This window comes from Pedobacter sp. Hv1, assembly GCF_001412215.1.
In the GTDB taxonomy this organism is placed as follows: domain Bacteria; phylum Bacteroidota; class Bacteroidia; order Sphingobacteriales; family Sphingobacteriaceae; genus Pedobacter.
The window spans coordinates 57,672-113,800 of record NZ_LLWP01000001.1 but is presented as its reverse complement, the minus strand read 5'-3'; the positions used below and the strand labels follow the sequence as shown (position 1 = coordinate 113,800).

Sequence of the window (56,129 nt, the reverse complement as noted above, 5' to 3'; positions counted from 1 at the left end):
TGGACTTGGTCACTTCCTTTTCCATTGACTGTTCATTTTCAATTGATGAACTATCAACTTTTAAGGTTGTGTTCTCTTTGATCACAACATTGGCCAGGTACTTATCTATATTGGCTTTGCGAGTACCGCAACTGGCAAATAACACACCAATCAGTAAAAGGCTACTCAGTTTCATTAATCTTATCTGCTTCTGCATCTTTCTTTGTTTTAAATAAATCGTTCAGGTCGCCATTACGTTCAAAATTATATAGTCGCTGCATTATAAACTCAGGTGGATATTTCCCATTGCTCAGTATATAGCAGTTCTTGAATACCTTGGATGTCGGGTACATCAACGTGGTAACCTGTATGAGAACCTTGAATATCTCCCCCACTATGTTTGCCCCTGCAGTATATCTAAGCATTTCGAGCATGATATAGACCATGCAGACAACGAAAATCATCATGCAGTTTCTGGCGAAGAAAAGCTTAAAATCAAAAGTCTTATACTTAAGATGTTTCACGGCTCCTACAATCATGTTGACAAGAATTGCTATGCAGATGAATGTTCCAAATTGCTTGTTCTCCTTGAACCACCAATCAGCCATATCAAGCAGATATGCCAATGGAGCAATCTTCAATACCACACCGCTCATAAACTGTAACCTTCCCCAGACAGATGAGCTGTGGTCAGCCGCCAATATCAGGCTGTATAAAAGCCTCTTCATTAGCTGGCAATCTCAAAATGCATCCAGTCGTAGTTCTTTTCCCTGCCCAATGAAAGGAACCCATGCTTATAAAAGATATCGATCATAGGTTTATATTCTGGGCGGGCAAACCTGGCTGTTTTTGATGTCTCCTTCAATTGGTTTCTATCAGGGTCTAGGTCAATTGCCGTACCCCAACTATGACGGCTAAGCGTTGTTTCGCTGCCCCTCATCAACCTGTAGTTGAAACAGCCCCCATATCTATCAATCCCCAATTCATGGATTTTATCTACGCCATAATAGGTCAATAGCTCATTGAATACCGCTAACAGATTATTTGCAATCAACTTATGACATTGTATCCTCGTAACCTTTTCATTGCTCCATGATGTATATAATGGGAAAGGCAAAGTTATGGTTGTAAGATAACCAGCTCCTGTTTTGTTCGGCTCTCCATATTTCCTATTAAGTTCTACTGTAGTTATCATATTTTATTGTTTAACTTTGAGGTCCAATTGAATTTTCCAGTACCAACTACTATAAATCCATCAATTTCGAAACTTTTAATGCAAATAATATTTTAAGGATTAGTATTTTTAATATGTATTATCCTTCCTGTTTTAGTTATTGTCATAATCGTTTTGTTAATAGATGCTCCTATGAAATTTATTTAAGCTCGAATTACTATACTATATAAGCACTTCTTTTACTACCTCACTCAAACTATTCCCTATTATCAATTGTAGTGCAGTGGTTGGATGAGTACCATCACTATACCACTCGGTATCTTCAGGGTCTTGGGTTTCTTCTATTGCGTAAGCATCATGTATTGCATTGGCGATTTCTAAGCCATTCGTTCTAATTCTAGTATTCAAGTCTAAAAGGTCTGCAAGCATTTCTGCGTCCGATAATTCTCCAATAGACATTAAAACAGTTTGCAAAACGATTTTAAATCCGGCGTTTCTCATCAAAGAACAGATTTCAACAATGTTGCTCCAAATATCTTCTATATTATCGCCACTAGTAAGGTCATTACGACCTATCATAAGAGTATATATATTATTAACCCTGACATCGAACAAATCGGGTGTAGGGGTTCCGTAAATAGGGTCGCGCGTAATCCTGCTCAATACATCTCCTGTTCTTGATCCATTAACTGCATAGTTTGTGATTTGTGAAGGATATCCATCTGCTCGCAAAATATTGCCTAATACCGTTGTATAACCACCTGTTGAGCCAGAACCATAAGTGATTGAATCACCCTCTGTTACAACTAAATCAGGAATTCTTAGAAGAAAATTCTGACTAAAATATTCAGTGATTGACCTTCTTTCTAAACCAGTTAGTTTTTTGTCGTAAACAAATATTCTCTGTATATCCTGGTTAAGCCCATCCTTTAGTGAACCGCCAATCCTATGACGAAGTGTCGGCGGTAAAAAGGCAGATTCGTTTTCATTTAATATCCGGCCAAAATTGTCGTAGTATTTTTTTCCATAGATGGAAAATTCACATATTTCTAGCTCCCAAAAAGGAGTGGTTGAACTCATGCCTACCTCTAAAGCTGCCGTTGGCGGCGTATGCATCGCCTTATGATAGTTGTTCCAGTCAGTAAAGAGACCATAGCCATCGTCCGTCAGATATGTTCCATTAAAATTGCCATTATGGAAAGTGCAAAGATCACCACCCGTTTGTTCACCTATCCTACGAATTATAAAGAGAGTTACTTCTTCAGCAGATGGTATTAGGGCTGGACCATCTAGGTATTTCCTGCCCTCAAATTTGGCATATGGAGCATCCAGCAATCCCCCTGTTTCGATTAGTGATGGCCTGTTATCAGGGTTTGGCTGTAAAACTACAATTTCATTGACATTATCTATAGCAGAGGCAATGCCTCCGCCTGTGGCTTCTGCAGAGGCGAAATCCATATCGTATACAAGTCCATCAATATCTGACAAATCATTGATGATGTAAGAGGAAACTAACGCAGTAGCTACATTTGAAATCACGCTTCCCTCCGAATTAGTAATGATAACCTTATATAGCCCGGCATCTTCTATTTGGACATTACTAAGGGTTAATAAATTAGAAGTTTTTCCGGTCATTAGTATATTATTTTTATACCACTGGAAAGACATTGATGTGCTAGAAGAAGCCGTAACGCTTAATAACAAATCCCCACCTATTTCAACAGTTGTGTTAACTGGTTGAGAAGTAATAATTGGAATAGCGATGATCTCAACATAGGCAGTGCTATTTTTCAATGCCTCGCTTGCGTAATTAATCCCAATAGCTTTTATTCTTACTTCCAACTTGTTTACAGCTATGTTTTTGTTTGGTAACTGGATTGGATTTTGCGTTACCTCTAAATAGGATGTAAAACTTTGACCAGTTTCCTGATATCGATATTGATAATTAGATAAAGCAGAATATTCTGGATTTACAGTAAAGCCAAAAGTAAATACTTGAGCATCTACAACACCAGCAGTTGGAGCGTCAGGTGTGACCGGAATTTCTCCATCACTAGATCTAACCAACTCTATTGTTTTGGTGATTATAATACCAAGTTGAGCACCTGTCAGTTTTGGTGTTCTTGGAGTGGTTAAATATTCTGAAACAACATCTTTTAAATCCTGTATTGTTTCAATGTTATTTATGTCTGCCATTATACTTTAATTAAAGGTAAAAGACCAATGTTTTTTGGTCTGGTTTCCAAACCACCAGCATCATCCGTTCTACGATTTATATAGCTGTATTCATTTGGACCAGTTAAATCGGTAGATAATCTTTTCGTGTAATGGTCTGATTGTCTTGGATCACCCGGGTTTTGAAGCGGACTTCCGCTTACATGATTATGTAACTTGAATTCATCTGGTTCAAAACCACCTGGCAGTTCTGTCATTCTTCCAATATCAATACCAGCTCCTAAATCAAGACCTCTAATAAACATGCTTCTTAAATCTGGAAGCCTGAAAGTTGAAGAACCATTGCCGGAACTGAAGAAACCCTTATTGCCAGGTATTCCGTTCCAATCGGCATCCGTAATTAAGCTGCTACCTAATGTTTGAGCGAATTCCCATAAACGAGGGTAGTCAGCTCTATTTATCGCAGCACCATTACAGACAAGTGTGTTTTGTCTTTGCTTATAATCAAAGAATGTGCTTCCAACATCTTTAAGGTTACCCATATATTCACGGACTAACCATTTATCTCCTATCCAGACTAGTTCAATAGTTTCACCAGCAGCCAAATAGATGTTAGATTTATTAACTACATCAAACCTTAGTGTTCCAGAAACAGTAACATTAAAAAGTGAATTATTCTGGATACATGCTTTTATTCCGGTAAGCGACACATCTATACTAGGTAGCGTTAATTGAATGGTAGCTGAACCATTGACAAGAATTAGCTTATTTATAATTTCGGCATATATCAATGTTTTGGTAGCGGTAACTAAAGTAAGGTCGCTATGAAAGCCACGTTGCGAGTTCTTGAGCCATAAAGTACGGTTTGCCAATTCTCTTGCTTGACGGTTTGAAATGCCTTCAATACCCCCGCGAACCAAATCTATTTCTTCGATCAGGTAAATTCCTGCTTCCCAATTATTTTCTTCTGGTAATGTTGACATAATTATGAATTAATAGTTACGGTCCAAGTTCCAACCAATGACACTGCATCGGTCTTTACGATTTCAGATCTTACTTTTCTTGCAAATAGTACGTTGTCGACATTAAGCAGTCCAAACTCCCTAATTGTCATACCGTTTGCTTCGCTATCGAGTATAGTCCATTCAAACCTGGTGGAATTTGAAGTTGGATAGGTAACTCCGGTTAAGGATTTACTGAACACGTCGGTTAGCGAACTATTCCCAAGTGCTGGTGAAGTACCGTTTGTACCAACTGCTATTTTGGTGATAGGCTTACCCGCAGCATTACCACCCAATAGCTTTGCTATATTGGAATGGCCAAGTGTAAGAACAAGATTGTTCTCCTTAAATTTTTCAAGGCATTTACCAGTACGTTTGTCAATAATTTGCAAACTGAAACTACCAGTTGCTTTAATTCCATCTTTTGCCATTATTAAGTTGTTATAATTTCCATTTCTAAAATATCGCTGTCAGAGCTATAGTTTTTTGAACCGTCATACACGTTTGCACCATCGTATCTAAAGCCACTACCGACTGTTAATACATCTTCATCAATCACCGAAGGATTTTCTACACTCTCATCAGTGAGGTTAATATTCTCTGTTCCTAAATCGATGCTGAATGACACCCCAACCAAATGACTTCTTGTGTTTTTGTATTCTTCAACATTTTTAAGTATATCATCTATACTAGATGCACTGATAAAATTATTACCACCGTCTAGTAAGATTTTAAATTCAGCCCATCCATTAGGTCCGCTTCCAACTCCTTCGGTTATAATTGCTGTTGGATAACCGATCGTTCTTAAAGCTTCCTTTACAGCCCAAACAGTCCCTTTGTATCTTTTAAGTTCAATCGCCTTTTTTATTACCTCCCTCTGTTGCTCTTCTGTAGTTGCGAGTTTCATCCCTTTATAGCCCAAAACGTCGAACTGTTCAGCTAAAAATGGCAATACGGTTTTATCAACTGTATCTACGATATAGACCAAAAGCTTCTCCAGCTCCAAAGCATCAATCTTCTTTTTGGCCATCTCGTCAAATGCGACCAGATGAGGTATATTTCTAATTGCTGTTGCCAGTATATTACTCATCACTAAATCCAGTTACATTTACTGTAATCCCACTACAAAAACTCACTTCGGTAATAGCAGCAGTAACATCAGCAACAGGGCTTGTTACCTGTACCTTATAAACATTTTTCGAACTGGCCGCAGCTGAAATCTGGCTGATCACAACATCTAAACCTAGTTTTGACTTTTTATCATCCGCATAGATTTTCAGGCTATCTTCAGCTTTCTTTTTCTCCATTTCAGAATCTGCACCGCTAAGTAGGATAAGGTTTACCGAAATAGAATAAATCTTTTTTGTTGGGGGATAAACCAGTACCGTATCGGACAATGGACGAACCTTATCATCGTTACAGATAGCGTAAACAGCGTTTATAATTTCAGTCGAAGGCGTAACGGCATTCTCTAAAAGCGGGTATATAGCTACAGTTCCAGGCGTTGGAGAATTAATACCAACATCTATAATGCTGTTGTGCGCAGATTTAGCAAAGAATATGTAGGCGCCACGTGGTCCGGCGCAACTAAAACTTGATGGTGCTAATCTGATACGTTCCCTTAATCTATCATCGGATTCAGCATCGGTACCACCATTTGTGATACCAACATTCAAAGCGGTTGACACATAAGCCTGTGGGTCCAGGATAACACCAATTTCAGAAATACTATAATTATTACCTATTTCTCCTTCGTTTGTACATTCAGCTAAAACCGTAACAAATTCATCTGATAGATTAGCTTCAATATCCTCTAGTGTTATAAAAACGACTTTTCCATCAATACTCTGTACTCTGATTCCTTTTGGAATGCTTATAGCAGGATGACCTTCAATAAGGTTGAATCTAATCGTGCATTTTGCACTACTGGCCGGTAATCTCTCTACACCCAACCATTCACCTAAATAATCAAGCATTGGATACTTTGCGAAAGCCAATAGATTTTGCTTTGCGGCTTCATTGGCCTGTATTAATGTCAATTGAAATCTATATGCAAAAGACTGTATCAATAACATTTCACTCTGCGCTGGAGATAAAGGAAAGTTTACACGAGCTTCATAGTCCGACTTAAGTTCGGCCACCAGCTTTTCACTATCTGTATCAAAGAAAATAGGTTCGTCCAATGCCATTATATAAAGTCTAAACTTGCTGTTGAAAAAAGATTTGTTTGAAACATCAAATTTCGTCCTGGTGTAGATTCACCAATGTCAAAATCTGCATTGAAGTCGTTATTAAAATCCCCGCCTATAAACACATTTGTATTATTCACATACCAACTTCCATACGAACTCCAATTAATTGTCAACCATATAAGAAGTTGTTCGATGGTATTAATTGTTTCTATTGGGAAAATAGGTGTAGGCATGTTGTCATCTATCAGAAATGAGAGGTTATAAAATGAACCAGTGTCTAATATTGGAATATCAGTTGACATAGTGAGCATTGAAGTCTGGGTAACCAACATATTTGCTGAATAAACTGAAAACCCACCAAAATACAAGACAATCTTGTTTGAGGTCAGATACCATTTCCCATATGCTCCCCAATTATCCTTCACCCAGACTAACAAATCTGTTGCATTGGCAAATCCAAATTTAGGTGGTAAAGGATATACACTATCCTTGTTTACATTCAAAGTAATATTATACCTACCAATACTAACCTTTGTGGGAATACTAGCTGATAAAATAAGTCCGGTATTACTACCAATATTATTGCCATTAATTGACCATGATAAAGTATCTATCATATCACCATCAACAACCTGGTATGTTATGCTAAATAAAATCTGTTCAATATTGATTTCATGAACGATTGATGTGACCTTAATTCGTGGCTCCCAAAGTTCAATTGCTTCAAAGATTGCCTTTTTCATATTAGGCACTCCTGTTGTAATCGGGTTGTCAACATATTTGTAGATGTCGCATCCGAATAGGGGGCGAAGAGGGTCTGATCCGGGGATAGTCCTTAATATAAAGTCTATGCATTGCCTAATGTCAGCTAGTCCTAAAGCAATAACACCCACTCCAACAGCACTTAGCTGAAAATTTGAGGTTGGTGTTAATTGAGTTATCATATCGGTGGTGTTGTATGAGCGCCAGCGGCACCTGATGTATGTATATGTGTTTTTAGACTTTTACCAGCTGCAGAAACATCAGTAGTTGCAGAAAGTGAAGCTACATTTAGCTCGACATCATTACCGGGGATAGGGGCGCCATCAATTCCGGCCAATCCACCCATACTCACTACACCTTTGATTGTTGCTGCACCACTAACATTCAAAATACCTTCAATATTGACATCAACAGCCGTTAGGTTAATCTTTGTTGCATCAACATCGATTTTGCCTGAGCTTTCGATTTTAGCGTCTTTACATTTGATATTTATATTGCCATTGATATCTAAGGTCAAAGTATGTGAATTTCTGTCATAAAGAATAGACGAACTATCACCGAAATTTATACTTAATATGTTTTCGCCTGCATCTGCATGTGGTAGGTTTTTCTCATCGTATACCGCACAGATTATAACACCATATTCAAGGTTTTCATCCATTAGGCAACACACATGTTCGTTGATGTTAAAAGGAAAGCTGGTTTTATCAGTTCCTGACCTATTCACAGCCATCTTTAATGGTGCACTAACAAAATCATCTTCTGTAAAGTACACTCTGGCCAGACCATTTTTAACATTGACCTCTGATATATGTCCAAATTTTAGCATTATTTTACTTTGTAAGTTGTTACTGGAGCCTTTGATTTTGAAATTTTCTTAGTTGGGGAACTTGATATGTTTATCCGTTTTATCTCTACGCTAGTGGTAAATCCAGAAGCGCTAAGATTATGTGTAGATGTTAGAATGTGCCATATACCGGATAAAGCGCCAAAACCAGTAAGGTCAATATTGTTTCCGGAAACTAATAGTACATTTCCCGTCGTTTCAAAACTTCCAGTCTGTTGCAAGCTTACCGTTTTGTGTATCAATGCACTGGCGATAACATTAGCCTGTTCTTCATTTTCAACCTTCCCTCTCAGCTCTAGTGTATCCAACTGACTAGAATAATCTTCTTCCTGATCAATGAAGCTGGCGGGCCTTACAGACCTTATGACTTCATTAGCATTTGGGTTATGGAACTTTATTTCAGTCCCCTTAAAGATTTGGGAAGTCTTATCTTTGAACCCCCAACTAGTAACCTGAGTCTTATCAATCGATAAGGATGTATTTCTTGCTTCGAGTTCAGTTTGTTTAATGAAAATCAGGTTCTTTCCCTTTATCGTAAAATTGTAACCATAATTGGATGCCAATCTATGAATAAACTGAAGGTCGGTTTCTCTGTTCTGAGTTGACCTTCCGATCCTAATATTTTCAATGTTACCTATGACATTATATTTTATCTTCGCAGCAATGCTACGGATTATTTCAGAAAGTGTTTTATTCTCATGTGCATAACCTTTTCTAGTCCTTAGCTTTCCATAAAAACCTGTAGAAAGTGCTTTGATTGTTATCTGGTCAGGTGGGCCTGTGAACTCGATCTCATCTATCTGGAACACGCCGCAGTCAAGATTTTTCCCAGATATTCCAATATTAACAGTGAGATAAGCGCCTTTTTGTGGGTACCAATCGTTCTGCCATCTACCCATTTTATCTTCCAAAGTGATTTCCAATTCATCTGCTTCACCACTTACCTTATCTTCATAATTTAAGGAAATTAGGCTATGCGAAACATCTTCACTGATATCTTTACCATTGTACAATACCAAATATGTAGGTGATGCTACATTCATATCAACGTTTCCAAGGTGGTAAAAGATCTAAATTAACTTCTGCTTCGAATTCCTGAATTACAGGGATATCTAAAACAGTACCTGGATCAATGACATCTGAAATGCTTACTTCTGGGTTAGCCTTTATAAGAATAGCAGAAAGACCTGCATTACCGTACATTTTGAAAGCAACATTATCCCATCGTTCGCCCTCTGTTGTTATATATTGTATACTTGCCATTATTTTCGGATAATTACTTTTTGAAATAATGAGTTTGCACTTTTCATCAGCCTCCTGGTATTTGTTATAAGTTCATTATTAAGGATCGAGGTTGTTGGATTATTTCCGTAAGGATAAGCAGCTGCAATATTTCCTAAACTTCCCATAACCAATACTGTCGCATCTTTTATAACCGAACTTCCAGAAGTATTCTCAATATTTTTATCTAGTTTTTCAATAAGATCTGCTGCATCAGAAATGCCGTTTTTGGCAGCTTTCAATATCCTATCTGCTGTTATTGTGTTCGGGGCATTTAGCATTTCGTTAATACCCACACTCACACTTCTAGATTGCTGTTTTGTAGCTGTTACTGAAGAAGCGATGTCTTTCTGTGGCGTTGGTTTCTGTAAAACAGAAACTGGCGTTGAAGTTTTTTTGTTCCCAGTAGCTAGGCTATTTTTTACAGCAGACAATCTTTTTTGTTCAAGTTTGTCAATACTTACATATTCTTTAAGGCTTAACTGCATAGAGATCTGTTTATATGTTCCATCAGCAAATGCTTCATCTATGCTATAAGGGATAGACACAATAACAAAATCACCTACATACGAACCATTGCCCATTAAAAGAGGTAAGACCTCGGCTTTGTCTTTTGAAGCTCTTAAAGCCTGTAGTTGTTGTGTTATATTACAGAACTCAACATTCATTGTAATATTCGCAGAAATCTCTGTCAAAGAAAGTCCTGTAAATTGAAGGGCAGCTTTATTGTTTATTAGATCAAATTGAGCAAAATTAGCCTCATCACCAGCAAAGCTGAAGTCGGTAAAATTATAAAGTCCCTTAAAAACAATGCTCCCGAGTTGTGCGTACATATTAATAGGCTATTCTTTGTTTATTTTCTTTATGTTCTTTCATCAACCTGTTAAACTGCGATTTTAAACTTTCGGTAATCATTTTACCATCCTCTTTTGTTGCGGATCCTGATAAGTTAATCACGGGTGAAAAATGGACGGTAGAACCACCGTTAAACGGATTCATCCGTATAGGATTATTATTGCTTCCTGATATACCGCCCACCTTTACCATGACATCATTAACCGCTTTAACAAGTGATTTTGGTTTAATTGTATTGGCAATAGTTTCAATAAGTTTTATCTTATGTATATCCTTTAAAGGGCCTGTCTTAGCTGGGCTAAATGGAAAGAAGTCACGTATTTTACCAACAATAGCTTTTATTGCCTCAATGGGTTTGCTGGCCATAGCTTTTATACCATTCCATATTGCAGACACCATATTCTTACCCGCATTAAAAAACTTTAAATGTAGATTTCCTATCCATGAAACCGCTGAAAAGAAAATGTCTTTAACTTTGGCCCAAACTTTTGAGAAGAATGCTGAAATAGTAGACCAATGTTTTATGATCAATCCGTACGGAGTAAAATTTAGAAAAAGGAATTTTATCCAATTCCAAACTTTTGAGAATATAATTTTTACATTATTCCAAATCCAAGAGAAAAATTTTGTGATACTTGACCAATGTTTGAAAATCAAACCGTAAGGAGTGAAGTTTAGAAATAAAAATTTAATCAATTGTAAACCAGAATTAAATATCTTTTTAATACCACTCCATAAACCTGAGAAAAAATTTGCGATTTTACCCCAGTTCTTTATAACAATACCATATGGCGAAAAATTCCAGAAAACCATCTTTATAAATTCCCATAGAATTGATAGTGGACCAGATATTTTATTCCATAAATTGATAAAAAATGCCTTAATTGGTTCCCAATAAGTGTAAATTAAAAGCGCTGCCGTCGCAATTCCAGCAATAATTAAAAAAATTGGGTTGGTTAAAAACGCCATGTTCATTGCCTTTAGTGCGGCTGTAAAACTTACTGAAGCTGATGAACCTGCTGCAGTAGCAGTTAGATAAGCTAATTGACCGGCTCTAAGAATTTTCAAAGTTGAGGTGGTATAACTAATAATTTTCGAAACACCACCGAATGCAAATGATAAACCACTAACCGCAAAAGATAACCCTGCAGAAAATGCTATTGCCTTAGTAAGCCAACTTACCAATTCAGGATTACGATCAATAAAGGCACTAATCTTTTCGACCAACTTACCAACGGATAGGGCGAGCTTATTAAAGGTAGGAAGGAACGCAGTTCCCGCTTTTACGGTAACCTCTGTCATTCTATTTTTGAACATCTGCCACTGAGCTACACTACTTTGAACCCGTTTCTGATACTCCTTGTTCATTGATCCTTTTTCGGCACCATTTACCAGTCCTAACTGCCTCTTATATTCCTCTATCCCAGTTGCCAACTTAGTTAGTTTTGGGCCGTGTTCTTTGCCAAATAACCTAACTAATACCTCTGACTGCTTATCCTTTCCTAGTTTATTTATTTTTTCAAATACACTTATGATACCATTCTGGGCGGTCAGTGGGTTTGACATGGTTTTCTGCAACTTAGCGCTGTCCATTCCTAGCATCTGAATACCTTTTTGGAAATTCTTTGTCCCCATTGTGGCATTTGACAGGTTTACGAGCATTCCGTTGATTGCGGTTCCGGCTGTATCTGGACTTTCTCCTAATGACAACATTGCTGCCGCTAGTGCGGCTGCTTTTTTGGGTTCAAGGTTTCTGGCCATACCCCCAATTTTTTGAAGAACAGTGATTAGTTCGGGGCCTTTTGCCATTGTGTTATCATCAAGATAATTTATGGCATCAGCAAAATCACCAACTTTTTCAATAGGTATCTTAAATACATTGGATATTTTACCCATGCTATCTGCAATTTCACCAGCTGGTATATCAAACGCAGAACTCATTTTGGTTACCTCCTTGGTATAACTCACAACCTTATCCTCTGCAATACCCATGCGCAGACCAGCTGCTATCATATCTTGGATTTCATCGGTTGCAAGAGGTAGTTCCATGCCTAGTTCCATTACCTGGGCAGTCATTTTTTTAACTGTATCAGGAGTATCGACAGACATCTGTTTTCGGATGTCTATCATTTTGGTTTCAAAGGCTTGAGCAGCTTCTACAGCTCCATAGAGTGGGGCAGCCAATGCTACGCCCAATAACGCTGAATTTTTACCTAAAGAGAAAGCGGCCTTGGCATTTTTATTTGCTTTATTTACCACAGCAGACATCTTATCGATTGCTGTTAGTACGAGTGCAATTTTGATGCTTTTATCAGCCATTTTCTTTGGGATTTAATTTGTTGTGCAGCCTTACAGCGGACTTGTAGAAAAAAGAAACATCCTTAGCATCCATTTCTAAAATGTCAACTAAAGATGTGTGGGACATGTATGCCAGGAACATTATATCGTCCCCGTCAATTAAAAATTTTCGCTAAATTCCCCCATTAATTTTAGGACATCTGGACCAGGCATATCTTCTAGGTCCTCCATTACAACAGGCTTACCATCTATCTTTACACAGGTTGCGATTAAGGCAAACATCATTTTATCCTTATCTTCACCAGATACTTTCTGGGCCAAAAGGATGTGTTTACCTTTAAATTCTCCTAGGGTGGCAATCTTGCCACCACTCAATTCAATATTTTTACTTTGCTCTGCCATTTTTATTGATTTTGATTATTTATTTAAAAAAGCATCGGCAGCCGGATGACAGAGAATCATCCATGCTGCTTCAGCCTATATTTTAGATACCTAGATTAGTCCTGTAAGTGGCCAAAAGATCTTCTCCATCAACAATCCAGATATTTGCCTGAACATCTACCTCAGTAATCGTTTCTCCGGCTATATCCTGTTTATAATATGAAACAGCGAACTCAGTTTCGCCTTCAACATTGTCCTGAGCCTTAAATGTTCCAAGTGGTGTACCTTTAGATCTAACGGTCAGGTAAACTACAACCGGAACTTGATCTACTCGATCGTCACCCTCGTAGATCTCCATACTTCCACGAACCTGTAACTTAATCGCTTTAAATGGATTGGCAGTTTTTTTAAGAACCTCAGGATAAAGTGAATTCCATTTTACCTTACAGGTCAGCTTCTCCATACCAGAGGTAAAACCCATTTCTCCAAACATTCCAAGAGCCTTATGGTCTGACTCCTTGTATTTCACATCCGGCAGGGTAATCTCTTCAGCTCTACCTAAAAGGCTTCCGCCATCCATATAGATATTGGCGTTTGTTAATCGATTGATCGAAATTTTGTTTGACATGATTTATTGTATTATGAAATGCTTGAAAATAGACTGATATCGAGATATGACTTGAACGTTATACGCTCCGATGGAGTAGGACCCATAAATAACAATTCAAACGTTAGATGTCCATTAGCCAGTTCTTCAGGCGGATTATCATTTTCATTGTAAAGAACTTTTGATCCTGGCAACAATGCGCCCCTGCCAATCAAAATACGCATAAACGCATTCCCATTTTCACGGATACTATCGATCAAACCCTGACTAATAGGCTGATCTATATACTGCAATGATGCTTGTTCAAGACTTTCGGTAACCACATCTGCTATACGAACGATATTCGTAAAGTTAGAGATACCTGTTTCAGTTGGGAATGAAGCATTTCTGTTACCCCATGTTCTAGGGCCTGACCCGAATGTATTGAAAACAGTTGTGATACCAGCAGCGTTAAGTATGTTGACATCGCTATTAACATCACCGGGTGTTGAACTCAAGGCTCTTTCTGTCCCAGCTATGCCTTTTATTTCTTTATTTGATGATGATACCCAGAACCCATCTGTAAGGTCTACAGCAGCTCTTACACCAGCAAGAAATGCACTATAAGGAAAACTTACATTTGTATCTGTTGCTGGGTCGTATTTTTTAAGATGTGGGAATAAAAGCTCAACACGCTTATTGCTGGTATTGAAATTAAATGTTCCGGAAGGACCACGACCAGCCATGGCAGCAGCAACAGTAGTTCCCACTGGAGCATCAACATATACAATACCCCTAAATTTCTCCGCTGCCTGTAATAAACCTGCAGAAACGCCAGACAAACTCGAATATCCAGGAGCGATCATGATTTTTGGATTATACCCAAAAGTCTCAAGTGCGGTATCGAAACATTTGATTCCTGTTCTTACATTGGTTGATGAATCATAAGTCCCAACAATTACACTAGAGGTAATAGCCGCTGCGTTTAATTTCGCAAAGGTAAACTTAAGTACAGTTCCGTTTGCAATTGCACCGTTTAGTACCTTAAAATTGCCGTATTCATCAATGCTGTAATCTGTTCCTAAAACAAATGAGGTTGCAGCACCTTCACTATCCAAAACCGTAACTGTTCCGATAGGAGAGGCGCTTAATTTTAGCGTACCATCTACAACAGTTTTGGATTCAGCGGTAACTGCTGAAGTATGAAGAGCGGGGTCAAATACATTGACAACTAGTACAGATCCAGCACCTTGTAAAAAAATAGCCTCCAACGATTGTGCAATTGTAAATCCTGGAACTTGTTTGCCAAACTGAGCAGCATCCCTTTCTCCATTGACCATAATAACCTGGTTCTTTGGGCCTATCGCTGATATCCCGACCAAACCGATTACTCCTGATTTTACAATGTTTACGGATTTACTTCCGTTAGGAACCTCAATAGTTTCCACTCCATGCAAATATGTCATTATCTTAAATTGTTAGTTGTTAATACCTTTTTTTTGTCTGCGGGTACTTCTGTAAGTAGTCCCTGTTTAACCAAACTGATAACTAATTCATTTTCATTTGGGAGATCATGTGGCCCACTTTCGTGGATTACAAAATCAAATCCTTGATGCGTAAATGCAAGCTGTCCGCTTCCGTTGTACTTAAATTTCTTCATGTTTGGTTGGTTTTTAGTTTTGATAATGGACTAATAATAGGTTACCTTTTTAACTAAATTAATAGGTAAATCTTCATTATCTGTTTCTTGTAACGAAAATCCTTTGGTTTTAAAATAAACTGCATATTGGAACACATCATCAACCTTATCTTGCATCTTAAATCCGGCATATCTAAACGTAGAGCCGTTTTCTGGGTGATAACCAATCATATACTTCTTGATCAATTTATGAAGTTCATAAACACCCAGCTTATCTGTTGTACCCCTTAAACTTTTCGTTTGGATTAAAAAAGCAAATGTTACTTCAGTATTTTGGTAAACTGCACTTGTTGATTTAATATTCGCATCAGGCTCTTCATCGCTAAACGCTACTACGATCATTTCTTTTCCAAAAACTTTTTCAAAATCCTTTTCGTTTTCTGGAATTTCAATAACCTCAACTTTTGGATTCCCAATTTTTGATGAAAGAAATGAGGCGATATTAATTTCTAAAGCTCTAAAATCCATTAGACCAATGTTAAATGCGCCAACATAGTTTTTCCATCAAATTTGCTGTTCACATCCAGAACACCATACTGTATTCCGTTTATTGTCACAATCTCTTCATTGCCGGCATCAGCTGACTCTTTCAGACCAGTAAAATCATCTGATTTATATTCGATCATACAATTCTTGGGAGAATATTCCTGATCGAGCAGTTTGGCTGTTTTAGTAGCGTCATTAAATAGGATTTCAGCTGTATGTATTTCACCTACCGATGGTTGCCAGGTTGCAGTATATCCCATCGTGTTTGAGACGATGGAAAAAGCCGTATCCTGTAGCGTATCAAATAGGTTCATTGCAAATTAGGATTGTAATAGAACTTTAACAGTTGTCGCTCCAGTAGCAGCTGCTTCGGCACAACCACCAATTGCAGTGTTTGAAGTTGCCGTCGTTGTTACATTGCCAGCTGTTGCGTCCCAATATACTTTGGCGCCTTGGGTAATAGCGCCTGAAGCCTTAGGGAACTCAAAAACCCCTGTCATTTCTACAGAACCAGTTTCTCCAACAGCAATATCTGTTACGGCTACTCCGAATAAAATGCCAAAAATCACTAATGAGCCAGAAGTAATTGCCGAACCTGTTGTATTGGTATAATCTAAAATTTTACCTACTTGTATTTTATTTTTCATTTGATTTGTTTTAAAAAAAAGCCTGCCGTTTGACAGGCTTTCCAACCATTTACACCTAGTTTACCTTAACCAAAAAGTATTTTTATGCACCCGGGTTTTTGTAGACACCCCTGAACTCTTCAATGGTGGCCGCAAAATCAGTGCGAACTTTAATATTTAAATTATCAGTATTGAAATCGATTTCTTGTTCTGTATATAGACCTTCTTGACCATTTAGGAATGCATATTCTACAACTGGAATTGTCGAAGGATCTGCTAATAGATACCATGCTTTAGGATCTTCCAAAAATGGATCAACCAACACCTCGAAAGCACCTTTGAATGGATTTGCATCCGAAGTTGAACCTGGTGAGATTGCGGCAGATACCAATTGCCATGCTAAAGTTTCAAGTTCTGGTGGTACTACAAGGTACTTAGGACGAACAAGGATTTTCTCACCAGTTAAACCAGTTTGACGTCTCAAGGCCAATCTAGCAGCGGTTAATGAAGTTGCACCTAGCGCAGTTCCAGTCCCAGCTAAGTTTTTATGGGCAGCGTTGAATAATGTTACACCATCAGATAAAATTCTACCACCTCCGCTATTAGCAGTTAGTAGGCCATAAACAATCTCTGACTGTAATTCCATTGCTCCACGGCCAAACAAATCCGTAAAACGCATAAAAGCACCAAGATCGTCGTTAATTATAGCCTTACGTGTGATACTGATCATACGACCATAAGTATCAAGCTTAAAGCTATCACCAGTTTCTACCATTTTGGCTTCTTTATATTCCCCGTTCTCTAGAACTTTTTTCAGTTTGAAATCACCACCAACTCCAACAGAACTAATAGATTTAAAGTCAGATGCATTCCTTTTACTTGCAAATTTTCGCCATTCTGGTGTAGCAGCATCATAAGCCGCACGCAACGACCTATCCACTACATTACCCAACATAATTGGATAATCACTACTGCTCATAGCACGTTTCACTAGTTCATCTTTACTCATAGAACCAAGTGAAACATTGTGACCTCTTGCGTTTAATGCAATAACGGCCATATCTAATAAAGAGGCGTGACGAAATTCTTTCGCTTTATCACTAACTAATGCGATTGAAGGGTTGGCTCTATGAATTAAGACTTCTTCTAAAGCAGATCTAGTTTTTGTCCCTTCATCATCACCTACTTTTCCAACAGTTGTTACTGATGTAGCTGTAACAGATGCCGGAGCTTGACGTTTTACCAATTCATCCAAAATCAATGCACGCGCTTGATCTATCGTTGATCCATCTGTGATTAGCTTCTGATAAAAAGCATCATCGGTAATGCCATGTGTTCGAACTGCTAATTGGATATCAGAAATGCGGGTTCGTTCAGTAGTAGTTGCTGCACCAATAGCGTTAGCATCTGCCGCAGGCACAACGGCAGCAGTGGCCGCAGCTGCTGTAGCCGGGGCCGGAGTAGTTGGAGCTGCTACCGCAGCTGGAGTTTCTTCAGGCATATTTCTAGTATTATATTTTACTTCGTGAAAATTTTGGGCCGGTGTCTGCGAGCGAATGCCTGCATTTGGATCAGCAGGAACAGATAAAACAGATAGTTCGGCAGGCTCCCAATCGGTTACTCTGACAGTGATAGTATTTTTATCATTGTCTTCAGTGATATCTGTTGTATGAATTGCATAACCAACAGAAATGTTTCTTGTTATGCCGCTGATGATATCCTGAACATAACCAGCAACCTCTTCTCTTTGAGACAGACGCACAATTGCTTTACATTGTTTGTTTTCGACCCAAGCTCTTTCTACAACACCGAGAATAGATTTAATAGTCCAAGTTGAATGGCTATCTACTAGATTGGCACCTTGATTAACACGTTCTAATCTTACATTTTCAGGTTTACACCCTAAAATCTCGATGTAATTAGTACCGTCCCAAGTTCTACGTTTGACTTCTGTCTCGGTAGCAAAAACAACCTCAATAGTTTTATCCGTTTCGTTATAACTATTTTGTGTTATAGCTGCACGGGTTGATAAAGGAAGTTGTAGTGTTTTATTCATGGGAGTAAAGATATCCCCATTGTAAAATCATAAATAGACGAAAGATAGACTAAGAATAACCGAAAAAGGAGAAGACATGGAAACTTCTAACTATTAAAATTATAAACATTCGATTTGATTTTGTTATTGCTGATTATTAATAACTTACGGAAAATTATTACTGTATCTGACAAATAAATGATTAAAATAGGGTTAAAGTCTCACAAGTTGTGGATAAAGTACTGAGATAAGATGGTAAGCTATCATTATATTTGTATTATAATAAAAAAAGCACCTGCAAGTGCTTTTCAAATTCTGTATAAAAAGATAATACCTAAAGGATGGTCAGCAATACCATCTGTTCAGTGAATAGAAACAATAAATCGGCAGATTTATTGGTACACCCTCAAGCTCACAACTTGGGGGCTTTTTATTATACAACAAAATTACACTATTAAGTAATTACTTAATAATTATTCCATCTTTAAATACTAACAATTTTAATATCGCAAAAAAGTGCATTAACTATGCTATAATTCACTTATTTGTTAGAAAATGTTAAAAACTCAATCAGATTACACGGTTTTATCAATCGGCTCTTCAATGATTTTACCCATTTTATCTGCATCATATCGAGGATCACTTTCGGGCATTACTCCGGCATTATCAAAACGATTTTTGTCTTCAATCATTTGTGCCATTATATCTTCAGGATTATAACCAAGTTCTCTAACTGCATCTTGCCAACTAATTAATCCAGCCCTAATAGATTTTATTTTTGCCTGTATTTCTTTTAATGGATCGATCATTTCACGGCGAGGAGGTGTCCAAGAAACGGTTACCTGGTTATTACTTAATAGCCCTGAAAGAACAGCTGCCTCAATAAACCATCCCCATACCTGATCAAGAAACATTGGGATGAGCATATTCCATTGGATGATCTCAATCCCCCTTTGGAATTCTAAATGACCCATACGGCCACTACTAAAATTAACATTTGACAGATCACCAGAAAAAACTTCATAACTCATGCCCATTCCCGCTGCCTGGCCCTGTAAACTTTGTCTACTTAAATCTTTAAATCCTTCGGTTGATGGTGGCGATGAAAATGAAATGGTTTCACCAGGAGCAAGACGCTCTATAACACCAGGCGCAAGACGTTCGGCAATATTTGTTCCATCATCTACTGGCATACCGGATGTTGCATCCGGCTTAGTTACGAAGGCCGCAAAACATGCAGCAACTTTTTGTTTCACTATCTGGGCATCCTCAAGTTCGTCAAAATCTAACATTCGTAAAATAATAGACGAATTCCAAGGTGACCCATGATTTTGTCCTGGATCTTCAACCTTAAAAATGTGTGATATCTCAGATTTTAGTATTAGTATACTTTCTGACTTGACTTCCTTAGGATTATATAAGAATATCCAAAACCCCTTTTTCTTACCTAACGCATCGTACTGGATACCATTGACAATGTAATCCCCATCGCCAGGTTTTTTATTTTTATCAAGGTCTATAAAATCTGGGTCTAATACTTGTAACTGTAAAGGTACCAAATTGGTAAGGGGATCTAGTTTCTTTAAGATTTTTCTAACGGCGCATTCACCAGATTTAACAACAGTATCCATTACAAGTGCCTGGATACCATAAAAATTTTGCAACTCATCATAATCGCACATTATGCTATCCGACCATGCTTTCCACAACTCTTTAACCTTCTTGACGGTTGGTTTGCTCTTACTTACCGGAGTTGCCAATATTCCGGTACCAACAACATTGTTTGTAATCTTACGGGTGGCATTTTTAGCATATGGATTATTTCTATTTGCATCACGTGACCGAGTCCTTAGCATTGGAAGCGAGTTGTTCGTGTCTGTATTTTGAGATAATGATTGCAAGTTATTGTCGCTAAACCTGCGGCCTTTTCCAGCACCTTCGTATTTTCTGATACCTTTATCCAATATGTCAAAAGCAGCTTGGTTTTGCAACCTTTTTACCGCAATACCTGGGGCAACAGCCCGAAACAACTTATTTAGCAAATCCATTATTGAATATCTTTTGAATATGAACCGTATGTTCTGGAGGTTTTTATTTTAGTCGGGAATAACTCTTCATACATAAGTTTCTGAACCGCCAACATGTCCTTTAAAGATCTATATTCTACCTCTTTATCGCCATACCTCACACGTAATGCGCCCTGTGCAATAGCCGAACTTAAGATATTATATTGTTCAATAGTATACATTATGAATAATTCTTTTTCTTTTGTTCTGTAAAACTATCTATAATGCTTGTGATTTCACGTATATCGGTTATTGTTCGTCTATCTTTGATAGCTTCAAGGCCACTTATTTGATTATAGCCGTTCCTTGTGGTACAATCTTTTCTGCCAAAGAATTTCCCAATAGCTTCGAAAGAAAGTAGGGTGTTTTCACGTAATAGATAAATAGCAATGAACCTTTGATAGGATGAGTAATGGTCTTTACTTCTATTCTCGGTATACTCTTTTACTTCTAAACCGAAATGTACACTTGCGGCCTTGATTATGATTTCTTCAATTTTTTGAGGGATTTCAATTTCCATATTGATATTAATTTAAATGATGAATAAGTTTATCTTCCACGCCAGAAATCATTGCCTGGTTTTTTCTTTGGATTAGGTTTGTTCTCAACCTTGATAATGCTGTCTAAGCAATTGTTATTTAATGTCTCCCAGTTCTCATCAGTCCACCTGTCCATTCCAGCGACATTTGCGGCAGCTCTGGCATATACTCGACAATCCAATCTCTCATTTCTTTCATACTTCTTTACCCATTTGGGCTTGGTATAGCCTTTTGAATCCTTAACAAACTCCATTTTCTCAGCTGTTATACTTTTAAAATGGTTTTCATCGTACATTGGAAAGTGGCAATATCCAAATGGCGTAGGTTGATCTTCTTTTATTTGGGACTTTAACCATCCATATAGTTCTGCTTTAATTAATGAAACACCCACTGACCACACCTCAACAGCCTTAATGGTTTTCCCGGATTGAGCAGTGTCAACGGGTTTTGGATGAGATACAATTACGGCCATTGTATCTCTTCCTTTAATTGGAATAACCCTGCTTTTATCAAATTTACGGCATATACTATACACGACATTGGTGTTGTTGCCACTATCTACCGCCATCATCCTAAGTGGAAGGACCGCACCATCTTCTCGTGTCCATTGCTCATTGACAATGTTTTTTAGATTATCCCAAACTATATCATTTTCACTATTTGTACTACCATAGAAAACACGGTAATCCAAACTCCAGCTCTCTTTACCTTTTCCCCACCCAACTATTTCGATTTCGATCCTGTCGGGTTGTATATCGACTCCAGCAGTAATTAAAACGACTTTATCATTAGGTGTATTTATCTTGTAAGTTTCGCGTTTATTATAAAGAGCTTCCCAATCGGGTTGCTCACCTTTTATCTTATAGGTTTCTCCAAGTTTTGTATTTGTAAAAACTATAAGTTTTGGAATATCATTCTGGGCTTCATCATGCTCCTTTGCCATTTGGGCCCAACTATACCAACCTAAAGGAGAGTATAAGGCATTCATCACATATCCGAAAACAAATCCATCTTCTTTTTCTGGGAATAGGGGTTTCCATTGACCAGCCTGAAGCATTTTGGTTTTTTGTCTCTCAGGTATTAGGTCATTGCAATGCTCACATTCATACCTAACATCATCATATTTGCCCTCTTCATATCTTAATTGTGAGAATTTAAGATGCTGCATGGTTCCACAGCTTAAGCACGGAACAAAAAAATGTCTCTGGCCAGTTTTTTTAATTTCTTTTGAGATAATACTTAATCCATCTATGGTTGGGGTTGATGGGCCAAATATTTTTCTACGATCTCCAAATGTCGAAGTCCTTGTTTTTGCCAATCCGATTACATCACCTTCGCCATCCACATCTTGGGGATATCTATCCAGCTCATCCATATAAAGAAACCTGACGAACGTAGAAGAAAGTCCAACAGCTGAATTAGCACCAATCATTGTTAGGTAACCACCGTCAAATTCCTTGTCCAAAATTGTATTTCCACCTTCCTTGCTGTTTGACGGTTTGATTTTAGCCCTTAACCTATCACTATCTTTGATCATTGGTTGAATTCTGGTCTTTGACGTCTTTTTCATCAGATGGTCAGTAGGCATAACGTACATAGTTGCAGCAGCTGCAATATCTATAATATAGCCTAACCAGTTATTACCTGCTTCAGTAGCACCAACCTGTGAAGGCTTCTGCCACCAGATTTCACGAGCAGGATCAATAACGGATAGCTTATCCATTATTTCTTTTAAATATGGTGTCCTACTTGTCCTCCAAGGCCCGGGTTCTGCAACGGTAGTTGGTAATACCCTATTTGTATCTGCCCATTCTGATACAGTCATAATTGGATCTGGCTGTATAGCAGATAAAAACCCATCTAAGATGGAGTAATCAAAACCATCCACTGGTAACAAGTCGATATCTAAACTATAATTGTTCATTTACGTTTTCGGGGAGACGTTCACTTTACTAAAATTTGCATATGTATTAAGCACGTTTGTGATTTCATCATTAAGAACATTTATTGCTTCCACTTTATTTTCAGCACTAAGAACATCATCAATGCACCTCGCTGGTATTGAACTTATCGCCTTTTTTAATTGACTACCCAAAGCGTACAAAGCTTTATATACGTCACTTCTCCGAACAAGAACACCTTCTAATTCTTCCAGCTTTTTCTTATCCAATGCAAGCTGCAGGATCTCACGTCTCCTGACAGTCTCTTTATAATCAAGTTTGTCATGAACAGGAATCTTGAGCAATAAAGTTTCATAATCTAAATCTTCGGAATCATCGGTTATTTCATCATCTAAGTTTTCGGACTTATCAATTTTATCGGTATCAAATTTCGGACTTTGTATTTTTTCGGACTTGACTACTTTTTTCGGACTTGCTACAGACACTTTGTCAGTAATTTTATCTACTCTTTTTGCTTTGCTTATTCCTGGTTTAGCAGTTGCATTTTTGTGTAGAAATCCATATTCCTTATCTGCTTCTTTTACGTTAACTTTCTTTTTTACAACATCATAGCCTTTTTTTATCTTGCCTTCTTCAATCGCTTTTCGAATTGCTTTTTCATTAACACCAAGGTATCTTGCGTAAGCACTCTTAGAAAGAAATTGATCACTTTTAACGGTCATTATTATTTAACTAGAAATTCGGACTTACAAAACTGGTCCCACGTGTTAAAGTTTGGGAGCTTACCACCCCGCATCGGTAGGGGATAGGGAGGACCCAAAAAACCTACAGAGGTTGGTACTTCTTAATTTATTATTACTAAAGTCTATTTATTAAGTTTTTTAATTCTACCTCTAACCTCTTAGAGTACAAATCCATCACTGTCGTATTAACATCCTTGTTAACAGTCCTGTTCTGTAATGCACCATATACTGACGTAGTATTTAGTTTGGTTATTGGAAGGTCAGGACCTGTACTCACTAAGCGCTTATCCCTTTTAATGAAGTTGTAATTACTACCACCACCCACGTACTTTCCCCTTGCAAAAACAGGTTTTTGCTTATCATTATTAATCATGAATGCATATGGTATATTAACTTTTTTACCCTTGAACACCTCAAAGGTAACACCTCCACCAGACTGGCTTCTGCTTGATTTAATAGTTTTATTCCCCCTACGATTAATCGAAATTTTGGAGGCTCCATTTTTATTGGAAGTATAGAATACAGGATTAAAGTGTGTTAAGCTTATTGGTCTACGACCCACTGCTATTGTCCCTGTTAGACTACTAGATGAGGATTTGTTAATCTTCATCTGTTTCAAATCTGCGTTTTTAATATTAAACTCTGATTTAATAGATTTTTTAATAAATACAACACCGCTTGTTAAAGCCCTATTAATTGCCCTTGATGTTGCGGTGGCAACAGCTTTGTCTGAAAGCTGTGCTGCGAGTTTTTCAAAGTCGTTGATTTGGGTTTTTACAGATACTTCAATCATGGTCTATACTTAGTCTGTCTTATGGCTAAATATACGATGATATTTTACATTTGCAAATTTTTCATGTTTGGAAAATATATTTCAATAAACCTCTTCAAGGCATGGTGGTAATTTTGATATTTCTTCAAAAGATATTAGGTGTTTAAAAGAATTAAACCTTTCGACCGCAATTGACCAACATTTCATTTTAACAATCTCCTTGCTTAAGCTATTGTCAAATTTAGTATGGCAATCGATGCATAAGAATAATCGATTTAATGGATGGACCATTACACTAATGAAGTTTCGTTTGGGTATTATGTGTGCAATGTACGCTCGTGATGACCATGGAGCATTTGGACTAAGGTAGATATCGCAATTCTCACAACATCTTGGCATTTGATTTATTTGCTCATTGAACCAATTACCTAGTGTTTGGCCGTTATTTGCTGTCCGCAGCGTTTGGGCTTTTTTTCTTTTTCTATTAGTTGCATTCAAAGTATACTTGGCTTGTTGATACTTCTGATAATGAAAGTGTGGGCCTATACAGCACCGTTTCGCAATCAAAGGCTTAATAACCGCGTCAGGTACACAATCGACGCATTTAGCTTCTTTTGGTTTAATCATTTCAGGAGGTCCGCAGCAATAGCGTTATTTTTTAAATTAGACAAAACTGATAGAAATATTTTAACTGGTCTACGGTAACCATCTGAACGCAGACGAGCATTGTATTTAATATTTTCTATTAGTTCCTTACGTTGATCCAGAAGCATACTGTTAGATGCATTGACAGCACTTATCATTGCTGTTTCTTTTTTAGTTAAGAATGACATATTAAATATTGTTAAATGTTTCGAAATAGAAAATAACTGGATTGGAAGTCTCACTTACTAAGCCGTATCGCTTGGCTATCTTATATTGATTGTGATAAAGGTTTAATGAGTTAATAAAATTTGCTATCGTTTTTCTAAAGCCTTCTAATCCCATACTTGACTTCAAAATATTGCAACTTGCGCATGCGGGCATATAATTCTCGATACATTCATTCTCAGGGTTATCGCAGCCATCCGCAATAGACTTAACTGTTTTAAACCATTCTATTTTAGCCATATCAAACTCTTCTTGTTTTAATCTTGATATTTCACGACTGGTTAAATTAACCTTTTTACCATCAATGATTGCCGAACCTTCAACATACTTCCATCGACGGCCTATTGGTTCTTTATGATCAACGTGCCAACCTTTTAATAACTCGTTGCCACAATAAGCACATTTACCTCCGAATTTATTAAAAACAAACTCTCTATCTGATTTTTTCATCTATTTTTTATTAAATGCAGTACCAGCAAACCGTTTACCACGGTTATATGATACCACTGTTACGTTTATTTGTTTATGGTAGACTGCAGCCATGTAATCACTTTGGTTATCAAATTCGACAAAGAAGTTAACTCCATTAAGATTAAATGTAAGAACTGGATAAGGTTGCTTAACCTCAGAACTAGTTAACTCAGGTTGACAGTTCTTGCCGTTACACGATATATGCCATTGTTCCATTATGCAAAGCCTGAATTTTCTGAAATTAAATACCAATTGCCATCTAAATTCCTTTGCCATTCCGCACCACGCAATGGTAATGATAAAATAATGCGATAGTCATTTTCATGATCTGAACAAACTTCTTTCTCAATATCTAATAATGTTTTTGAACCGAAGAACTCATCACCCGAAGATGCTTGGTAATAAATATTACCATTTTTCAGCACTAAATAACCGCCAAAACCATAATATAAACGAGTTTCATAGCTTAAGATTTGATTGTTGCCTGGACAACATGCACAACCCAAATGCGTTGACTTAATAGGTGTTAAATAGTTTATTTTCATATCTTATCTGTTATCACCAAACAATCAATTGTTGGCCATTCCTTTTTTGGGACATCTGGAGCTTGAAACTGAACTCCTTTTACAAATGCTTTTTGTGCCATCCCATAACGGCACTCATCATCGAACTGATCATCGAACTGATCAAGCATAACATCCATAGACTTATCCTTGATATTTCTAAAGATTTCTTCTAATTGTCCTACATTCATAATTAAAAAGGTTTCCTATACACCTTAAGGTTTTAATTTTTAATTGTGTGTCGCCGCTACTATGGTATTATCGCCTAATGTTATCTCGTGTTTCATTAATTATGCGTTATTTAAAAAGTCTATTAGCAATTCACCATCATCTGAAATGAAATCTATGATATTTGGCTCTAATCTTTCATCATAGAACTTAATTGTGCAATTACCTGTTGTATTGTCAAATACTAATTCGCTAACTCCTGTAGCTCTGTTTAGTGCTCCTGCTAGTTTTTTCATTTTATTTTTAGGTTAACTTTTCTAAATCCGATAATTGTAGTTTTTCAGCAGAAAAAATGGCACTGGATTTAACAACTCTAAATTCAACTTTACCATTTGAATGTCTTCGGCCCTGTAATAAATACCTTGTTTCACAATAATTTCCGATTGTTAAATCAGTCCATTTGCCCCATTTGCTTTTAAATATTTTCATAATTGTTAATTTCTATGGTTTAACTTCTTTTAAAATCGAAGAATAGTGATTGGCCTAATTCTTCACCTTCATCTTCCCTAAACTCTATTAGGTCTTTAACTCCATACTTACCAAAATATTCAATGGTAGCATATCCTGTTACATTGTCAAAATGCAATGATTTGATGTTGTCTTTCCTTTCATTAAGGATTTTTAATAGTTCGTTCATTATTTCTATGGTTTGTTGAGGGGTTAATAAATAGGGGCAATTATTAATCAAGAATAAATTCCTTGAAGTCACAAAAATCTGGACAATCATCGGCGACATCATAAGATGTTTCATCAATCAATGTTTGTAATTTTGATAGCCCTGTATCGTTATCTTGGCTTTGTTCTAATTCTTTTGCAACTGCTTCCATGAATTTTTGATTATCTCTAATAATTAGCGGGTACTCTGGGTGGTTTCTTTGAGTATGCACAAGTAGAGTTTTAGGAATATGAATAGAAATTCCTTTTTCGTCTGTTTTAATTGTAATAAGTTTCATGTTAGTATGGTTTTTACAAAGCCGACCAAGGCGTTTAATCATCTATTTGTTTATCCCGTTGGGGTGGTTAATATAAATCTTCACTTATTAGAATTGGATTACTTTCATCATGCATGTTATGAATTAGTTGACCTGCTGATTTAGCAATTAAGTATCCTTCGCTTCTATCAACATGCCTATCCAAATTAGTTAAAAAGCCCTGTCCGTCTCTTTGTTGCCTATCAATTAACTGTTTAATCATAACATCTTCATTTATTCCTAAAGTATAGCCAATAGCCTGTAATGTCGTGTAGCAGTTGTGGTGTCTCCTACCGCTTACTACAAATCCAGTTTCAATATTTTTAGGCTGATGGTTGTGTTTTTTACCATCATCAAAATGAATTGATGCACACAATATGTACTCTTTCTTCTCCATGCTAATCCTGTTTAAGTTTTCTTACCACAAAGCCCCGCAAATCGAAACTCGCAGGGCGGTTGATTATAGTTAATCAAAAAATGTACATTGGTTCCATGAGTAGGCATTGCCAGAACAGATATAGCCTAGCTGACCATTGGCCCTCTGTCCAATTACAGGATTATGTGAACTATTTCTAGGTATTTTAGAATGTACATGAGGCCATCCAAAAGGATTTTCCCCAATTACAACGCCGCCAGGCGCCGGACCACTACCTTCTTCTTCAGCCTTAACAATTTTGCCCGTCATTCCTAGAATGAGAGCAAAGGCAATTACGCCTATCAATAGTTTTTTCATTTACCACCCCAAGCCCGAACCTAATTAAAGGTGTCGGGCCAGATGGTGAGGGTGGTCACTTCTAAATTTTGAATTGTTTAAGTTCTCCTGTTAAATCTAATAGGATTTGCTCGAGGTCTTTAATCGTCCTAATCTTGCCATCAAAAGCCGGATGCGCTCCCTTGTCGTAATTTTCTTTCGTGTCATAAATTGCAAAACTGAAATCATTCATGTTGATTGCAATATTTGAAAAACCATTTACTATTGTCAGGTGCATATTTATGCTGCCTCCTGTTTCCTCCCTTGTTAATCCGTTCAGTTCGAGCAATTTCTCTGTTAGAGGTATGGCGAACGGTAATTTATTTGGGACAAAATATTCCTGTGGTGCCTTACCTAGCCAGGTAACAAGCTTTGTGAATACTAGGATATCCATGCCCCAATCTTTTTCTGCCCTCGTGTACACCGAGTTTGTTATGCCTACTGCCGCAGCTGCTTTTGGTACTGAAATACCTTGTTTAACAACTCTTTCGTATCTTAGGTCCTCTGCTAGTTTTACTGAATTGAATTTCATAATGTCTTTTTTTAAATGTTAATAATGATTGTTTAACCAAAAGTACCTGGATCAAAAACCATTACTTTACGGGTAACCGTAAGCCTCTTATTTATCGTCATTTAGATTGAATATTTCTCTAATGTGAAACCATGTGGCTGAGACTGTTATTATCAATGGAATATTCATTATTAGTAACGCAAGACCAATTGCCCACATAGGGTAATTTGATTTTAAATGATTGAATTCTTCATTATCATCATCAACCTTATCGGTAAATAGGAATAAGAGTATACCGATCAAATAAAATGCTATATAGATGTAAAATGTCATGTTAAATTTTATGATAATTCGTAATGTCTGTTTACTTTTTTAATCGTTGTTCTTACAGGACAATTTTCCCTGCCTATTTTCAATATCATATCGTTCAATAATTCGCCACCACTGAACAATACACGCATTTCATTGTCAAATTCTATCTGCACATGTATGCAGGTTGTTCCAACTCTTTTAGTTGATGGCCGCAGCGCATAGTCGTGGATTATTACTGGTTGATCTAATATGGTTTCGATCTGTACGCTTTTTCCAACTAAGCTTAGAGCTGTTGGTTTTATTCCTAATTGGCTGAATTCTTTTATTTCCATTCAATAGTTTCCTTTCCAGGTTCCTACAATTTCCGTGCTTTGTCCACCCCATATAGGAGGCTATGGACGCCCTATTACTTCTCCTTGATATCATCCTTCCAAAATTCCTTTTAATGCTAGGACGTAGGAGTATTTTATTATGATAGAACACATAGCCAACGAAATCAATACCCCTGTTTGCAACCGGAAAGATTTGGTAGTTCTGTTTTACTTTTAGTTTGAGGTTAATGTTTAGATAATTCTTAATCGCTGCAAGTACCTTATGCAACCATTGTTTATTGTTTGAAAGGATTACGATATCATCTGCATAACGATAATAATATTTTACTCCAATCTCTTGTTTCAACCAGTGGTCAAATCCAGTTAAATAATAGTTCGCAAGATATTGGCTCAGGTAATTCCCAATTGGTAGGCCAGGTGCACTATCGATGATCTCATCCAAAAGCCACAACAGGTTTTGGTCTTTGAGTTTTCGCCTTAACTGCATCTTAAGTACATCATGAGCTACACTAGGGTAGAACTTTGTGATATCAAGTTTTAAGCAATAAGTTGTACCTTCTTTATCTTGCAATCCTTTTTTCACAGCTCGGAATGCACCATGTATACCACGGCCCTTTATGCAACTATAGGTGTCCGCTGTAAACCATGAAACAAACCTTGGCTCCATTTCGGTCATTATCGCATGGTGCAATATTCTATCTGGAGCATAAGGTAATCTGTATACTGTTCTTTCTTTTGGTTCGTACACCTGAAACGTTGTATATTCAGATGTTCTATAAGTTTTGTTTACCAATGAGCTATGCAGTTTTTGAATATTCTCGGTTTCATTTTTTAAATGATGCCTTACACCATATTGCTTGCTCTTTCCACGCCTGGCAATTAAATCTGCTCTCTTCAGATTTTCTATACTGGTAATTTTTTCAAATAGGTGGTTGATCCTCTTCATGCCTTTGCTTTAAATGGTCGTTTTCTCTACTGGAATTCAGGATACCAACGCCCTTTTGTTTTATTCTCAATTTTTTGCCATGTTGGCAAGGTCTGTACTGCTTATTATTGTCTGCATAGGTGGGAACTGACGTTCGCATTCGTATTCGAGTTCGAATTCGTCCAATCGTTGTACGAAAAGCTAAAGCCTGAAACCATAACAGTACACCACCCTAATTTTTTATTATTCTTTTATGTTGCCAGGTACTACATACCCTTCAAAATGATGAGAGAAGTATTTCCAAAAATGCCTTGCTTTATCTCTATTCTCAAACAAACGGCGGGAACCGACGTACGCAAGCGTAAACGAGCGCGAAAGCGTCCAACCGAGGTACGAAAAGCCAAAGCCCGAAGTTCTACTATCATCTTTAACCACATCTGGCCATAGATAAGTTTTAAGTTGGTTTGTATTGAAAATATCAACTTTGAAATCTGGACCATTGATTGCTTCTATAGCTTTTTCCATGATGAATAAGTGCTTCATTGGTTTTTGGTCCGCAGCAGGTAAAAGATCAAATGCTTCTAAGCATTTGATGTCAATTCCGAGGTGTTTAAATACAAGCTCGTCTGTTGTAAGGTTTTCGTAATTCATTTTTATTTAAGATTTAATTGATTTTGAAGGGTGTTGTAGTAATAATGTTTCAGGTGTATGCTCGCCACTTAGCAAAACTTTTATGATATGGCCGATACATTTATCCATGTGTACCGCTTTTTCTGAACTGTTAACGCAAAGGCGGGAACCGACGTACGCACCCGTACGCGAGTGCGAAACCGTCCAAACGCTGAACGAAAAGCGAAAGCCCGAACGTCTATAGTATGGATAGTACCAAGTATCTTCTGTTGTTAAATGGACATGTTCATTCATTGCAAAGGCAAATGCTCTTTGACAAGCTATAGCCCAATCGAAAGGATCCATGTCTTTAGTCCGTTCAATAAATTGTTCCATAGTTTCACCATTGTATTCTAAAGCGGTTTCCATGCTGAATACTTTTTCCATGATGTTTTTGTCAAATGTTGACTGACCGAATATTTTTACTAAAATAGCTTTGGTCTTAGCATCACCAGCTTCGTAATCTTTACGTATCTGGTCCTTACTTACTTCTAGGTTTTCCATTTTGATTTTTAAGTTTAATTCTACTATTTGATTTTATATCTAACAGGATAAGTATTACAAACCCTGCAATAAATGTTAAAGGAAGTTCCATTATACTCTTCTATCTGGAGCATTGACATCGAAATCAAGAAGGTTGAACATTTCACGCATTCTTGACCTGATCCTAGTTCCGTAATTGTTTTCGATTTCTTCACTGTTTAAGTTGGTAGTGATATGGAAATGACCGATGAGCATGTTGTCGTATACCTTGTAGATGATATCTTGCATTACATTCACCTCGTTGCCATAGTTCTTTTTAAGCTCTTCGGTACCTAGATCATCATAGCATCTTCCAATACTCTCATGGCCGTAATACTGGTGCTTGTACACAAGTTGTTTCTCAGATGAAGCGATAAGAGAATCAGATCCGATTTTACTGTACTGGTCCGCAATACTTCTACACGAAATCAATGAGTAAGGACGAAATGAGTTAACACCAAACAATCGCATTAGGAAGGTCTTTCCGCAGCCAACAGGTCCGAATAACAAAATCCCTTTCTTTAGTGAATAACGTCCATCGAGTTCGAAACCTGGATCATTACTGAAGTATTGGCAAAGCAGCTCAAATATCTCTTTGTTGTTATTATCGATGATAAAGCCGGGATTGTTGGTTATGATCATCGACCTCAAAGCTTCATAGTCCAATACCTCGTATTTTGGTTGTTCGAAAAGTTTCCGCTTGTATGCTTCCATTTTCAACTTTGCATCCTTCTGACCTTTGGCATAGTGCAATGCTGCATCAATCTCATCGTGTGTCAGCTCTATGTGGTCATAGTTTGCCAAAAGCTTTTGCTGGTTGGACGGTATTAGTTGATTTAAAGGCTGTACTTCTTTGGAATTGTTCATTTATTTGGTTCTTATCGGTTAAAACTCTTTTGTATTTTGGTATCCACTGGTAGAAATGTTTTAGAACATCAACAGGCTGTTTATTTTTTAATTCACCAAAAGCTTTTTTCTGCTCATAGAAAACCCTGAAGTAAGTTAAAGTTGTAGTAGGGTCAGTGCCGTGCTGCATCTGCACCAGATTAAAGATTGAGTGACCTTTCAAAAATTTTTCGGCCGCAACAAATTCTTCTTCATCCAACACAAAATCAATCGGCAATTCATGTTGTTTTTCTTCAGAGATTTTTTTTTCAATTTTTATTGAATTAATTACTTCTACTTCGGCTACGACTTCCGGAGTAGTAGGATAATAATTACTATTATTATCTATACTTTCTTTTACTTTACTATACTTTACTTTACTTTGTGTACTTGGAGTCTTAGAAACTACTTCTTGTTTTAGTTTCTTGTCAAGAAATCTCTGTTTTACTGCATTTCTATTATCGATAACTGGCTGTAAACGCTTTTTTAATCCGCAGCTATAGATCTGGTTTTCTTCTCTGAAAAGTAGTTTTACCTTTACACAATAGTCGATTATTTGTGTTAAAATTTCCGCTTCTTCGTCGAAGTCTCCAGCCAACAGTTCTATCTCCATTTCATTTATTTCGATAAAGAAGAAATCAGAGCCGGTAAGAACTTCTAACAACATATTGAACACAGAGTACCCATTTTTGAATTTCTTGCGTAGCGCCCTTATTTTAGGATCGTTGCGCATGTCCTTGTCATGGCTGAAATAGTCTGCATTATCTTTCTTTGGTCTAGCCATCCTAAATGCTAATTTTTGGTTATATGAAAATTGGTAATAGAACTTCTTCGATTGCTTGTATAACTGCTACAGTAATGCTATTTCCTGATTGCTTGTATAACTGCGTATCACTTACTGGCTTAATGAAGCTATCTGGAAAATCTTGTAACCTAAAACATTCCAATGGTGTCAGTTTCCTAATCCTTGAATTTGTACCTACTATTGGGGTTTGACCTCCACCCATTCCCATCGCAGAAGTGATTGTTGGGCATATTCCGTCAGTTCTTAGTTTCTGGTGGTCTTGTAATCCACCTTTACACCAATCCTCAGTTGTCGAATATAGCCCTGACTTTCCACCCAGACCACCTCCAGACGAGCTAATTGTGCATGATAAACCATTAATATCATATATTCTAGCACCTTGACAATAATCTGTAACAGTACCACCTTCAAGTAACTTACCAGCCTTAATTCCTCCTAAGAGAATTAAGTTATTGGATTTTTCAATTACTGCTTGATTACAACCAGTATCTAGTGTATTTGCAATGCCTTTACCAACCCTTCCTCGACGAGTATTTGAGTTGGAGTAGTTGATGCTGTCGCCAGGCTTTGCGATGTCGAACCATTTTTTGGTCGCTTCTTCAACCATAACAGTATCCCAGTTATGCTTTAAATCAAAACTACCTCTACCGCCATGCCTAATGGTATTTGAAATTTCTTTGCCCTGAAGGTTTGTTGCTTCTGTAATTGAAAGTATGTTCATTCCACGAGCAATTTTATAGTCGGAAGCTAGAAGAGTGGTAGCAATATCATTTTCATTCTTTATTGTAGAATGATGTCCAATTCCATCATTAGTTAACCTTGAAATAGCCTCGTTACTTAAGTAGTACTTTTCATCAACATTTGATTCTAGTACATCCTTTAAACGTTTATTTAATTTCCATCCTTTCGGAAATTTAAAACCGAATTCAATATCTCTGCGTATTCCGACCAGAAATACACGTTCCCTATTTTGTGGGACTCCAAAGTTTTTTGAGTTTAATACTTTGTAATATAAATTGTAACGTAGACTATCTTGATGAGGAAACATATGTTCTACACCGTTCGTTCGTTCGCCTAATAATTGGCACCAATTATGGAAGGTACGTCCATTGGCATCACTTAATAGACCCTTAACATTTTCTATAATGAAAACCTTTGGTCGTTGGTTTTTAACGTATCTGTAGAAATCATAGAACAGCAATCCACGTTTATCAAGTTCACCAAGTCTTTTACCCGCTAAACTGAATGCCTGGCATGGTATACCGCCAATAAACAAGTCTGCATATTGCTCAGGTAAATCCCATTCTTCTTTTGTCATATCCTGATACATATGATTAGGTTGAAAGTTGGCTAAATATGTTTGTCTTGCATATTTATCAATCTCACAAGCAAAAACAACTTCATGTTCAATACCTAAATTCCTTAGTGCCTGTTCCGGACTTCCTATACCGCTACATACCGTTGCTATTTTCATATTTCAAACATATTACCCGCCCTAGCGTTGGCTTTACAGCCAACACACATAGGCATAAATTCATTAATTTTTTCTGATGCTTTATTGATAGCAGCAATAGTTTTCTTATTAGGGTTTTGGTGTATGTCAAAACCAAATTTTTGAACAATATGCTTTCTTAGGTTTTTCATCCACAACCCCCATTCAGGATCATATTCAGAACAAGCAATTCTACTGGCTTCATTCTGCATTGTTCCGCAATTACATTCACCGGACCTTCCTAATGCAATTGATACTGGACTTCTTTGCTCATTTTCAGATGATAGTAGTTCCAAGCATTGTTTCTTTGTAAACCAATGTGCAATATTTACCCAAAGGTTTCTTCCTTGCCATCTAAATGGGTTATCTCCATAATTATCAGCACGGTTTTCACTTTCTTCTACACGAACGCCATTAATCAAAATGATATTCCTTCTTGAAACCCCCTTACGTATGTATTTCGATATTGTTCTATCGAAAGGATTTGTTTTGAGGATATGGTAACTAAAGGAATGGGCAGAATGACCAACCCCAAAAAAGCCCTTTCGATTTACATAGTCTTCAAAAGCACTACCAGCGTCCGCAGTAAGTAGTTTTATTTTATGTTTATCTGATAATGAATTGACAAACAATCTAACATCCTTTAAGCCGGTTCCAGTAACTCCATGAATGATATAGTCAATTTTAACACCAAACATCATTGCAATCTTTAAAGCCGTCAAACTATCATCACCACCAGTAACCAAGACACATACAGCATATGGATCAGCCATAAACATTGCTTTCTTCAAAATTTCGAAACTTTGCTGTATTTCGTCCTGAAGAATGCCAATGTTTGGAACACCAAGAATCATTGGCTTATTAAAAATATGGAGCTGCTGCATATTGATTTATTCCGGTACGTAAAATGGCATTAGCAACATCAGATTGGATTTATCTGTTAAGTTTTCATTATCTTCCCTAATAATGATTCCGTGTTTACCATCTTTTATTGAGAAGTGGACCAATTCGGTTCCATACTTTGAAAGACAGCTAATCAGCTTATTTCCGTTCACACAAATTTTAAGTGGTTCGTATGGATAGTCCAATAAAATATCTTCATCAGCATTTTCTCCAATCTCATTCTTTGCGCTAACCTTACACTTGTTGTCGCCAATTTCAAGATCAATTAGTGATGTTCCGAAATTTGAAAACTGCCTTACACGTTTTACTGAGCCATACAAAAGATCTTTTTGGATAAAGAAGTGTCTATCATTCTTCAATGGTAAAATACCTCGCCAATCTGGATAACTATCATCAATAAGCATTGATTGAACGACAGTCTTTTCATCCGTCTCGAATTGTATGCTTCTTTTACCTATGCAGATTTTTAAATTCTCTGCACAAGTAAGACTTCTTAAGATGGTCATTACTTTGTTTGGAATAATAAAACTCATCCTATCTTCCAGCTTCGTTTCAATCATTTGGCTGTATGTGCCTAGTACATGAGTATCGCAACCAGTAAAGGAAATCTCTCTATTTTCAAATTCAATAAGAACTCCAGTTAAAGATGGCCTTAAAACATCTAAAGAACAAGCGAACAATGATCTATCAATCCCCAACATCAAACTTTCCGAAGATATTTCCAATACCGTAGGGTCTGTAATATCGATTAAAGGGAAATTATTGCCATCTTCAATTGGAATTGTACATTTTGCATTACCAGTAGTTATTACAGCTAAATTATCCTGAAGATTAAATTCAATACCTTGTTCCGGTAGCTCCTTTACCCAATCTAATAAACGTTTTGCTGGTATGGCAAATGAACGGCTGAACTTATTCCCAGATATATCTACTTTTGTAGTTAGGAAAACCTCCATGTTCCCAGCAGTAATAAAGATATAATCATCTTCTACCTTGAAAAGATAGCTTTGTAAAATAGGAAGGATGCTATTTGATATCCCTTTACCCGTAATTGTCAAGGCATCCAAAAGGATTGATTTTTGTACCGTAAATTTATGTTTCATTATTTTATTTTTGATGGTTATAAAAATCTGCAGTGTCTCATACGCAGGTCGAAAAGCTTATCGCTAAAGCTTGACTGGCCGCTTTCAATTTCTTCATGCTCTTTGATCGCGAAGAATAGGGACCTACGGCAATCTTCCGGATCATCCCGTCCGATCAATTCTGAAGCAACATTCTGTTCAATGTCTTCAATTCGTTGTTGTGTTAGTGCTTTACTCATTTTATTAAGGTTTAATGGGTATAAATATTTTAATCGTGACTATTTTGTATTATACTTTTCTCTAAGTTTTAGATTAACTTCATTAGCAGTAGTGGTACCGTTTTTGATTTCCATTATCAATCTATCCGCAGCTTCCCTCACATTATTTGATACCCATGTATAACCTAACATTAAAGCGATTTCAGATAGGGTAAATGCATTGTAGCTGGCAATAGTGTGAAGTCCTGATAACTTTTGAGTTGAATACCATACCTCTTTAGTGCCATGTGGTCTAATACCTAAGGACAATGTTTTGGTTTCGTTTTCTTTATTACCACTATAAAACCAAACAAATAGATCACTTGGATTAATTACACCAAGCCTGTGTAATTCTTCTGCTTGCTCAATAGAGCATACTTGCCATTCTAAATTCATATTCTTATGTGTTTAAGGAACTATAATCGATTTCTGCCTGTAGGAACTCGGATTTCAGCAGGTTCAGCAATTGAATGCGAGGTGTATTGAATGGTAGAATCTGGCCGATATCGTAGAACCTTGAAATAAAGTCAAGTTTGCCATAACGGAAGTAATCGTTTTCGATGATCAATGCCTGTTGGTCGTATGGTTTTATTTCTTTTAAAGAAACTATGTCAACGTTGTATTTCTTGAAAATCAATTCTTCAAAAGGACGTTCAAGTTTTGAATAGGCATCCCCTAACAAAATCTTAACTGGTTTGATCACATCACCAAGATAGGCTTCCGCAGCATCATGAAGCAATGCAGTACGCTTAAGTTCATCAGGAGCAAGGAACCAAACTAGGAGAGTGTGCTGCGCAACACTGTAATGTTCAGCGATGTGGCCACCAAACCTGCACACATTGGATAAGCTGGTTGCGATATCGTCAAGGTTCAACATGTCCATATTAGGATTGAGATAGTCAATAAGCCTACCTGTGTAGGAGTTGCTTAGACCTCTATCGCTTTCGGTTATGGGAATAATTCTTTCTACTTGCATGGGTTAAAGTTTTTTATTTTTGGGTTATAGGTTCTTAATTTGTTCCGTTCAAGGTTCTTAATTTGTTCCGTTCAAGGTTTTCCTGATATCTGCATATCCTTTTTTCAACCTCTTCAGAGGGTAATGTTTTTGGTAGCCCAATCCTTACACCTGGACTTACCTCGTAATAGACTGTGTTTTCCATCAGAAAAATGTTTTTTGCCCGCTAACTGGTTTTGGTTTGTCGTATCTAACTCTTTGGTGCAGCTTTTCGATATTTGCAAACTGGTTGCCCATCCTGTTCAGCTCCTGGTCAATAAAGTCGTTAAGTTCCTTTTTGTCGGTAGTAAACCAGTATCCTTCATGTACATTGCTAAGGATAAAGCCTGGAGACATTAGGTCCTTGTTCCTGATGATTCCAACATATTTTCTGAAAGTCTGTTCCGTAATCTTTATATCGCATGCAGCATATAGATAATGGAGTAGACTATGTGTCTTACAGGCAAGGCTTCTTTTATGATGGCATGACCTGAACATTTTAATGATCGCCCTTATGTTGTCCTGCTCGTTTTCGTCGTTTTGCAAATTTTTCATGTTTGGAAAATTTAGACAGCGAACAATAAGATCATTGACAAAACAAAAATTATTGAAAGCCAGATGGCCAGACCTTTAACAGCATCAAAAAATTGTTTTCTTTCTGGGCTGTTCGTGTCCATTAGTCTTTCAACAAACTCATTGTCATTTTGGTATTCGAGTAGTTTTGGATTGGTGTAGTACTTCATGGTGTTTTGGTTTAAGTTGTTTTTATAGGGCTTGTTCGGAAGTATGACCGCTCTCAAAATCACACTCCCGCTTTAGCCACTCTAAGTTTGTTCTATTACCAGCTTTTACTTCTGCCAGTACCAATTTCATTTTCTCTAACTTAGTCCGGTCCGCAGCAAACATATGTTTTGCTTTCAACCTGTCAGTATGCTTTTGTATCTCTATAGTCTCCAGTGCCATTTCCCGAATGATTTCTTCTTCAGATCTCTTCTTTGGCATTACGTGGCCAGTAGGGGATAGGTAGGCAACTCTTAGCATGTTATAAGACCTAGTTTAAAAGCAAGTCCAACAAGCGCAGGTTTGCGTTCTAACCCGCTTTTTCTACAGATGCTATCTTTATGGTGCCTCACTGTATGCTCAGAGATATTTAATTTTTCTGCAATTTCCTTGTCAAGTAGAAAGTTCCCTATTTCAACAAGTACCGCAATCTCACTACGTGTAAGTGTTCCAAATCTTAATTGAAATGAAGTACAAAGCCTACCTTCATATTTGCATTCGCCACGTTTGCCGCAGCACACATATTCAGATGTCTGTACATGACCATCAGCTGAAATGTCTGGTCTGTCATCATAACCACCATGCCTACAAGCAATGTACTGCTTCATCTGTGGTTCTGTTTCCTCCAGTCCCCAATCAATCAAACATTCAATAGCAATAGGGTTCGCTTCCATGTCTAAGTTCATAGTTTCTATTACCCACACAGGGAAATTTTCGAAACTATATCTCTGTCCATCAGTTACGCAGTATAGCTTTTCTTCATGAATAAAGAACTCAACTGAAGTGTCCATCAATACAGCTGGAGTAACTTTATAATGGTCTACGAGGTTAAGTTTCATTTCACCACCTCCATTACTCTTGCTTTTTGTAAAGCAACATCATTCTTATATTCTATTATTACCTCTTCTGCTGCATCAATTACTTTTTTATTGTAGCGTTCAGGATAAAGTAATGTCATACGTATAGCTTCAGCACTCATACCCAACCTATCCGAAATAAGCTTGTAGCCATTCTTTGGTAGTGCTTTTCTTATTTTCTGTAAATCTTTTTTAGTAAACATGGCAGTTAAATGCTATTGTGCTTGTTTTAAATTTGTTCGTTATTTGTTGTGTAAAATTATACACTAATAATTGTAAATAAAACAATATAAGTAAAATAAATCACAAAAACAGGTAATAAAATTCATATTGTATTGGTAATGAACACTATAATTTTACGTCAATTTGTGTAATGAAAAACGTTATCGGTAATATTTTACAAGAATTGCTATCGGAAAAAGGCTCTCCCACAAAAAAAGACTTTTCAGAAATGCTAGGAATTTCCGTTAAGACTCTTTATAATGTGGTTGATGGAAGCAGTGAATTAACTATCAATCAGATCACTAAAGCTTCTGATATATTAAATTTTGATATTCTGAATGAATACAATAAGCGGATAGGAAAAGAGTACTCATCAGACAGTAAAATGTCGGTGGCAAAAAAAATACCAACAAATCAACAGGCAACATTAACATTCAACTTTGGTATCTTGCCAGAAGCTTACGATAATATAGCTGCATTTATGATTGACATTAATGCATTAGCGCTAAAACACGGTATTAAGGTATTATAATTTTTGATATGAAACAATTATTAAAACAAATCTGGAAAAGATTAAAGGATTGGTGGAACAAACCTCCTGATGATGAGAGTTATGAAGATTGGGTAGAAAGAAATGCTTGGTAATGAATAAGAGCGTGATTACCGACGAAGCTAAACGCTTACGTATCTTTATTGAGTTGTTGAATATTCCAAAGATGCAATTTGCCCAAGAAATGGAAATCACTCCTCCAATGGTAACAAAGTATTTGGATGGTACTGTTAAAATTTCTGTCGATCTGGTAAAGAAAATGAACACAACATATAACTTAAGCTTTACCTGGTTCTTTACCGGCAAAGGATCTAAGAAAGCTGGAGTTCAGGAAAAGAAGCTCATTCACGACTTTGGATTTTTACTACAGAGCATTTCATCAATGGAAGCGCAGATCGAAGCGCAGAATAGAAAAATAGATAAGCTTACAAGAGATTTATATAATAGAACAAAATAAAATGGGAAAAATTAAAAAAATAGAAGATTTGGCGAACCACAAATTTAAGTTCAACATGAATAGCATTTTCATGAGTTTAATTAAAAATGAAGCAATGCTTGGGGAAATTGTCGGTTTACAAACCGAAATCATAGCAAACTTATCTGGTAAAAGTATTGATGAAGTAAGCCAGAAAATTGACCTTTCCATAAAGAAGCGTCAATTAGAACTTTACGAGCTTTACATTGATATTGATAAGTAAAAATACAGTCACAATAGGGACACAAGATAACATATGACGAAAAAGAAATATGCGTTTAAAGATTATGAGGCTATGTTAAAAGCCGAATTTTCAATGATTGCAGTTCCCCATCAGCCACCCGTTATGGGACAAAGACTTTTTATTAAGTTTTTGTCCCTTTTTTTTGTCTTGTAATTCTTTGTTTTTCAGATAGATAAGCTCCATCGCCAAGTTCTTGTAGGGTGTTCGATATATAGCCCCATCATAGGTCACTTTTTCAGGAAACAACATCCCTACTAGGTATCTTTTGCCCTCTACGGTGGCTTTTTCATAAAATTCGTCCAATAACCGTAAGCTATTAATTGCCTCTTTTGCAATGGGCTTAATGTCAATTACAGTCGAATTTTCCACGTTTAGATCACTTAATCGGGCTTCAAGTCGGGATATTTTCTCATTGCATTCCTCTTTGATCACTCTGTAGTCCACAGCTTCGATGTCATTATTCAGCATGAGATTACGGCCATTTTCCATTCTCTTGGTCAAAGTATTAATTTCCTGAATGAAATCCTTTCTTTCTTCCTTAACCGATCTATTCTGGTTATTGTAGCAATCGGTTACTACGTCAACAAATAATTCATCATAGCCATTTCTAGGGATATACATCATTAATTCCTGAACAAATGCTTCATTTACCTGCTTTGCATTATAACGAATGCCACAGGCAGATGTACAATGATAATAGATTACATGTTTCCTTTTACCTTTTGATGCACTTCCAGTTAGCATTCGTGTTGGGCATTTCGGGCATTTTAAGAAGCCTCTAAGCGGTAAATCCTCTGGTGTTGAAATTGGAGTGCCATATACTTTTCTTCTATTATCCAACACATCCTGAACGTCATAAAATAAAGTCTCTGTAATCAAAGGCTCATGTAAAGCTTGTACAAGTCGGGCATCTTCATCACCAAATTTAGGAAGTCTTATTTTACCACAGTATCCAGGGTTTTTGATGGTATTGTAGAAGTTGTTCTTACTGCACTGGATACCTTTCTCACGCATTGCTTTTAATACCTGTTCCGCTGAATAGGTTCCTTCTGCGAGTCGTTCAAATACCCATTTCATTATGGAAGCATCCGGTTCTTTAAATGCAATGTAACGTTTGCCATTCTCGGCAACCTTGTTGATATAGCCAATAGGTGCTTTTCCCATCCACCTGCCTTCCTTTTTTGCCTGCCTGATACCTGCTTTGGTATTCATACCCCTTCTATCGTTTTCGATTTCTGGTGCGGTTAAATATACCGCAAGGATCATCTTGTTTTCAGGCACACTCATGTCCAAAGGTTGTTCTACCGCTTGGGGTTCTATTCCAAGTTTCTTTAAAGTGGCAATCATCGCATAGGCATCGGTAGCATTTCTGCTAAACCTGTCCCATTTGGTGTAAAGCAATAAATCAATCTTTCCTTTGTGCCTTCGCAAATGGATCATCATTTTTTTCCATTGCGGGCGGTTAAATGTTTTGGCGGAATGATCCTCTACATATACCTCTCTTACTTTGATATTGTGTTGTTCACAATATTTGGTGAGTACATCTTTTTGGCTTCTCAGTGAATAGCCTTTTTCAGCCTGCTCATCAGTACTGACCCTAACATACAAGTCAGCTGTCCTCATAAAATTTGAATTTTAGTTTTACCATTTTTTCTTTCTTCCAAACCTTGTTTATGATGCTTTATTGCACGTTTATTTGCTTGGCTTACTGACAAGTTAGCTAATTTATAGAGGAATTCCAACATGATTTTTGCCTCGGAAAAAGTTAGGTCCGTCCCATGTTTTGCCAATATTTTAATAGCTTTTTCTGGCGTAACATTTCGCTTTTCGTCTCTGATATGTGGTAGCATAGTTTTTTGTTTTAAACCACAATATTCTACAGAACAGTTTATTTTTCTTCACTAGTAGAGATAAATAACTTCCTCCAAAAATCTATTTATCACTACTAGAGATAAACCAATTTCAGGACGTTTCACCTTTGGACTATCAAAAAATGATCGTTATGAAAAACCAGAAAGATCCAACAATCAAAGGCCGAAAATTCAATGGAAACCCTTACCTGAAATTGAAAAAGGTAAAGCTTTGCCCAAGGCAAAAGATCAAGCAAATCCTGCGGGCATCAATCTCTTTACAAGAGTTGAAAAGTCTAAGAAAATCTGATGCGGAAAGGCTTTAAGACAATTTTCAAAAGATACATGCGAAAGTAATTATTTAACCATTTACCAAAGTTCAAAAGCACTTATTGGGGGAGCTTTCTGTAGCCCGCGTGGTCTAGGCAAAGATGTATTTTTGCATGCGCAAAAAATCTTTGCCGTCCTTAAGGCCGGAAGCATCACTCGGAACTCGTGCTGCCAGAACTTTATAAAAGCGAAGAAAATGCCAAGAAGAAAATCGGATAAGCCAGAGGAACTGTTGAGCCGTAACATCATCGTTCGGGTGACTGAAAAACAGTTTGCCAGTCTGGAAAAATTGCGAAAAGAAAGCAGCTCCCTATCGATAGCAGAAATTTGTAGAAAAATACTTTCTTCCAAGCAGATTAAGCTTTTTAAACAGGATATTTCTATGAACCCTGTAATGGAGGAACTCGCACTGATCCGCAAGGAACTAAAAGCTATTGGTATCAATATTAATCAGATCACAAGACATTTCAATCAGGACAAATCGAATGCAGGTAGATCATTCTTTACACTTAAAGTTGCTGATCAGTACGAAAAGGTTGATAATCGGGTAGAAAAATTATTGACGATCATTTCCAAACTAGCAGAAAAATGGTTGCAAGAATAATTACGGGCAGAAGTATAAGGGGATTGCTCCACTACAATGAGAATAAAGTAGACGAGGGCGAGGCAGACTTAATTATGGCCAGTGGCTTTGCTGGAGAAATTGAACGGATGAATTTCATGCAAAAGCTGAACAGGTTTAATTTACTTACACAGATGAAACCAAATGTAAAAACCAATGCGGTACATATTTCCCTTAACTTCCATTCCAGTGAAAAGATCGACAACCAAAAGCTCCAACAGATTGCTTCGACCTATATGGAGAAGATCGGCTTTGGCGATCAGCCATTTCTGGTTTATAGGCACGATGATTCTGCACACCTTCACCTGCATATCGTCTCTACCAACATTACCGCCCAAAGAGAAAGAATGGAACTCCACGATATTGGCAGAAAACTATCCGAACCTGCAAGAAAAGCTATAGAGGAAGAATTTGATCTGGTTAAGGCAGAATCTAAGGTCTTTGTGATGGATGCCAAAATAAAGCAGGCCGATCCAAAAAAGGTAAAATATGGAAATGTAACTACCAAAAGAGCGATCAGCAACGTACTTACTCCTGTTTTAAGAGAATACAAATTTACCTCACTTGCTGAATTCAATGCAGTACTGAAATGTTTTAACGTAACTGCTTTACGTGGTGCCGAGCACACGGCCATGTTTCAAAAAAGGGGACTGATGTTTAGCCTTCTGAATGAAAAAGGATCAGCAGCTGGCGTACCTATCAAGGCAAGTTCTTTTTATACCAAGCCCACGTTAGCAAACCTTGAGCAAAAATTTGAATTGAATAAGGCTAAACGCAAACCTTATAGGGAAGAGCTGAAAACTGATATAGAAAATCTCTTTGCCCAATACCGCTCAATCACTAGAAGCAGGTTTGAAACGGAAGCTAAAAAAATGGGTGTAGATGTACTGTTCAGACAAAATGATCAGGGGCAGGTATTCGGGATCACTTTTATCGACCATAAGCGAAAAACGGTATTCAATGGTAGTGATATAGGAAAGGACTTTAGTGCCAAAGCAATAACTGAAAGATTTGGAAAGGAAAATCTGGAGGTCAATCCGAAAATCATCCCACCACCAAGACCGGCAAAACGTCAACATATTAAGCTGGTTAACCCAGTAAAAACGTTTCTCAAATCGCCTCAGCCAACAAGATTTCTTGAATTGGCATTGGCTAAAACGCAGCCCGATTATGGCGCAGTAGTGCCACGCAGGAAAAAGAAACGTAAAAAGAACGATCAAAATCAAGAATTAACCCTTTAAACTTAAAAGATTATGAATACTGGCGAGGATGCGCAAGGACTGCGCAAGATTATCGATTTTAGCAGGCTGATCAGCATATCAATATTATGCCTGCACTTTTACATCATCTGTTACAAGGCATTTGACCATTGGGGATGGACGGCAGAATTAACGGATAAGATTACCAGTAACATCGCAAAAACTGGTCTTTTTAACAGTATACTAAAAGCCAAATTTGCGGCACTGCTTTTTATGGCGATCAGCCTACTTGGAGCAAAAGGCAAAAAAGATGAAAAGATCCAGCGTAACAGCATAGTCGCCTACTTGCTATGTGGCCTACTGGTCTATTTCCTTAGCTTTCTAGCGCTTTACCTTCAACTCTCTATTTCTATTGTCGCTATCACCTATATGTGTCTAACTGGTATTGGCTACCTGCTAATGCTTACTGGTGGCAACTGGCTTTCAAGATTAATTCAGAGCAGCTTGAGCAAGGATATTTTCAATTCAGAAAACGAAACCTTTCCACAGGAAGAACGATTGCTAGAAAATGAATATTCGATCAACCTGCCCGCCAAATATCAGTTGAAGAAAAAAATAAGGGACAGCTGGATCAATGTGATCAATCCTTTTAGGGGATTGCTCGTTGCAGGAACTCCAGGGTCTGGTAAAAGTTATTTTGTGATCCGTCACATTATTGACCAGCATATCAAAAAAGGCTTTACCATGTTTCTGTATGATTTTAAGTATGACGATCTAACTAAGATTGCTTATAATAAGCTCTTACAATACCGTAAAAATTATAAGGTTCCTCCAAATTTCTACATTATCAATTTTGATGATCTTGATAGAACGCATAGGTGCAATCCGCTAGACCCTAATGGAATGGAAGATATTACAGATGCCACCGAGGCCAGTAGAACGATAATGATGGGACTTAACAGGGAATGGATCAAGAAACAGGGCGATTTCTTTGTGGAAAGTCCGATCAATTTCCTAACTGCTGTGATTTGGTATTTAAGGAAATATAAAGATGGCAGGTATTGTACGCTGCCCCATGTAATCGAACTGATGCAGGTAGAATACGACCATCTGTTTGCGGTACTTGAAATGCAGGAAGAAATCAGGGTGCTAATTAATCCATTTATATCTGCTTATCACAACAATGCCAAAGCTCAACTAGAGGGGCAGATTGCAAGTGCAAAGATTGGTTTGGCAAGATTATCATCCCCTCAACTTTATTATGTGCTAAGTGGAAACGATTTTACTTTAGATGTAAACAATCCAAACGAGCCTAAGATTATCTGTGTCGGTAACAATCCGCAGAAATTGCAGACTTATGGAGCTGTTTTATCACTATATATTTCCAGAATGATCAAATTGGTTAACCGCAAAGGTCAGCAGAAAACCAGTTTGGTATTTGATGAATTTCCCACCATTTATTTCAATAATATGGACAGTTTGATTGCAACTGCAAGGAGCAATAAGGTAGCCACTACTTTAGCTGTTCAGGATTTTAGTCAGTTGAAAAAGGATTATGGAGCAGAGCAAGCAGACGTGATTACAGGAATTGTAGGCAATGTAATTAGTGGTCAGGTAACGGGTGATACTGCTAAAACTCTATCAGAAGGGTTTGGGAAGATCATGCAGGATAGAACGTCTTTGAGCATCAACAGTTCGGATACTTCTACTTCTAAATCATCGCAACTTGATTATGCTGTTCCTGCGGCAAAAATAGCAGGACTATCTTCAGGCGAATTTGTTGGCATGGTGGCAGATAACCCAGACCAGAAGATCAAGCTTAAAATGTTTCACGCAGAAATCCAGAACGATCATGCGGCACTTGCAAAAGAAGAATCTGAATATTCTCCTATTCCTGTTATTGCAGAGGTGACTCCTGAAGATGTGCAGGAAAACTACCTTAGAATCAAAAAACAGGTTGGCGATCTGATCAAGGAACAGTTGAGCACCTTGATCGATCCGAAACCAATAACAGAGAAGAAAAAGCCAGCAAAAAAACGATCAATTCGTAAATCAGTATCACCTTCACAACTTAAAACTAGTAAAGGCAAGGAACAAGAGAAGGTAATATCCATGTGAACAGGCAGATAATTGCTTGATGTGTGCTTATACGTCATCATCAGATGGGCTTAACTGGGAATCTGAATAATTATAGCTATTATTGGCGCTAGATTTCGTATATTTAAAGTAAGAATTTAAAAATTGATGGCTAATAATCTCCTTCATAATGAGCCCGAAATTCTGGTTAAGATTGCCGGGGGAGATCAGCTTGCATTTAATTTGTTATTTAAACACTATCATATATACGTCCATTCTTTTAGTCGAAAAATTACACATTCCGATAATTTAGCGGTGGAGATCGTTCAGGATATTTTTCTTAAGATATGGTTAGGTAGGGAAAAACTTGGACACATTGACAGCTTCGGTGCCTACCTTAACCGATTGGTAAGAAACCATTGTTTTAATGTACTTCGCCAATTGGCACAGGAAACTAAGTCAAGCGCAATTCACCTTAAGTTTGCAACGGATGTGGATCATTCGACTGTGCAACAGCTTGATTATAAGGAAACCGAAAGTATCTTGAACGAGGCAATAGAAATGTTATCTCCTCAGCAGCGAATGGTGTACATGCTTTGCCATCAGCAGGGACATAAATATGAGGAAGCGGCAGAAAAAATGAATATATCCCATCAAACGGTTCATGCCTACATGAAAGATGCGCTTCGCAAGATACGAGAGCATTTCAAAAAGCATTCGGTCGAGTATTCGTTATTCATCACCGTGTTGTTCAAATAAAGTCGTTGGCTATCAGTATTTTATAAAATAGTTCATTCCTCACTACCCCCGAAAATATAAGTTCTGGGTCAATGTTATCAAATGGTTAAGATATTCTTAATTAAAAAATAACATTAATGGAAAAGATCAATCATAGACTTCAGCAACTGCTTAATAGTTACCTTCTGGAATCTATCAATGAGACAGAAAAAAGTGAATTGTCGGATTATCTCAGCAATCCTATCTATGAAGGGCAGATAAAGGACTTGATTTCGGATTCTTTTGCTAATCAAAGCGAAGGATTAGAACTTGAAGAAACCAAGCAACAGGAGCTTTTGCAATACATCTATGCGCACGATCAGAATGTCAATAATAAGATCGTAAAGAAAAAATTGTGGCCTCGAATGGTCGCGGCGGCTTCGATAGTATTGGTAGCAGGTGTGGGTTTTTACTTCTACAAATCTAATAGCCAAGTAGAACAACAACCAGTTTATGTAAATGATGTTAATCCTGGAAAGAATGGGGCTACCCTTACGCTTGCCAATGGACAAAAAATTCTGATTAGTGAAGCTAATACTGGAAATATTGCGAGTCAGTCCGGAATAAAGATTTCTAAAACTGCCGACGGTCAAATAATCTATGAAATTTCGGGAGCCAACTCTGGAACTTTAGAATATAACACCTTGTCAACTACACGTGGGGAACAAACTAAGGTGCGTTTGCCTGATGGTTCCCTCGTGTTTTTAAATGCGGCCTCATCGCTAAAATATCCTGCCTCGTTCGCCAGTTTAAAAGAACGTAAAGTGGAACTTTCAGGAGAAGGGTATTTCGAGATTTCTAAAGATAAGGCTCACCCTTTTATTGTCAAAACAGCAAAGCAAGAAATAGAAGTACTCGGAACTCAGTTTAATGTGAATGCTTACGCTGACGAGCCCGTTATAAAGACAACTTTATTGGAAGGCAGTATTAAGTTAAACACTGGGTCTCAGAAAGAAATATTAAAGCCAAATGAGCAAGCGATCCTTAGAGATAATCGTCTGAATATAAAGGAGGTTGAAACAGAGGAAATAGTTGCATGGAAAAATAACGAGTTTCTTTTCAGGGATGATGATTTTAGAACCAATATGCGCAAGATTGCCAGATGGTATAATGTTGAAATTATCTATGAAGTGGATGCGCCTGATAATTTCAAGTTGGGAGGATTTTTGTCAAGGACAAAAAATCTATCTGCTATTCTTAAACTTATGGAAAAGACAGATAAAGTACACTTTAAAATTAGCGGCAAAAAAGTGTATGTAAGCAAGTAACCAGAACTATAAACATATAATCAATAAACTATTAACCTAACTTAACAACATGAGGAAATTTATACGAAAGGAAAGCTAAGGCTTAAAAAAACCAAATCCCGATGGTGATCGGGACTGGTCGATGTTCGGCATCGTTAATAATAAAATCAACTGTTTTACCGCAAGTACCTAAAGATTCGAAGCTAGAAGGCAACTGCTTAAACCAAACTAAACAAATGTATAAAAATTATACTAATAAAATTGGTATGCCAAATCGGCATATCGCTAAAATATGGCTGATTATGCGACTAACCACCGTTATATTGATTGCTACTCTAATGCAGGTCAGCGCTGCAAGTCTTGCCCAACGTGTTACGTTGAACCAGAAAAAGGTATCACTAGAAAAGGTTTTTAGAGAAATACATAATCAAACGGGTTATGATTTTCTGTATGACAAGGAATTATTAGACAAAAAAGAACGAATTAGCATTTCGGCCAATAATGAGTCATTGGAAGCCGTTCTTGATAAGTGCATAAGCGATCAGTCCTTATCATATTCAATCGAAGATAAAACAATTGTCATAAAGGAAAAGAAGAAGATATTCAACCAATTTCTGAACATTGATATTACAGGTAAATTGGTTGACGAAACTGGTCAGCCTATTGCGGGTGCAACAATAAAAGTCAAGGGAACTACCGCTGTTACTACTTCTAATAGTGAAGGTGTTTTTTCTCTGAAGAATATCGCAGATGATGCCACGCTGGAAATTTCTTATTTAGGTTATCAAATTAAAGAAGTAAAAGCCTCTAAAGATTTAGGTACTTTAAGAATGGAAGTAGCCGTTGGAAAATTGGATCAGGTAACGGTTAACGCTGGATATTATACCGTTAAAGACGGCGAAAGAACTGGTAGTATTTCTAGGATTACTTCTAAAGATATAGAGACACAACCTGTAAATAATGTATTGGCAATTATGCAAGGCCGAATGCCAGGTGTCAACATCACTCAGTCTACCGGAACGCCTGGTGGAGGTTTCGATATCAAAATTAGAGGTCGAAATAGCATTCGCACGGACGGAAATTCTCCATTATACATTATTGATGGTGTACCTTATGCATCGGATCCTATTGGTGCTTTTCAAACAACAACAGGCTTCCCAACCATTGCGAGTCCACTCAATAGTATTAATACCGATAATGTTGAAAGTATTGAAGTTTTAAAAGATGCAGATGCAACAGCTATCTATGGATCCAGAGGTGCAAATGGCGTTATATTAGTTACTACTAAAAAAGGAAAGCCAGGAAAAACAAAAGTCTCAATCAATTCATATAAAGGTGCTGGTCAGGTAACAAAATTTCTGGAGCTTATGAATACACAGGAATATCTAACCATGCGTAAACAGGCCTTTATAAATGATGGTTTAAGTAATTATAATGAATGGGATTATGATATCAACGATACTTGGGATCAGAATCGATATACTGACTGGCAAAAAGAACTCCTAGGAGGGAGTGCGGAAATCAACAATATTCAGGGAACAATATCTGGTGGAACCGTTAATAGTCAATTTCTCATTAGTGGCAATTATCGATCTGAATCTACAGTGCTTCCAGGTGATTTCCTATACAGGAAGGGGGGAGTTCAAGCCAGCTTTACTCATCAATCAGATGACCATAAGTTTAAAATGGCGTTTTCAATTAACTATATCAGACAGAACAATGATCAGCCATCATTTGATTTTACCTATGATGCACGCTCCCTAGCACCTAATGCTCCAGCACTCTATGATTCTAAAGGAAATTTGAACTGGGAAAATGGTACATGGGATAATCCTTTGAGAAACCTAAAGGCTAAATTTGAGGCTAAAACAAATGACTTAATAACAAATACAATTCTATCTTATGAATTACTGCCAGGATTGGTGGTGAAAAGTAGCTTTGGCCTTACTGATCTTAGTACACTAGAATCACGGGTAACTCCTTCTGATATGGGAAATCCTGCATTAAACCCTAGTAGTGCAAATTCCACTATAACTTTTAATAATACCAACAGATTATCTTGGATTATTGAACCCCAAATCAATTGGAGTAAAGAGTTAAGGGCAGGAAAAATTGATGTGCTATTAGGAGCTACCATTCAAAGTCAGAATACAGACAGGTTATATCAATCTGGAACTGGATTTAGTTCAAACAGCCTAATCTATAGTCTAGCTGCAGCAAGAACTGTAAGAGTATTACTCAGTGATATTACGCAATACAAGTATCAAGCCTTTTTCGGTCGAGTAAATTACAATTATAACCAACGTTACATTGTCAATCTCACGGCCAGACGAGATGGGTCAAGTAGGTTTGGCCCTGATAAACGGTTTGCTACTTTTGGTGCTTTAGGCGCTGCTTGGTTGTTTTCTAATGAACATTTCTTAAAAGACAATACTTGGTTAAGCTTTGGAAAGCTTAGGGCAAGTTATGGTATAACAGGTAGTGACCAGATTGGCGATTATCAGTTTTTCAATACATACGCAACTTCAGGAGTTGCATACGGTAATACTATAGGACTTCAACCAACACGGCTTTATAATCCTAATTTTGCCTGGGAGACAAACAGGAAATTAGAAATTGCATTAGAGTTAGGCTTTCTTCAGGACCGATTATTTTTTACTGGTGCATGGTATAAAAACCGTTCGTCCAACCAGCTTGTCGGCATACCATTACCTGGCACAACGGGCTTTACGTTATTGCAATCCAATTTAGATGCGACAGTGCAAAATAGCGGATTGGAGCTTACACTGCGTACAGAAAACTTAAAGACTAAGAATTTAACTTGGACCACAAGCCTGAATATCAGTTCTTCCAAGAACAAACTCATTCGGTTTCCAGGGTTGGAAGGCTCGGGATACAGCCAACAATATCGCATTGGTAAATCTTTAGATATTCAGTTATTATATCAGTATAAAGGTATAAATCCTCAAACTGGAGTCTATGAATTTGTAGATGTCAACAATGATAACAGAATATCTTTTCCAGAGGACAAACAAACTATAGCAGATTTAACACCGAAATATTTTGGAGGTATTCAGAATCAGATAACTTTTAAAAAATGGAATTTAGATTTTCTTTTTCAGTTTGTTAAGCAAAAAAATAACAGCTATCCAATAGGATATAATGGAGACATGACGAATCAACCTTGGAGGGTTCTAGAAAGTTGGCTGAAATCGGGAGATACTGGACCCTACCAAATTTTTACCACCGGAAATAATAGTAGTGCAATTACGAGTGGCTCGCTGTATTCTGCAAGTAATATGAGTGTTGTTGATGCATCCTATATACGTTTAAAAAATGTTTCGCTTTCCTATGAGTTACCACTAATATTGAAAGGTACTCAGTGTAAAGTATCCCTCCAAGGTCAAAACCTCTTGACTTTTACTAAGTACAAAGATGGCGATCCTGAGTTTATCAGCTATGGATTTTTGCCCCCACTTAAAGTTGTTACCGCGGGCATCCAATTAACCTTTTAATGTATTAATATGAAAACTATATATCATTCTTCTACAAAATATTTTCTTGTGGTTTGCGTAATAATCGCTTTAAGCTTCAGTTCTTGCGAATCCTTTCTTGACGTTGATTTGCCAAAATCGCAACTAACAAACGATGCTGTGTTTGATAGTTATGAAACAGCAACAATTGCGATGACAGATGTTTATTCCAAAATGAGGGATAAAGGCCTATTAACTGGGACAAGTTTTGGTATTTCCAATCAGCTAGCGATTTATTCCGATGAATTGGTGAGCTATGCAAATCAATCTAGTGCAAATTATAATTTTTTCAATAACTCACTTCTGCCAACAAACACTACGGTAACAGACTATTGGAACCTAACATATAATCAAATATATTCTTCAAATTTAGTAATTGAAGGAGTTAGGAACAGTAAAACTCTTACATCTGAGCAGAAGAATCAATTGGAGGGAGAAGCCTTATTTGTTCGGGCTTTATTGCATTTTTATCTTGTAAATCTTTTTGGTGATATTCCCTACATAACTCAGTCAAACTACACAACAAACAGTAATGTATCAAGAATTTCGACCGAGGGAGTTTATGCAATGATAATTGAGGATTTAAAAAGGTCAATCGAACTCCTGCCATTAAATTATATTAGTAGTAATAAAATAAGGCCAAATCAATCTACAGCAAAGGCTTTACTTTCGAGAGTTTATCTTTACGGAAAGTCTTGGATTGAGGCAGAGAATATCGCCTCGTCTTTAATAAATGAAACGACACTTTTTTCATTTGAAGATAATATCAACAATGTCTTTCTAATTGGTTCCAAAGAAACTTTATGGCAGCTGCAATCTGCAAATGCCGGGCAAAATACCGCAGATGGCGCTACTTTCATATTTATTTCGGGGCCACCACTTGCAGTTAGTTTAAGTCCCAATTTAGTAAATTCTTTTACTAGTAACGACTTACGCAAATCCAATTGGATTAAAGCTATAACAAATGGCACAACAACATGGTATCATCCTAATAAATATAAAGAAAGAAGTACTACCACTGCCTCAAAAGAATATTCTATCGTTTTTCGCTTAACTGAACAGTATCTAATTAGAGCAGAAGCAAGAGCGCAACAAGAAAAATTAGCAGGAGCTAAAGAGGATTTGAATAAAATACGCCTTCGAGCTGGACTTGGTGGTACTCCAGCATTGACTAAAGCGGATCTCTTAGCAGCAATTTTGCAGGAACGACGTTGGGAGCTTTTTACAGAACGTGGACACCGTTTCTTTGATTTGAAGCGTAACGACCAACTAGATCAAGTTTTGTCAATCGTAAAACCAGGATGGAATAGTGCTGATCGGCTATTCCCTATTCCTCAAAAGGAGCTTAGCACCAACCCTAATTTACGTCCACAGAACCCTGGATATTGACATTAGATATAGTTAAATAAAAAAATCATTATGACATTTATCAAAGTACAACAGAATTTATTTTTCTGGTTGTTTCAATTCGTATTGCTATCAATTTTGACAGTATTTACCTGCCCTTCATTTGGGCAGGTAATACAAAAAAAGGAATTGCAGTCTTCTGAGTATAACTTATGGGGAGAAGCTCATTTAGATAAAATTTCTCCTGATGAAGAATGGGCAAGTTATAAAATGACTTATGAAAATGGTAACGACACCCTATTTGTTCGAAATATTCAGAACAATAAAACCTACATTTTTGCAGGTGGCGACAATGCGTCCTTTACCAAAAATGGTTCTTTTATATGTCAAATTGGAGAAGAAATAGCAATTCTAAATTTGAAAACTGGAAAGAAGGAAACTATATCTATGGCAAAACAATTCACCTACTGTGAGCAAACAGATCAGTTGATTATGTTGATGCCTGGGAATCAAAAAAATAACCTAATCATTCGTTCTTTAATTGGAGACTCATATAAAAAAATTGGTGATGTAACTAATTTCTTGGTCAGTCCAAATGGCCACCAGCTTGTTTTCTCTACTTTTATCAATAACAAAAGTGCGTTATCACTTATTAATCTTAAACATCTAAATGATACAAAGAATTTAGTAATTGACAGCGTAGATTATTTTACTGGTCTTACGTGGAATAAGGATGGTCGTTCGTTTATTTTCCTTAGTCAAGCTACTGATAAGACCATTACTGCCATTTCTTATTATATCTTGGGACAAGATAAGTTATATCAAATTAATCCAAAATCAGCACCAAACTTTCCAATTAACGCCACCATCGTCTATGAAACCTTTAACCGCATATCGATTTCCGACGATTTGCAAAGGGTATTCTTCTATTTTCAAACAGAAGTAGATAATCCAAAAAAAAAACAAATCTCAAAAGTTGAGATTTGGAATACAAACGACAAACGAACTTTTAAGCAACAACAGAGAGAGGGAAATTTTCAGACACAACCTAAAATGGCTTTGTGGTTACCGCTATCAAACCAAATTAGTCCCATAACATCAAATGAACTCCCTAAGGTCACACTTAATGGGAATTTAGAAAATGCTATTTTATCAAATCCAGAGGAATATGAACCTCAGTTCAAAAATGATGGTGGCACGAGGGATTTTTACGTTATGAACTTTAAAACTTTTGAAAAAAATATCCTTTTAAAGAACCAACCTTATATCAGGGGCACGCTTAATCCTTCTCCAAGCGGAAAATATTTTGCGTATTTTAAAGACAACAATTGGTGGGTTTATAATTTTTCCACTAAGCACCATACCAATATCACGGCAAATATCGAAGTCAAATTTACCGGCAAAGTAAGAAGTCTAATCCCTGAATTTGTTTATGGCAACCCAGGATGGAGCATTGCCGATAAAGAGATTTTACTTTATGACCAATATGATGTTTGGGCAATCACACCCGACGGGGCATCTTGTAAAAGATTGACGCGGGGACGAGAAGCTGGGATTAGCTATCGTATAGCTAATGTCCCAAACAAAACTGGACAGAGTTATACCTATGACGGGCCACTAATTGAAACTTTTGATATGACTAAAATCTTGTTTTTGAGAGCAAAAGGTGAAGATGGAAAAACAGGATATTACAAGTGGAGCAGCAATAGTGGTGAAAAGCCAATCGTATACGGAGATAGTTACGTTGATGAATTAAATTACAGTTTAAAAATGGGAAGGATATTCTTTAGAGAACAAAGATTTGATCTCTCCCCCCGATTAATGTCAACAAGTACTTCCATTAAGCCCATCGCTTTTTTCAAGAGTAATCTACAGCAGGAAAAGTATTTTTGGAGTAAATCAGAATTGATAGAATATAATAATTCTCAAGGACAAAAGTTAAAAGGGGTGCTAATTTACCCAGCTAATTATGATCCCCTCAAAAAATATCCAATGATTGTTAACATTTATGAAATTCAGTCCAATGAACTTCATATTTATGTTAAGCCCACCTATAGAAATGAAGGCGGATTTAATAGC

Annotated in this window: 71 protein-coding genes (2 of these 71 cut by a window edge); 12 read left to right on the top strand and 59 right to left on the bottom strand. The window is 37.1% G+C overall.

The features are described 5' to 3' along the window. The 57 genes from AQF98_RS00625 to AQF98_RS00350 form a co-directional block, all read right to left on the bottom strand. Positions 1–196: the 5' end (the start) of a hypothetical protein gene (locus AQF98_RS00625; protein ID WP_152969599.1), read on the bottom strand. Its footprint begins 332 nt before the window's first position; the window shows 196 of its 528 coding nt (coding positions 1–196); its start codon is at positions 194–196; its stop codon lies off the left edge, out of view. Further along, on the bottom strand, positions 162–707 hold the full coding sequence (locus AQF98_RS00620) for a hypothetical protein (protein WP_055129980.1): 546 nt from the start codon (positions 705–707) through the stop codon (positions 162–164). Before AQF98_RS00620 ends, AQF98_RS00625 begins: the two co-directional genes overlap by 35 nt. Then, positions 707–1,174 carry a M15 family metallopeptidase gene (locus AQF98_RS00615; RefSeq protein WP_055129979.1) on the bottom strand — a complete coding sequence of 156 codons (468 nt, stop codon included), beginning with the start codon at positions 1,172–1,174 and terminating at the stop codon, positions 707–709. Before AQF98_RS00615 ends, AQF98_RS00620 begins: the two co-directional genes overlap by 1 nt. Before the next feature lie 201 nt (positions 1,175–1,375). After that, complete coding sequence (locus tag AQF98_RS00610; RefSeq protein WP_055129978.1) at positions 1,376–3,349, bottom strand: GDSL-type esterase/lipase family protein; 1,974 nt, start codon at positions 3,347–3,349, stop codon at positions 1,376–1,378. Next, positions 3,349–4,311 (bottom strand): phage tail protein, encoded by a 963-nt coding sequence (locus AQF98_RS00605; protein ID WP_055129977.1) that lies wholly within the window; start codon positions 4,309–4,311, stop codon positions 3,349–3,351. The genes AQF98_RS00610 and AQF98_RS00605 overlap by 1 nt, the downstream gene beginning before the upstream one ends. A gap of 2 nt (positions 4,312–4,313) precedes the next feature. Next, entirely contained in the window at positions 4,314–4,760 is a 447-nt protein-coding gene (locus AQF98_RS00600; RefSeq protein ID WP_055129976.1) for a hypothetical protein, read from the bottom strand. 2 nt (positions 4,761–4,762) lie between these two features. Continuing rightward, entirely contained in the window at positions 4,763–5,419 is a 657-nt protein-coding gene (locus AQF98_RS00595) for a phage tail protein I (protein ID WP_055129975.1), read from the bottom strand. After that, positions 5,412–6,518: a baseplate J/gp47 family protein gene (locus tag AQF98_RS00590; RefSeq protein WP_055129974.1), complete on the bottom strand. Its 1,107-nt coding sequence runs from the start codon at positions 6,516–6,518 to the stop codon at positions 5,412–5,414. The genes AQF98_RS00595 and AQF98_RS00590 overlap by 8 nt, the downstream gene beginning before the upstream one ends. Continuing rightward, on the bottom strand, positions 6,518–7,465 hold the full coding sequence (locus tag AQF98_RS00585; RefSeq protein ID WP_055129973.1) for a GPW/gp25 family protein: 948 nt from the start codon (positions 7,463–7,465) through the stop codon (positions 6,518–6,520). The genes AQF98_RS00590 and AQF98_RS00585 overlap by 1 nt, the downstream gene beginning before the upstream one ends. Further along, the gene (locus tag AQF98_RS00580; RefSeq protein ID WP_055129972.1) at positions 7,462–8,112 is read right to left on the bottom strand and encodes a phage baseplate assembly protein V; all 651 of its coding nucleotides are present in this window, start codon (positions 8,110–8,112) and stop codon (positions 7,462–7,464) included. The genes AQF98_RS00585 and AQF98_RS00580 overlap by 4 nt, the downstream gene beginning before the upstream one ends. Beyond that, on the bottom strand, positions 8,112–9,173 hold the full coding sequence (locus tag AQF98_RS00575; RefSeq protein ID WP_055129971.1) for a phage late control D family protein: 1,062 nt from the start codon (positions 9,171–9,173) through the stop codon (positions 8,112–8,114). The genes AQF98_RS00580 and AQF98_RS00575 overlap by 1 nt, the downstream gene beginning before the upstream one ends. A 1-nt stretch (position 9,174) precedes the next feature. Continuing rightward, positions 9,175–9,393: a tail protein X gene (locus AQF98_RS00570; RefSeq protein ID WP_055129970.1), complete on the bottom strand. Its 219-nt coding sequence runs from the start codon at positions 9,391–9,393 to the stop codon at positions 9,175–9,177. After that, positions 9,393–10,244: a phage tail protein gene (locus AQF98_RS00565; protein WP_055129969.1), complete on the bottom strand. Its 852-nt coding sequence runs from the start codon at positions 10,242–10,244 to the stop codon at positions 9,393–9,395. The genes AQF98_RS00570 and AQF98_RS00565 overlap by 1 nt, the downstream gene beginning before the upstream one ends. A 1-nt stretch (position 10,245) precedes the next feature. Next, the gene (locus tag AQF98_RS00560; RefSeq protein WP_055129968.1) at positions 10,246–12,585 is read right to left on the bottom strand and encodes a phage tail tape measure protein; all 2,340 of its coding nucleotides are present in this window, start codon (positions 12,583–12,585) and stop codon (positions 10,246–10,248) included. A 138-nt stretch (positions 12,586–12,723) separates the two neighbouring features. Beyond that, positions 12,724–12,966 (bottom strand): phage tail assembly protein, encoded by a 243-nt coding sequence (locus AQF98_RS00555; protein ID WP_055129967.1) that lies wholly within the window; start codon positions 12,964–12,966, stop codon positions 12,724–12,726. Between the two features lie 82 nt (positions 12,967–13,048). Then, a complete protein-coding gene (locus tag AQF98_RS00550; RefSeq protein ID WP_055129966.1) occupies positions 13,049–13,573 on the bottom strand; it encodes a phage major tail tube protein in 525 nt (174 codons plus the stop codon). Positions 13,574–13,584: 11 nt separating this feature from the next. Beyond that, positions 13,585–14,997, bottom strand: coding sequence for a phage tail sheath subtilisin-like domain-containing protein (locus AQF98_RS00545; protein WP_055129965.1), 1,413 nt, complete (start codon positions 14,995–14,997; stop codon positions 13,585–13,587). Next, positions 14,997–15,191 carry a hypothetical protein gene (locus AQF98_RS00540; RefSeq protein ID WP_055129964.1) on the bottom strand — a complete coding sequence of 65 codons (195 nt, stop codon included), beginning with the start codon at positions 15,189–15,191 and terminating at the stop codon, positions 14,997–14,999. The genes AQF98_RS00545 and AQF98_RS00540 overlap by 1 nt, the downstream gene beginning before the upstream one ends. A gap of 30 nt (positions 15,192–15,221) precedes the next feature. Further along, positions 15,222–15,698 carry a Gp37 family protein gene (locus AQF98_RS00535; protein ID WP_055129963.1) on the bottom strand — a complete coding sequence of 159 codons (477 nt, stop codon included), beginning with the start codon at positions 15,696–15,698 and terminating at the stop codon, positions 15,222–15,224. Beyond that, complete coding sequence (locus AQF98_RS00530; RefSeq protein WP_055129962.1) at positions 15,698–16,030, bottom strand: hypothetical protein; 333 nt, start codon at positions 16,028–16,030, stop codon at positions 15,698–15,700. Before AQF98_RS00530 ends, AQF98_RS00535 begins: the two co-directional genes overlap by 1 nt. A gap of 6 nt (positions 16,031–16,036) precedes the next feature. Continuing rightward, entirely contained in the window at positions 16,037–16,363 is a 327-nt protein-coding gene (locus AQF98_RS00525; RefSeq protein ID WP_082434895.1) for a DUF2190 family protein, read from the bottom strand. Between the two features lie 82 nt (positions 16,364–16,445). Beyond that, complete coding sequence (locus AQF98_RS00520; RefSeq protein WP_055129960.1) at positions 16,446–18,398, bottom strand: prohead protease/major capsid protein fusion protein; 1,953 nt, start codon at positions 18,396–18,398, stop codon at positions 16,446–16,448. Between the two features lie 554 nt (positions 18,399–18,952). Beyond that, entirely contained in the window at positions 18,953–20,425 is a 1,473-nt protein-coding gene (locus AQF98_RS00515) for a phage portal protein (protein WP_055129959.1), read from the bottom strand. Further along, positions 20,425–20,625 carry a phage head-tail joining protein gene (locus tag AQF98_RS22420; RefSeq protein ID WP_369816905.1) on the bottom strand — a complete coding sequence of 67 codons (201 nt, stop codon included), beginning with the start codon at positions 20,623–20,625 and terminating at the stop codon, positions 20,425–20,427. The genes AQF98_RS00515 and AQF98_RS22420 overlap by 1 nt, the downstream gene beginning before the upstream one ends. Then, complete coding sequence (locus AQF98_RS00505; RefSeq protein WP_055129957.1) at positions 20,625–20,963, bottom strand: helix-turn-helix domain-containing protein; 339 nt, start codon at positions 20,961–20,963, stop codon at positions 20,625–20,627. Before AQF98_RS00505 ends, AQF98_RS22420 begins: the two co-directional genes overlap by 1 nt. Positions 20,964–20,992: 29 nt before the next feature. Next, the gene (locus AQF98_RS00500; protein ID WP_055129956.1) at positions 20,993–22,906 is read right to left on the bottom strand and encodes a phage terminase large subunit family protein; all 1,914 of its coding nucleotides are present in this window, start codon (positions 22,904–22,906) and stop codon (positions 20,993–20,995) included. Then, a complete protein-coding gene (locus tag AQF98_RS00495; protein WP_055129955.1) occupies positions 22,907–23,605 on the bottom strand; it encodes a hypothetical protein in 699 nt (232 codons plus the stop codon). It abuts the gene before it with no gap. Positions 23,606–23,741: 136 nt separating this feature from the next. Next, positions 23,742–24,419, bottom strand: a complete 678-nt coding sequence (locus AQF98_RS00490; protein ID WP_055129954.1) for a phage tail protein — start codon at positions 24,417–24,419, stop codon at positions 23,742–23,744. A 602-nt stretch (positions 24,420–25,021) separates the two neighbouring features. Next, entirely contained in the window at positions 25,022–25,231 is a 210-nt protein-coding gene (locus AQF98_RS00480; protein WP_055129952.1) for a hypothetical protein, read from the bottom strand. A gap of 1 nt (position 25,232) precedes the next feature. Next, positions 25,233–25,718, bottom strand: a complete 486-nt coding sequence (locus AQF98_RS00475) for an HNH endonuclease (protein WP_055129951.1) — start codon at positions 25,716–25,718, stop codon at positions 25,233–25,235. A 236-nt stretch (positions 25,719–25,954) separates the two neighbouring features. Continuing rightward, positions 25,955–26,284 carry a hypothetical protein gene (locus AQF98_RS00465; protein ID WP_055129949.1) on the bottom strand — a complete coding sequence of 110 codons (330 nt, stop codon included), beginning with the start codon at positions 26,282–26,284 and terminating at the stop codon, positions 25,955–25,957. After that, a complete protein-coding gene (locus AQF98_RS00460) occupies positions 26,281–26,493 on the bottom strand; it encodes a hypothetical protein (protein WP_055129948.1) in 213 nt (70 codons plus the stop codon). The genes AQF98_RS00465 and AQF98_RS00460 overlap by 4 nt, the downstream gene beginning before the upstream one ends. A 99-nt stretch (positions 26,494–26,592) precedes the next feature. Further along, positions 26,593–26,766 (bottom strand): hypothetical protein, encoded by a 174-nt coding sequence (locus AQF98_RS22105; RefSeq protein ID WP_161805831.1) that lies wholly within the window; start codon positions 26,764–26,766, stop codon positions 26,593–26,595. Between the two features lie 7 nt (positions 26,767–26,773). Continuing rightward, positions 26,774–26,959 carry a hypothetical protein gene (locus tag AQF98_RS00455; protein ID WP_055129947.1) on the bottom strand — a complete coding sequence of 62 codons (186 nt, stop codon included), beginning with the start codon at positions 26,957–26,959 and terminating at the stop codon, positions 26,774–26,776. Between the two features lie 19 nt (positions 26,960–26,978). After that, positions 26,979–27,167 carry a hypothetical protein gene (locus AQF98_RS00450; protein ID WP_055129946.1) on the bottom strand — a complete coding sequence of 63 codons (189 nt, stop codon included), beginning with the start codon at positions 27,165–27,167 and terminating at the stop codon, positions 26,979–26,981. Positions 27,168–27,210: 43 nt separating this feature from the next. After that, positions 27,211–27,483, bottom strand: coding sequence for a hypothetical protein (locus tag AQF98_RS00445; RefSeq protein ID WP_055129945.1), 273 nt, complete (start codon positions 27,481–27,483; stop codon positions 27,211–27,213). Between the two features lie 67 nt (positions 27,484–27,550). After that, positions 27,551–27,898, bottom strand: a complete 348-nt coding sequence (locus AQF98_RS00440; RefSeq protein ID WP_055129944.1) for a hypothetical protein — start codon at positions 27,896–27,898, stop codon at positions 27,551–27,553. A gap of 69 nt (positions 27,899–27,967) precedes the next feature. Continuing rightward, the gene (locus tag AQF98_RS00435; protein WP_152969598.1) at positions 27,968–28,186 is read right to left on the bottom strand and encodes a hypothetical protein; all 219 of its coding nucleotides are present in this window, start codon (positions 28,184–28,186) and stop codon (positions 27,968–27,970) included. A gap of 109 nt (positions 28,187–28,295) precedes the next feature. Further along, positions 28,296–28,784: a hypothetical protein gene (locus AQF98_RS00430; RefSeq protein WP_055129942.1), complete on the bottom strand. Its 489-nt coding sequence runs from the start codon at positions 28,782–28,784 to the stop codon at positions 28,296–28,298. 320 nt (positions 28,785–29,104) lie between these two features. After that, positions 29,105–29,248, bottom strand: a complete 144-nt coding sequence (locus tag AQF98_RS22100; protein ID WP_161805830.1) for a hypothetical protein — start codon at positions 29,246–29,248, stop codon at positions 29,105–29,107. Positions 29,249–29,273: 25 nt separating this feature from the next. Next, positions 29,274–30,353: an RNA-directed DNA polymerase gene (locus AQF98_RS00420; RefSeq protein ID WP_082434860.1), complete on the bottom strand. Its 1,080-nt coding sequence runs from the start codon at positions 30,351–30,353 to the stop codon at positions 29,274–29,276. Positions 30,354–30,575: 222 nt separating this feature from the next. After that, the gene (locus tag AQF98_RS00415; RefSeq protein WP_055129940.1) at positions 30,576–30,983 is read right to left on the bottom strand and encodes a hypothetical protein; all 408 of its coding nucleotides are present in this window, start codon (positions 30,981–30,983) and stop codon (positions 30,576–30,578) included. A 6-nt stretch (positions 30,984–30,989) separates the two neighbouring features. Then, the gene (locus AQF98_RS00410; protein ID WP_055129939.1) at positions 30,990–31,505 is read right to left on the bottom strand and encodes a hypothetical protein; all 516 of its coding nucleotides are present in this window, start codon (positions 31,503–31,505) and stop codon (positions 30,990–30,992) included. A gap of 90 nt (positions 31,506–31,595) precedes the next feature. Next, on the bottom strand, positions 31,596–32,165 hold the full coding sequence (locus AQF98_RS00405) for an ATPase (protein WP_152969597.1): 570 nt from the start codon (positions 32,163–32,165) through the stop codon (positions 31,596–31,598). A 148-nt stretch (positions 32,166–32,313) separates the two neighbouring features. Continuing rightward, on the bottom strand, positions 32,314–33,192 hold the full coding sequence (locus tag AQF98_RS00400; RefSeq protein WP_055129937.1) for a DUF4373 domain-containing protein: 879 nt from the start codon (positions 33,190–33,192) through the stop codon (positions 32,314–32,316). Between the two features lie 19 nt (positions 33,193–33,211). Then, entirely contained in the window at positions 33,212–34,687 is a 1,476-nt protein-coding gene (gene dcm / locus AQF98_RS00395) for a DNA (cytosine-5-)-methyltransferase (RefSeq protein WP_055129936.1), read from the bottom strand. Further along, positions 34,684–35,589 carry a hypothetical protein gene (locus tag AQF98_RS00390; RefSeq protein WP_055129935.1) on the bottom strand — a complete coding sequence of 302 codons (906 nt, stop codon included), beginning with the start codon at positions 35,587–35,589 and terminating at the stop codon, positions 34,684–34,686. The genes dcm and AQF98_RS00390 overlap by 4 nt, the downstream gene beginning before the upstream one ends. 6 nt (positions 35,590–35,595) lie before the next feature. Further along, on the bottom strand, positions 35,596–36,711 hold the full coding sequence (gene dnaN, locus AQF98_RS00385) for a DNA polymerase III subunit beta (protein WP_055129934.1): 1,116 nt from the start codon (positions 36,709–36,711) through the stop codon (positions 35,596–35,598). 17 nt (positions 36,712–36,728) lie between these two features. Continuing rightward, positions 36,729–36,929, bottom strand: a complete 201-nt coding sequence (locus AQF98_RS00380) for a hypothetical protein (protein ID WP_055129933.1) — start codon at positions 36,927–36,929, stop codon at positions 36,729–36,731. Positions 36,930–36,968: 39 nt separating this feature from the next. Next, the gene (locus tag AQF98_RS00375; RefSeq protein ID WP_055129932.1) at positions 36,969–37,343 is read right to left on the bottom strand and encodes a hypothetical protein; all 375 of its coding nucleotides are present in this window, start codon (positions 37,341–37,343) and stop codon (positions 36,969–36,971) included. A 4-nt stretch (positions 37,344–37,347) separates the two neighbouring features. Then, a complete protein-coding gene (locus tag AQF98_RS00370; protein WP_055129931.1) occupies positions 37,348–37,923 on the bottom strand; it encodes a hypothetical protein in 576 nt (191 codons plus the stop codon). Between the two features lie 34 nt (positions 37,924–37,957). Then, positions 37,958–38,107 carry a hypothetical protein gene (locus AQF98_RS22095; RefSeq protein WP_161805829.1) on the bottom strand — a complete coding sequence of 50 codons (150 nt, stop codon included), beginning with the start codon at positions 38,105–38,107 and terminating at the stop codon, positions 37,958–37,960. Then, on the bottom strand, positions 38,107–38,496 hold the full coding sequence (locus tag AQF98_RS00365; RefSeq protein WP_055129930.1) for a hypothetical protein: 390 nt from the start codon (positions 38,494–38,496) through the stop codon (positions 38,107–38,109). The genes AQF98_RS22095 and AQF98_RS00365 overlap by 1 nt, the downstream gene beginning before the upstream one ends. A gap of 11 nt (positions 38,497–38,507) precedes the next feature. Further along, entirely contained in the window at positions 38,508–38,684 is a 177-nt protein-coding gene (locus AQF98_RS22090) for a hypothetical protein (RefSeq protein WP_161805828.1), read from the bottom strand. Between the two features lie 22 nt (positions 38,685–38,706). Beyond that, the gene (locus AQF98_RS00360; RefSeq protein ID WP_152969596.1) at positions 38,707–38,943 is read right to left on the bottom strand and encodes a hypothetical protein; all 237 of its coding nucleotides are present in this window, start codon (positions 38,941–38,943) and stop codon (positions 38,707–38,709) included. Between the two features lie 32 nt (positions 38,944–38,975). Then, a complete protein-coding gene (locus tag AQF98_RS00355) occupies positions 38,976–39,560 on the bottom strand; it encodes a helix-turn-helix transcriptional regulator (protein ID WP_055129928.1) in 585 nt (194 codons plus the stop codon). Then, positions 39,557–39,781 (bottom strand): hypothetical protein, encoded by a 225-nt coding sequence (locus AQF98_RS00350; RefSeq protein WP_055129927.1) that lies wholly within the window; start codon positions 39,779–39,781, stop codon positions 39,557–39,559. Before AQF98_RS00350 ends, AQF98_RS00355 begins: the two co-directional genes overlap by 4 nt. A 170-nt stretch (positions 39,782–39,951) precedes the next feature. Here AQF98_RS00350 and AQF98_RS00345 point away from each other — a divergent pair, with 170 nt between their 5' ends. The 3 genes from AQF98_RS00345 (at position 39,952) to AQF98_RS00335 (ending at position 41,048) form a co-directional block, all read left to right on the top strand. Beyond that, positions 39,952–40,332 (top strand): helix-turn-helix domain-containing protein, encoded by a 381-nt coding sequence (locus AQF98_RS00345; protein WP_055129926.1) that lies wholly within the window; start codon positions 39,952–39,954, stop codon positions 40,330–40,332. A 112-nt stretch (positions 40,333–40,444) separates the two neighbouring features. Beyond that, complete coding sequence (locus AQF98_RS00340; protein WP_055129925.1) at positions 40,445–40,807, top strand: helix-turn-helix transcriptional regulator; 363 nt, start codon at positions 40,445–40,447, stop codon at positions 40,805–40,807. 1 nt (position 40,808) lies between these two features. Further along, entirely contained in the window at positions 40,809–41,048 is a 240-nt protein-coding gene (locus AQF98_RS00335) for a hypothetical protein (RefSeq protein ID WP_055129924.1), read from the top strand. 90 nt (positions 41,049–41,138) lie between these two features. Here AQF98_RS00335 and AQF98_RS00330 read toward each other — a convergent pair whose 3' ends face one another. Continuing rightward, positions 41,139–42,692: a recombinase family protein gene (locus tag AQF98_RS00330; RefSeq protein ID WP_055129923.1), complete on the bottom strand. Its 1,554-nt coding sequence runs from the start codon at positions 42,690–42,692 to the stop codon at positions 41,139–41,141. Next, positions 42,689–42,919 (bottom strand): hypothetical protein, encoded by a 231-nt coding sequence (locus AQF98_RS22200; protein ID WP_055129922.1) that lies wholly within the window; start codon positions 42,917–42,919, stop codon positions 42,689–42,691. Before AQF98_RS22200 ends, AQF98_RS00330 begins: the two co-directional genes overlap by 4 nt. A 152-nt stretch (positions 42,920–43,071) precedes the next feature. Here AQF98_RS22200 and AQF98_RS22085 point away from each other — a divergent pair, with 152 nt between their 5' ends. The 9 genes from AQF98_RS22085 to AQF98_RS00285 all read left to right on the top strand — a co-directional run. Further along, positions 43,072–43,245 carry a hypothetical protein gene (locus AQF98_RS22085; protein WP_161805827.1) on the top strand — a complete coding sequence of 58 codons (174 nt, stop codon included), beginning with the start codon at positions 43,072–43,074 and terminating at the stop codon, positions 43,243–43,245. Positions 43,246–43,445: 200 nt separating this feature from the next. Then, positions 43,446–43,853: a plasmid mobilization relaxosome protein MobC gene (gene mobC, locus AQF98_RS00320; protein WP_055129921.1), complete on the top strand. Its 408-nt coding sequence runs from the start codon at positions 43,446–43,448 to the stop codon at positions 43,851–43,853. Then, complete coding sequence (locus tag AQF98_RS00315; RefSeq protein WP_055129920.1) at positions 43,838–45,112, top strand: relaxase/mobilization nuclease domain-containing protein; 1,275 nt, start codon at positions 43,838–43,840, stop codon at positions 45,110–45,112. Before mobC (AQF98_RS00320) ends, AQF98_RS00315 begins: the two co-directional genes overlap by 16 nt. Before the next feature lie 12 nt (positions 45,113–45,124). Beyond that, the gene (gene mobC, locus AQF98_RS00310; RefSeq protein WP_055129919.1) at positions 45,125–47,188 is read left to right on the top strand and encodes a conjugal transfer protein MobC; all 2,064 of its coding nucleotides are present in this window, start codon (positions 45,125–45,127) and stop codon (positions 47,186–47,188) included. Between the two features lie 126 nt (positions 47,189–47,314). Next, complete coding sequence (locus AQF98_RS00305) at positions 47,315–47,905, top strand: RNA polymerase sigma factor (protein WP_055129918.1); 591 nt, start codon at positions 47,315–47,317, stop codon at positions 47,903–47,905. A gap of 116 nt (positions 47,906–48,021) precedes the next feature. Then, a complete protein-coding gene (locus AQF98_RS00300; protein WP_055129917.1) occupies positions 48,022–49,191 on the top strand; it encodes a FecR family protein in 1,170 nt (389 codons plus the stop codon). 215 nt (positions 49,192–49,406) lie between these two features. Further along, positions 49,407–52,685: a SusC/RagA family TonB-linked outer membrane protein gene (locus AQF98_RS00295; RefSeq protein ID WP_161805826.1), complete on the top strand. Its 3,279-nt coding sequence runs from the start codon at positions 49,407–49,409 to the stop codon at positions 52,683–52,685. Positions 52,686–52,694: 9 nt separating this feature from the next. Then, the gene (locus AQF98_RS00290; protein ID WP_055129916.1) at positions 52,695–54,092 is read left to right on the top strand and encodes a RagB/SusD family nutrient uptake outer membrane protein; all 1,398 of its coding nucleotides are present in this window, start codon (positions 52,695–52,697) and stop codon (positions 54,090–54,092) included. A 30-nt stretch (positions 54,093–54,122) separates the two neighbouring features. Then, positions 54,123–56,129 carry the 5' portion of a S9 family peptidase gene (locus AQF98_RS00285; RefSeq protein WP_055129915.1) on the top strand. The gene runs 639 nt beyond the window's last position, so 2,007 of the gene's 2,646 nt are visible here — the first part of the coding sequence; its start codon is at positions 54,123–54,125; its stop codon lies beyond the right edge, outside the window.

Coding starts and splice junctions, on each gene's coding strand:
- AQF98_RS00620 (WP_055129980.1), bottom strand. CDS start 707: ATGAAGAGGCTTTTATACAGCCTGATATTGGCGGCTGACCACAGCTCA.
- AQF98_RS00615 (WP_055129979.1), bottom strand. CDS start 1,174: ATGATAACTACAGTAGAACTTAATAGGAAATATGGAGAGCCGAACAAA.
- AQF98_RS00610 (WP_055129978.1), bottom strand. CDS start 3,349: ATGGCAGACATAAATAACATTGAAACAATACAGGATTTAAAAGATGTT.
- AQF98_RS00605 (WP_055129977.1), bottom strand. CDS start 4,311: ATGTCAACATTACCAGAAGAAAATAATTGGGAAGCAGGAATTTACCTG.
- AQF98_RS00600 (WP_055129976.1), bottom strand. CDS start 4,760: ATGGCAAAAGATGGAATTAAAGCAACTGGTAGTTTCAGTTTGCAAATT.
- AQF98_RS00595 (WP_055129975.1), bottom strand. CDS start 5,419: ATGAGTAATATACTGGCAACAGCAATTAGAAATATACCTCATCTGGTC.
- AQF98_RS00590 (WP_055129974.1), bottom strand. CDS start 6,518: ATGGCATTGGACGAACCTATTTTCTTTGATACAGATAGTGAAAAGCTG.
- AQF98_RS00585 (WP_055129973.1), bottom strand. CDS start 7,465: ATGATAACTCAATTAACACCAACCTCAAATTTTCAGCTAAGTGCTGTT.
- AQF98_RS00580 (WP_055129972.1), bottom strand. CDS start 8,112: ATGCTAAAATTTGGACATATATCAGAGGTCAATGTTAAAAATGGTCTG.
- AQF98_RS00575 (WP_055129971.1), bottom strand. CDS start 9,173: ATGAATGTAGCATCACCTACATATTTGGTATTGTACAATGGTAAAGAT.
- AQF98_RS00570 (WP_055129970.1), bottom strand. CDS start 9,393: ATGGCAAGTATACAATATATAACAACAGAGGGCGAACGATGGGATAAT.
- AQF98_RS00565 (WP_055129969.1), bottom strand. CDS start 10,244: ATGTACGCACAACTCGGGAGCATTGTTTTTAAGGGACTTTATAATTTT.
- AQF98_RS00560 (WP_055129968.1), bottom strand. CDS start 12,585: ATGGCTGATAAAAGCATCAAAATTGCACTCGTACTAACAGCAATCGAT.
- AQF98_RS00555 (WP_055129967.1), bottom strand. CDS start 12,966: ATGGCAGAGCAAAGTAAAAATATTGAATTGAGTGGTGGCAAGATTGCC.
- AQF98_RS00550 (WP_055129966.1), bottom strand. CDS start 13,573: ATGTCAAACAAAATTTCGATCAATCGATTAACAAACGCCAATATCTAT.
- AQF98_RS00545 (WP_055129965.1), bottom strand. CDS start 14,997: ATGACATATTTGCATGGAGTGGAAACTATTGAGGTTCCTAACGGAAGT.
- AQF98_RS00540 (WP_055129964.1), bottom strand. CDS start 15,191: ATGAAGAAATTTAAGTACAACGGAAGCGGACAGCTTGCATTTACGCAT.
- AQF98_RS00535 (WP_055129963.1), bottom strand. CDS start 15,698: ATGGATTTTAGAGCTTTAGAAATTAATATCGCCTCATTTCTTTCATCA.
- AQF98_RS00530 (WP_055129962.1), bottom strand. CDS start 16,030: ATGAACCTATTTGATACGCTACAGGATACGGCTTTTTCCATCGTCTCA.
- AQF98_RS00525 (WP_082434895.1), bottom strand. CDS start 16,363: ATGAAAAATAAAATACAAGTAGGTAAAATTTTAGATTATACCAATACA.
- AQF98_RS00520 (WP_055129960.1), bottom strand. CDS start 18,398: ATGAATAAAACACTACAACTTCCTTTATCAACCCGTGCAGCTATAACA.
- AQF98_RS00515 (WP_055129959.1), bottom strand. CDS start 20,425: ATGGATTTGCTAAATAAGTTGTTTCGGGCTGTTGCCCCAGGTATTGCG.
- AQF98_RS22420 (WP_369816905.1), bottom strand. CDS start 20,625: ATGTATACTATTGAACAATATAATATCTTAAGTTCGGCTATTGCACAG.
- AQF98_RS00505 (WP_055129957.1), bottom strand. CDS start 20,963: ATGGAAATTGAAATCCCTCAAAAAATTGAAGAAATCATAATCAAGGCC.
- AQF98_RS00500 (WP_055129956.1), bottom strand. CDS start 22,906: ATGAACAATTATAGTTTAGATATCGACTTGTTACCAGTGGATGGTTTT.
- AQF98_RS00495 (WP_055129955.1), bottom strand. CDS start 23,605: ATGACCGTTAAAAGTGATCAATTTCTTTCTAAGAGTGCTTACGCAAGA.
- AQF98_RS00490 (WP_055129954.1), bottom strand. CDS start 24,419: ATGATTGAAGTATCTGTAAAAACCCAAATCAACGACTTTGAAAAACTC.
- AQF98_RS00480 (WP_055129952.1), bottom strand. CDS start 25,231: ATGTCATTCTTAACTAAAAAAGAAACAGCAATGATAAGTGCTGTCAAT.
- AQF98_RS00475 (WP_055129951.1), bottom strand. CDS start 25,718: ATGAAAAAATCAGATAGAGAGTTTGTTTTTAATAAATTCGGAGGTAAA.
- AQF98_RS00465 (WP_055129949.1), bottom strand. CDS start 26,284: ATGAAAATAAACTATTTAACACCTATTAAGTCAACGCATTTGGGTTGT.
- AQF98_RS00460 (WP_055129948.1), bottom strand. CDS start 26,493: ATGAATGTAGGACAATTAGAAGAAATCTTTAGAAATATCAAGGATAAG.
- AQF98_RS22105 (WP_161805831.1), bottom strand. CDS start 26,766: ATGAAAAAACTAGCAGGAGCACTAAACAGAGCTACAGGAGTTAGCGAA.
- AQF98_RS00455 (WP_055129947.1), bottom strand. CDS start 26,959: ATGAAAATATTTAAAAGCAAATGGGGCAAATGGACTGATTTAACAATC.
- AQF98_RS00450 (WP_055129946.1), bottom strand. CDS start 27,167: ATGAACGAACTATTAAAAATCCTTAATGAAAGGAAAGACAACATCAAA.
- AQF98_RS00445 (WP_055129945.1), bottom strand. CDS start 27,483: ATGAAACTTATTACAATTAAAACAGACGAAAAAGGAATTTCTATTCAT.
- AQF98_RS00440 (WP_055129944.1), bottom strand. CDS start 27,898: ATGGAGAAGAAAGAGTACATATTGTGTGCATCAATTCATTTTGATGAT.
- AQF98_RS00435 (WP_152969598.1), bottom strand. CDS start 28,186: ATGACGGGCAAAATTGTTAAGGCTGAAGAAGAAGGTAGTGGTCCGGCG.
- AQF98_RS00430 (WP_055129942.1), bottom strand. CDS start 28,784: ATGAAATTCAATTCAGTAAAACTAGCAGAGGACCTAAGATACGAAAGA.
- AQF98_RS00420 (WP_082434860.1), bottom strand. CDS start 30,353: ATGAAGAGGATCAACCACCTATTTGAAAAAATTACCAGTATAGAAAAT.
- AQF98_RS00415 (WP_055129940.1), bottom strand. CDS start 30,983: ATGAATTACGAAAACCTTACAACAGACGAGCTTGTATTTAAACACCTC.
- AQF98_RS00410 (WP_055129939.1), bottom strand. CDS start 31,505: ATGGAAAACCTAGAAGTAAGTAAGGACCAGATACGTAAAGATTACGAA.
- AQF98_RS00405 (WP_152969597.1), bottom strand. CDS start 32,165: ATGATCATAACCAACAATCCCGGCTTTATCATCGATAATAACAACAAA.
- AQF98_RS00400 (WP_055129937.1), bottom strand. CDS start 33,192: ATGGCTAGACCAAAGAAAGATAATGCAGACTATTTCAGCCATGACAAG.
- dcm (WP_055129936.1), bottom strand. CDS start 34,687: ATGAAAATAGCAACGGTATGTAGCGGTATAGGAAGTCCGGAACAGGCA.
- AQF98_RS00390 (WP_055129935.1), bottom strand. CDS start 35,589: ATGCAGCAGCTCCATATTTTTAATAAGCCAATGATTCTTGGTGTTCCA.
- dnaN (WP_055129934.1), bottom strand. CDS start 36,711: ATGAAACATAAATTTACGGTACAAAAATCAATCCTTTTGGATGCCTTG.
- AQF98_RS00380 (WP_055129933.1), bottom strand. CDS start 36,929: ATGAGTAAAGCACTAACACAACAACGAATTGAAGACATTGAACAGAAT.
- AQF98_RS00375 (WP_055129932.1), bottom strand. CDS start 37,343: ATGAATTTAGAATGGCAAGTATGCTCTATTGAGCAAGCAGAAGAATTA.
- AQF98_RS00370 (WP_055129931.1), bottom strand. CDS start 37,923: ATGCAAGTAGAAAGAATTATTCCCATAACCGAAAGCGATAGAGGTCTA.
- AQF98_RS22095 (WP_161805829.1), bottom strand. CDS start 38,107: ATGGAAAACACAGTCTATTACGAGGTAAGTCCAGGTGTAAGGATTGGG.
- AQF98_RS00365 (WP_055129930.1), bottom strand. CDS start 38,496: ATGAAAAATTTGCAAAACGACGAAAACGAGCAGGACAACATAAGGGCG.
- AQF98_RS22090 (WP_161805828.1), bottom strand. CDS start 38,684: ATGAAGTACTACACCAATCCAAAACTACTCGAATACCAAAATGACAAT.
- AQF98_RS00360 (WP_152969596.1), bottom strand. CDS start 38,943: ATGCCAAAGAAGAGATCTGAAGAAGAAATCATTCGGGAAATGGCACTG.
- AQF98_RS00355 (WP_055129928.1), bottom strand. CDS start 39,560: ATGAAACTTAACCTCGTAGACCATTATAAAGTTACTCCAGCTGTATTG.
- AQF98_RS00350 (WP_055129927.1), bottom strand. CDS start 39,781: ATGTTTACTAAAAAAGATTTACAGAAAATAAGAAAAGCACTACCAAAG.
- AQF98_RS00345 (WP_055129926.1), top strand. CDS start 39,952: ATGAAAAACGTTATCGGTAATATTTTACAAGAATTGCTATCGGAAAAA.
- AQF98_RS00340 (WP_055129925.1), top strand. CDS start 40,445: ATGAATAAGAGCGTGATTACCGACGAAGCTAAACGCTTACGTATCTTT.
- AQF98_RS00335 (WP_055129924.1), top strand. CDS start 40,809: ATGGGAAAAATTAAAAAAATAGAAGATTTGGCGAACCACAAATTTAAG.
- AQF98_RS00330 (WP_055129923.1), bottom strand. CDS start 42,692: ATGAGGACAGCTGACTTGTATGTTAGGGTCAGTACTGATGAGCAGGCT.
- AQF98_RS22200 (WP_055129922.1), bottom strand. CDS start 42,919: ATGCTACCACATATCAGAGACGAAAAGCGAAATGTTACGCCAGAAAAA.
- AQF98_RS22085 (WP_161805827.1), top strand. CDS start 43,072: ATGAAAAACCAGAAAGATCCAACAATCAAAGGCCGAAAATTCAATGGA.
- mobC (WP_055129921.1), top strand. CDS start 43,446: ATGCCAAGAAGAAAATCGGATAAGCCAGAGGAACTGTTGAGCCGTAAC.
- AQF98_RS00315 (WP_055129920.1), top strand. CDS start 43,838: ATGGTTGCAAGAATAATTACGGGCAGAAGTATAAGGGGATTGCTCCAC.
- mobC (WP_055129919.1), top strand. CDS start 45,125: ATGAATACTGGCGAGGATGCGCAAGGACTGCGCAAGATTATCGATTTT.
- AQF98_RS00305 (WP_055129918.1), top strand. CDS start 47,315: ATGGCTAATAATCTCCTTCATAATGAGCCCGAAATTCTGGTTAAGATT.
- AQF98_RS00300 (WP_055129917.1), top strand. CDS start 48,022: ATGGAAAAGATCAATCATAGACTTCAGCAACTGCTTAATAGTTACCTT.
- AQF98_RS00295 (WP_161805826.1), top strand. CDS start 49,407: ATGTATAAAAATTATACTAATAAAATTGGTATGCCAAATCGGCATATC.
- AQF98_RS00290 (WP_055129916.1), top strand. CDS start 52,695: ATGAAAACTATATATCATTCTTCTACAAAATATTTTCTTGTGGTTTGC.